The organism is Flagellimonas lutimaris (assembly GCF_051494225.1).
GTDB classification, from domain to species: Bacteria; Bacteroidota; Bacteroidia; order Flavobacteriales; family Flavobacteriaceae; genus Flagellimonas; species Flagellimonas lutimaris_A.
In genome coordinates this window covers 1-57,671 of sequence record NZ_JBNPYE010000010.1, presented here as the reverse complement: position 1 = coordinate 57,671, position 57,671 = coordinate 1, and the positions used below count along the sequence as shown (strand labels likewise).

The following is a 57,671-nucleotide window of genomic DNA, read 5'->3' as shown; positions in this document are numbered from 1 at the left end:
AGGATAAAGAATGCCAAGGCCTTGGACCTTTCACCTTTATCCCTGCTTCGAAGCAATCCATAACCAATTCGGTTGACAAGTTGTTCCGGCGGTCTAAAATCCCACGAAAGGCGGTGTGAAATTGATTGAAAGTGCTGAATTAAATGCTCCCTGCTTTTCACATCGCGATAAGAAATTCCATAACCTTCAAACAGGGTGGAGATACCATTGTAAAAAGCGATTGGGGGCACGGAAGCATGGTTTTCATTTTCGAAATATTCCATTTTTGCCGGAAAAGCACCTTCACATTTGCTGTTCAGCCCTTCAAATAATCTTACATGACGATCACGGTTTCTGATATTTCTCTTTCCCCAATTTGCTGTGGCCAGATAAAAAAATCTTTTAAAGGATCGATCTGTCACGGCTTCCAACTTCTTGTCCATGGTTTCCACATCCCAAGTACCAAAACTGGGGTCTACTGCAATAAAAGCGCTGAAAAGTGATTTTTCCTTCATATAGGCATGGGTGGTTAACAAAGCGCTTAAGGAATGTCCAAAAAGAATTCGGTAAGGATCGGTTCTATAACGGCTTTCCAGTTCGGGAATTAGTTCGTCTTCCAAAAAACTCAGAAATTTTTCACCTCCCCCTGTATTGTTCTCTCTAACAGTAATGACTTTATCAGGTGTATAGTCCCTTCTTCGATCTACATTCTGAACGCCCACCACGATCATTTCCGGAATTTTCCAACTTCGATAAGCATCGGAACTATGATAATTTACCACCCCTGCTATACTTTTAAAATGTATGTTCCCATCGAGAACCATAAGTACTGGATAACGCTTATGGGATGATTGGTCGTCATTGTAAGAATCCGGCAGGCTAATCCAATATCCTCTGTCCTCATTCAAGATATTGGAGTGTAACATATGTTTTGTGCCCAATACAATTGATTCGGTATCTTGGGACTTGACTTGGCCAATGCCCATGCATATAAAAAGTAATACAATGATGTTTTTGTTCATTTTGTCGATTTTTAAAGGCGGTATGTGCGTCTGTTTTGCTCTTTATTTTTTCTAACGGGCTTTATTGCTGCAAACTATACATTAGTTTGACATGCCGTTCAATTTCATTTTCAAAATCTTGATAAAGGGAATTGTATTTTGGCGCAAGATCAGCTTTGACACGTAATAGGGTTTCATTGGGTTTTAGACCATTTTTATGGTCTGTAAGTACCTGCTCCCAAACACCGGATAACAATTCCGCATCCCTTGTTATTGCCTTTGCGGTCGTTGCTTTACCGTGTCCCGTCAAGACAATATCAGGACTTAGCTTTGCAATCTTATGAAGCGTATCGATCAAATTTGGAACATTGCCGTGATCGGTGATCATCGGCATCCAATCCGAACCCAATACATCTCCCCCGAATATAATTTTTTGCTCGGGCAACCACATTAAAATATCCCCAGGTGAATGTGCACCATTGCTGAAAATGAATTCAACATCCACCCCTCCAAAATTCCGTTTTTGCCGTTGATCCAATAAAAAATTGGGATACTTAAGCTGCGTGGTCCCGATTGTGCCATGGGTCACCTTGGCATAAAACTCAACATCGTCTTGACCATATTTTCTCATGGTTGCAATAGCTTGTTCACTTGCAATGATTTCAACTGCGGTATCGGTAAATGCCGCATTGCCCAACCAATGATCTGCATGACTGTGCGAGTTGACCACCCAACGGACAGGAAGGTCCGTAACCGTTTTAATGGCTTTTTTGATATTGTTGCCTATTGTTTCCGATGAACCGGTATCAAAAAGAAGCACGCCTGTTTCGGTGACAACAAAATGAACATTGGAATTCCATCCTTTGTTTTCGGGGGTGGGCAATCCTATGGATGGCGAGATGATGCTATATACGTTTTCTGTGATGGTTGTGACCACAAAATCAAATTTGATATTCTTTGCCATGGAAATTTGGCCGATAAGCAGAAATCCAAAGAGATTAGAAAAGAGTATTCTCATTTACCTTATGATGTTTTCATTTTTTGGTGTTAGCAATAGAGACTGTACAAAGCCAAAAATATTACAATAGAATCAAAAAAAGATTGTTATGGAAGCCATTTCGAACCTATCGGAATCCAAGCAAATATTTGAAAGTCAATAATCACTATATATCTAAAAGACAATACCTCCAATTTATCATCCACTTTTCTTAAGACTTTGAAACTTTAAATAAGGAGGTTCTGTTGAAGTTTTATGGAGATTGGGTCCCCTATAATACATTACCTTGCCGCTAATCGAATCCTTATCCCAATCAATTTCAGAATATAGAATACCATCAGTATGAAGTAAAGCATATTTATTTTTTCTGTTTAAATAAATGAGCTTATATATTTCCTGGCTTCCGGTTCCTGGGTCGATCACCAATCGATCATGCTCTCCATTTAATACGATATATGCATTTCTTCTTAGCCATTCTCCCCGAACATCTTCATCCAGTTCCAGTTCAAAAATGCCTTTTGGCTGTGATTGAGGAGACGGTTTTGTTAAAAAGGGTATGGCCAAGGTATGTACGGTTTCTTCAATAGCCCTGAGCCTAAATGCATTGGCCATTAGTGCAATCGACAACTTTTCATCAGGAAAAACACTTACTATATTCCGGGCACCTTCGGCGGAACCATCTTGTTCAAAAACTTTTCGGTCATCCATGTCCCAATTTTTGTCCCAACCAATATTTTGCCTTATGGTATCTCCAGAATTCAGTTTTTGTATTTCAAAAATTGTATTCAATTCCTTTATTTTAATAAAACCATTGGTATAGGAATTCCCTAATTTCAATAAATCATTAGGAGTGGAGATAATTCCGGCGCCTGCCCAACTATAGCTATAATTTTTTAAAGTGTCCAATTGAGTCATGTAGCCTTCATTGTTTAGTTGGAACAGCTCGGTCATATGATTGGTTCTATTAGCGATATCCTCAATGCGGGTTGAATTCATGGATAAAGGAGAAAGGACTTCTTGTTTCAATACATCCCTGAAGTCTAGGTCCGAAGCTTCTTCGATAACCTTTGAAAGTAATGTGTACCCATGGGTGCTATAATTGTATTTATCCCCAGGCCTGTATGCCAAAGGGACATGGGAAAAAACATCTAAGGCCTCATCGACACTATTGTAACTTGTTTGGACAAATGTATCTTGATCAATGTAATTCTTCATACCAGACAATCCGGATGCCAATTGTTTGATTGTAAAAGAGTACTTTTTTCGAGGGTAGTTTGGCAGTATGTCCTGTAAATTGTCATTAAAGCTTACCTTTTCATTTTCAACAAGTTTTGCCAGTGCAGTAATGGTTACAAGTCTGGATAAACTGCCCGCTCTAAATTGAGTATTGGGAGTAACTTTTGTTTTTGTTCTCAAATTGGTATAGCCGAATCCTTTAGAGTAAATGATTTTGTTGTTGCTACTGATCGCTACCGAAATCCCAGGTGGCATGCTGGGCAACTTCACTAATTCATTAACCATATAATCTATAAGATTCTCAGCTTCGGTGTTTGTGGATTGGGAAAGAAGAATAAACGGGAAAATTAGGGTGAAGAACAAAATCGTTTTTCTCATGATTTAATATCGTTTTTTGTTGGTGTTGTTACTCGACGAGTCAATTTGGTATTTGTTACCTTGAACCATCTTTTATTGTTCATGGACGATTTTTCATTTCATCGATTGATGGTCTCGGTGTGCAAATTTTGGACACTTGGATTCCTAGCAGGTAGGTTTCTAAAGCCTTGTCCTTTTGGTTGGTTTTCTCATATAGTCTTGCCAAATAGGTTAAAAGACCAATGTAAACAAGGCACGATTTTGAGGCACTTTAAAGAACGGTTAAGGTTACAAAAATGCCTGGTTTAAAATAGAAACCCAACCAAAAGCGAGCGCAATGAAGTGGAGTGCTGCAAGTCCCAAGTCTTACCTTTAACTAATACTACTGAGCGAAGCAAATATTTCTCCCAAAAATTCTATCAAAACATTTTTCAATAAAATTTTCTCGATTTTACTGGAATAAAGCCAAAACATAACCGAAACAGTGGAATCTGACTTCATAATTATCTTCTTTTTAGTCAACTGTTGACCAAGACGAAAGTTAAATCAAGTTGAACTAAATGATTTTTTGAATACTTTGGAAGTCAAAAAGTAGCCCCGGCAAGAATCGAACTTGCATCTAAAGTTTAGGAAACTTCTATTCTATCCATTGAACTACGGGGCCATCGATAAAAATGGACTGCAAAAATAGGTTTTTTTAAAAACTTATCGCAACCGAGTCAGTCAAATTAAAGTGTTTTAAGGTGAAGCCCTTTTAGAAAGAACCTCAGAGCTATTAAACAGTTCGTTTTTTTTCTTCTTCTTTCAGGATTTTCTCCAAATATGAACGAGATAATGGCTTGTCCACATAACCGGCAATCAATCCATGCCTCTTGGCAATGGTTCGGTCTGTGGAGTTGGTAAAGGCAGAAAGAACATATACACTTGGAAGTTCATGCTTTCTGAACAAATTCTGAAGATTTTCCAGAAAATCCCATCCATTCATTCCATCCATTACAAGGTCTAAAAAGATAATGTCGGGCAATCTGTCCTGCTCCTCAATCGAATTAAAACAGGCTTGTATTCCTTCTTCACCGCTGGAACAAGTAACGATATCAAAATCACCATGGGATTGTTGTATGCAGTATCGGGTCGCAAACTGCGACACCAGATCATCGTCTATTATAAACGTAGTAAGCTTCATGTAGGGACTATTACGTAAGTTTTGGGACAACCAAAGCTATAAGCTTGTCGGCAACGAACCATTCATTTTCGTTGTTTTACCCAAATATCCCGTTAAGCCACTCTTAATGCGGTAGTTTGCTCCTTAAAACACCATACAGGAATGCTCCTACTGTGGCCCCAAATAGCACAATTAGGATTGGCCAATATCCTGCACCGGTCAATATGTACATGGGTCCAGGACAAGCCCCGGCCAGGGCCCAACCCAATCCAAAAAGAATACCGCCCAATAGATATCGTGTAAACGTTTTTTCCTTGTTCGGAATGTTTATGGCCTCACCAAAAAAAGATTTCGTTTTAGAACGTTTGATCAATTGGACCAATACGACACCAACGGCCAATGCAGAACCGATGATTCCATACATATGAAAAGAGTCGAACTGGAACATTTCATAAATACGGAACCAAGAAGCGGCCTCTGATTTGTACAATACAATACCTAAAAACGTTCCTGTGATGATATATATAATACTTTTCATGATCCAAAAATTAGGGGAAACAATAAGTGGTTCATAATCAAACCACCGATAAAAAATCCAATTACTGCGATAAGTGAAGGTCGTTGAAGATTACTAAGCCCGGAAATGGCATGACCAGAGGTACAACCTCCTGCATAGCGTGTTCCAAAACCGACCAATACACCTGCGACCAATAAAATAACCCAGACCATTGGCTGTGAGAGCGCCTCCAAACTGAAAAGTTCTGTGGGCAAATAGGCTTTTCCTGCACTTTCAAAGCCTAAACCTTGCAGTTTGGCAACGGTCTCGTCCGTTATGTCCACAGCAGGATTGGGCGATAGCACATGTGCACCCAAAAACCCTCCAAATACAGAACCTAATACGACCAAAAGGTTCCATCTTTTGGATTTTACATCGATTTTAAAATAATCAGTGAATTTTCCGGCACCTCCCATAGAGCAAAAAGTCTCTAAATTGGAGGACATGCCGAATTTTTTTCCCAGTAGGATCAAAACTGCCATTATTATGGCAATAAGTGGCCCCGATACATACCAGGGCCAAGGTTGATATAGCATTTTCTATTTATTTTATTCCAAAATAACGAAAATACCTTTATTAAAAGTCGAAATTTTATGTTAACAACAATTCTCTTTGGATTCCTTAACACCAAACTTTTTCAGGATGTCTTCAAGCAAGCACCACTTGGTAATTGATGATTGCAAAAGATTGGCTCCAACAAAGGCAGTAAACCATAGCCAGTTGATGTTTACATAAATGGCCAAGGCCAAGCTTATCAATATAAAGGTTCCTGCTACTCCTCTTACTATTCTATTTTTCATTTTCAATTTTTAAACAATTCTTTCAATGGGTATTTCTATTGCTCTAATAGGGTTGGTAGTCTTACTCTCTTCGTTAAATTCCTTCAAGAGCTTAAACAATTCCGTTACTTTTTCTTCTTCGGTAAAGGAGAAGAACATATTGGATGCGGCCCCTCCCTTTTCACTGGGAAACCAACTACTAGTGTACATTAAGGGCGCAGCACTTTTATACCCATCAATATCAGATTCACTAAAGCTTTCCACGCCGGCCTTTTTAAATAATTTAAAGACCTGGCCTTTGTATTCTTCAACCGTGGTAACAATGATCATTTTCATTTTACTTGTAATTTTTGCGTTCAATCATATAATAAACCAATGGTACCACCAACAGGGTCAAAACGGTAGACACTATGGTTCCTCCCATAAGTGATATCGCCAATCCCTGGAAAATAGGGTCGAACAAGATCACAAAAGCTCCTATAACAACAGTTCCGGCAGTCAGTAAGATAGGCGTGGTACGAACGGCTCCTGCTTCTATTACTGCTTGCTTTAATGGAATGTCGTCTTTTAGCCTCAAATTGACAAAGTCAATCAGCAGCACCGAGTTCCGTACCATAATACCCGCTAAGGCTATCATACCAATAAAGGATGTTGCCGTAAAGAATGCTCCAAGTAACCAGTGACCTAGCACAATACCGATCAATGAAAGCGGTATGGCCACCATCATCACCATAGGTGCCTTAAAGTTTTGGAACCATCCTACGATCAACATATAAATGATTACGATTACACCCATAAAAGCAATCCCTAGATCACGGAATACTTCTAGGGTAATCTGCCATTCCCCATCCCATTTTACGGTGTAGTCATCTTCAAATTGTGGCTGCTCCATATAAAGCTCATTTATGGAATATCCTTGCGGAAGTTCCAACGCGTTCAGCTTATCGGTCATACCCAAAATGGCATAAACAGGACTTTCCAATTCTCCTGCCATATCCGACATTACATAGACCACCCGTTTTTGATTTTTCCTGTAGATGCTTTTGTCCTTGGTTCCCTCTTTTACCGAAACCAAGTCTCCCACAGAAACCATATTGCCTTGCTGCGATGCTATTTTTAATTGTTTGATTTCATCCAAGGATGATTTGTCCTTTTCACTTATGGAAAGTACAATCCCGATTTGATCAAAGGCCTCTTCGCGATAAATGTGAGATACTGGGTTTCCCCTAAAGGCCATTGCCATCACTTGAACAATTTGCTGGGGAGTAACTCCATACAACATTGCTTTTTCCTTATCCACCACAAAATCATACTCCACTTGATCATCTTCGACCATCCAATCCACATCCACAACATCAGTGGTATTGTTCAAAATACCTTTCACTTTATCAGCAAGTTCCATCTGCTTGTCGTAATCGGGACCATACACTTCGGCTACAATGGTCGACAAAACAGGAGGCCCTGGTGGCACCTCAACAATTTTGATGTTGGCATTGTACTTTTTGCCCAATTCTTGAATCTTGGGTCTTAGCAATTTGGCAATATCGTGGCTCTGCTCACTCCTATCGTGTTTATCTACAAGGTTCACCTGAATATCGGCCATATTGCTTCCGCCACGAAGGTCGTAGTGCCTTACCAATCCATTAAATGTAATGGGAGCCGATGTTCCCACGTAGGTTTGATAATTGACCACTTCTGGACGTGTGGACAGATAGGCTCCTATTTCTTTGGTCACGGCCGATGTCCTTTCCAAGGTTGTTCCCTCTGGAAGGTCCAGCACTATTTGGAACTCGTTCTTGTTATCAAAAGGAAGCATTTTTACCGCTACCGATTTCGTAAAGAACATGGCCACGGAAGCAATCAACAAGAAGAAAGTAATCCCCAAGAACATCCATCTTTTTTTCTTACTCTCTATTAAGGGTTTTTCGAATCGCGCATAAGCTTTATAAATAAACGTGTCTTGGATTTCAACCGGCTGTTTTTCTTTTTTATTCTTTTTGTCTTTCTCTCTAAGGAAGATATATCCCAAATAAGGGGTAATGGTCAAAGCCACGAACAAAGACAACAACATCGCAATCGAAGCCCCTATGGGCATTGGCGACATATATGGCCCCATTAAACCAGATACAAATGCCATGGGCAATACGGATGCAATTACCGTAAACGTAGCCAAAATAGTAGGGTTCCCCACCTCGTTGATAGCGTAAATCGCGGCATCCTTGAATGGCAACCGTTTCATTTTAAAATGCCGGTGCATATTCTCCGCAATAATAATGGAGTCATCCACTACAATACCCGTTACAAAAACCAAGGCAAACAAGGTAATTCGGTTCAAGGTGTAATCCAGCATGTAGTAACTCAGCAAAGTCAATGCAAATGTAATTGGCACGGATAGGAACACCACAAGTCCTCCTCGCCATCCCATGGCCAACATTACCACAAAGGTTACCGCAATGATGGCTCCAATCAAGTGCATCAACAATTCAGATACTTTTTGAGATGCGGTCTGTCCATAGTTACGAGTCACCTCAACCTTAACCTCATCAGGAATTAGGGTTGTTTTTAGGTGATCTACCTTTTCCAATACCACATCGGCAATCTTCATGGCATCAGCTCCTTTTCTTTTGGCGATGGAAATGGTAACTGCAGGATATTCTGAATTATAGGTCTCAGCTTTTTCACTTGCCGCTCCAAAACCAAGAGAAACGTAGTTCTTTGGAAGTTCTGGACCATCCAACACGGTCGCCACCTGTTTCAAATAGATAGGTTGACGTTGTTTGGTGCCCACAATGAGGTTTTCAAGATCTTCCTTGGTTTCCAAGAAATTTCCTGTACTGATATGGAACTCGGTATCATTGGATAGAAAGTTACCGGCATCCATCTGTTGGTTGTTGGCCTTGATCATTTGAGCCACGGCCAACATATCAATTCCAGATTCTGCCATTTTATCCTTATCCACCACAATGCGAAGCTGACGGTTGCGTCCTCCTATTTTTTTGGTGATGGAAACCCCGTTCACTTTTTCAATCTCGTTAATGAGTTCGCCAGAAATCTCCCTTAATTGGAAATCATCGTACTCTTCGCTCCAAAGGGTCAGTGCGAGCATAGGTACATCGTCGATGGCGCGAGTTTTTACAAGAGGCATGGTAACCCCTTCGGGCATCTGATCCATGTGCTTGTTTATTTCATCGTACAAGCGCACCAAAGATCTTTCTATGTCCTCACCTACATAAAACTGCACAATGGCCATTCCTTGCTCTTGCATGGAAGTCGTGTATACATATTCTACGCCTTTAATGTTCGATATAATTTTTTCCAGTGGTTTTGTAATCCTGGATTCCACCTCTCTTGGGCTGGCCCCGGGATATCCCACGAAAATATCTGCCATGGGCACATCTATCTGTGGCTCCTCCTCCCTTGGAATAAGGAAAGAACTGTACACCCCAATGACCATAAATACGATCATAAGGAGCACCGTTAGTTTAGAGCTTATAAACCCTTTGGCTATTTTTCCTGCAAGTCCGTCTTTCATTTTTAGCTTTTTTGGGTTATTGAATGCTTACTTTGGCTCCGTTATACAACTTCCCTTCTGCTGAGACAATATATTGGTCTCCTTTGGACAAGCCGGACAATACTTCTACTTCTTCCCCATAGTTTTCGCCCAAACGCAACCAGCGTAAAAGGGCTACGTTGTCCTGCCCTAAAGTGTAAATGCCGGTCAACTGCCCTTTATGAACCAAGGCTTTGGACGGAACGGTCACAACTGTTTTACCATTGTTCTCTTGGTCCGCCTCCAGCCTAACGGTTGCATACATACCTGACAAAATCTTGGCTTCTGTTTTGTCCAATAAAACTTTCATCAAATATTGTCCACCTGTATTTTGTGCCGAGGCACTCAATTCGGATACTTTTCCAGTAATGATGGTATCCAGCGTCTTCACAAGAATTTGTGCCCTTGTTCCCACCTCAATACTAGAAATGTTGTTTTCAGCAACTTTGGCAACCACTTCAAATCCTCCCGGAGATTCCACGGACACCAAAGGAATACCTGGATTGGCCATATCACCTTCATCAATGTAAGTATTGGTTACCACCCCATTGAAAGGTGCCCTTATGTTGGCATAAGCGAACTGGGAGTTTACTTCGTTCTTCATTTGGTTTGCAGCTTCCAATCTGGCCTTGGCCATTTCGTAGCGCGCGGTCATATCATCCAATTCTTTTTGTGAAGCACTGTTTTCACGGAAAAGGTTCTGGAACCTTTCGTAATCTTTCTTGGCATTGTTGAACGCAACCGTTGCTTCTGTAATGGATGCCTCCACTTGTGCTTTTTTAGCTCGTAGGTCCCCATTATTGATGGAAATAAGGAGGTCTCCCTTTCTTACTTTTTGACCAATCTTAACTGGCAAAGTCTCTACATAACCCATCATTCTGGTACTCAAAGTGGCGCTATTTACAGCTTGTATTTGTCCACTACCCGCCAAAATGATGGAACTATCACCAGTATCCACATCAGCAACAGTGACTAATACAGCTTCTGCAGTGTCCACCGCTTGTTTTTTGTCACTTCCACATCCTGTAAGGGTCAATCCCAATGCTAGGATTAAAGTGAAGCTTTTATATATCGTAATGTTTTTCATCTCGCAATTATTCTTTGGTTAAAAATGTTAATAAGGATTGTGCTTGATTGTATTCAAAAATGGTTTGATAATAGGCCAATTGTTTTTCGGCATATGTAGCTTCCGCCCCCAACAAATCTGTTGTTTTTTCCAAACCTTCCTTAAATCGATTGGTGCGGATCCTCAATGATTCTTCGGATTGCTCCATAGCCAATTTTGAGGTCTCGAGCCTGCTTTTCGCATCCTCGACCATCCGTTTGGTGCGTTGTAGCTCCATAGTACTTTTGGCAACGTACTGTTCGTATTCTTGTTTTGCTTTTTCATAACTGGTCTTGCTCTTTCCTGCTTTGGCAAATCGTTGGGACCCTTTAAAAACATCCCAGCTCAAACTTGCCCCGATTATGTATCCCTTGGCATCCGCCTGAAAAATTTGATCATCGTACATTTCGTAGCTGGCAAAGGCATTCAACCTTGGTAAAAAAGTCATATTGTCCGCCCTCATATTTGCCTTGTAGGCTTCGGAAACCAAATCCATGGCCTTTACATCCGCCCTGTTTTCCAATGAACTTTCTACAGCCTCACCTAAATTTTCGGGCACCAAGTCTTTAGATGGTTCATAGACTACGTTTCCTTGTTCATTCATTAAAAATGATAGATAGTCCGATGCGTTTTGCACATTGCTTTTGGCAGTCTTCAGTTGATCGGAAACCTCGGTCACTCGAACTTTTACTTCCAACAAGTCTGCTTTTTGAAGCAATCCTTGATCATAACTGTTCTGTGCCATGTTCAAGTTGGCATTTGCTGCATCGTAAGCCTTTTGCAATACAGCTACCGCCCGGTGGGCCAATTGTAATTGACCATAGGCCTTTTGTGCTTCAAAATCGAGATAATCCCTTGTCCTCATGGCTTGAAGCTCTTTGGCTTCCATAGTGGTTTTCGCAGCTTTACGTTGATAAAACCCATCCAGATTGATCAAGGGTTGTTCTACCGAAACCTTTGTAGCATAGTTTTCAATCTGATCAGGATTATTCAATAAAGCAGGGTTAAAATCCGCTTGGGTCAAGATTTCCTGATTCAGTTTAGAACCAAAAGCCATCAATGGGTTTGTGGTTGCCATCCCTGTATGGGAAACAGCAATCTGTGGCAAGAAAATGGAATTGGAAAACCTATAGTCGTATTTGGCCATCTTCGCTTCCTGCTCGGACACCTTAATACTTGCATTGGACTCTTGTACCCGCATCAAGACATCCTCCAAGGAAATCTTTACATGATCTTGGGCAAACAATTGTCCCTGTGCATAAAAGAATATTATTAAAACAAATAATCGTTTCATATACGTAATTAATTTGTGCCAAAAATAGATTTGTTAAAATACCCGCACAGTAACTTGTGTTACTGAGAAAATTGCATAAAAGAAAACCTCAATACAGAGAAAACTTTACAAAGTAAACCTGTATTTAGGTACTGAACAATGATGAAAATCAGGGTCTACGCTATAATATCGGTCAGTACCAATTCAACAACATAGACTTTGATTATTCCAATATACTTTTTGGCCTAATTGCACTGTTCGTGCGAACCTTCCAAAATGGCATCAAATTCTTCTTGTGTGAGAAATTGTGGAGTGTAGGTATCTCCAAGATTTTCGATACTCTGTACAAAACTTCTTAAATGATTTCGGGAACCACACTGCAAACTTGAAAACACCTCTGCAATATCCGTATTGGAGGTAGCTTCGATTTGCTCTTTCAAATCTACAATATCCAAATCCTCAATGGTTGCACCTACCGTTAGGGCAGCTACTTCATCAACAACCCCATCCTCTACAAATTTGTCATACCATGCCTGAAGGTCTTCATTTTCGAAGACACCTTCTCCCAATATTTCATATTCAATGTCGTAAGCGTTCAACAATGTTTCCACGGCATCCATGTGGGATTGTTCGCTTTGCATAATGTTTTCAAATTGTACCATGCCCCAGTATTCGTTCAAAAACTTGTAGGTATCCCTTGCAAGTTTCTCCTCCTCCAACATAAACAACAATGCTGCTTCATCTTCATCAACTATTGAAGACCCGTCATCTACGTCATCGTCATTAATATTATCATTGATATCATCATCGATACCGTTTTCAATTTGTGGGTCAACTGAATCATCATTGGAGTCCGAACAACCAAAAATCATCGTGGATACAAACAGCATCAACATAAAAACGGAACCAATTCTTTCAATACGTACTTTCATAACTTTTTTTTCTAAAAGTCATTATTACGCCGATGAACATCAGTAACATTAGTTACCGTATCCTTCACTTTAAACAAAACATTAACTAAAAAGACCCTACATATGCAGGGCCTTGATATTGAATTGATTCAATCTTTAATAACTGGTTTCGTCTAATTTCACTTTTCCCCAGAAAGTTTTGTAGACAAAAATGGTATAGAAGAGTACCAAGGGAGTTCCAATGGCTACAATAATCATCATAATCTGCAAGGATTTTGTAGAAGAGGCAGCATTGTAAATATCAATATTATATTGTGGATCTATGCTGGAGCGCAACAAAACGGGATACAGTTCAACAGCCACCAATACCAACAAAAATGCTATGGTCAATGATGAAAACAGAAAGGCCCATTTATATTTTCGCTTTTCGGCCAGTCTGGGCACATTGGCAATACTGAGAAAAGTAAGTAACGGTATTATAAAAAGTGATGGATTGCTCTTAAAATCGTCTGATAAATGAGGTATATAAATTAAAGTGTAAAGTGTGGTCACAGCAAAGCTGACCATAAAAAAGATCATTCCTCTTTTTAAAAGCAGGGTCAACTTGGCAAATAACCTTCCTTCTGTTTTTAACAAAAGAAAAATAGCTCCATGAGCCATAAAAAGTGACAATGTGGTGAGCCCTGTCATCAATGCATATGGATTCAAAAATTCGAAAAGTACGCCTCCTTCGTATTGATAGTTTTCTCCTATGGCTATTCCCTGTAATACATTACCAAGCACAACACCCAGTAAAAAAGCCAACATTATACTGGAAACACTGTAGCAAACATCCCAAAGCCTACGCCACCAGAGCATTGGCTCCTTACCCCTAAACTCAATGGAAATGGCCCTAAAAATGATGAACAACAAAAACAACATAAAAGGAATATACAAGGACGAAAACATAGTGGCGTACATTACAGGGAATCCTGCAAACAATGCGCCCCCTCCGATCACCAACCAAACCTCGTTGCCATCCCAAACCGGGCCAACGGCATTCAATGCGATTCTACGGCTATTCTCCTTCTTTAGAAAGAGATGCCATGCGCCCGCCCCAAAATCAAAACCATCCAAAATGGCATATCCTGAGAAAAGACCTCCTACTACCAAAAACCACCATGTGGGATAATCCAATCCTAAAAACGTTTCCATAATCCTTATTTCATCATATGAGTTAATGTTCCTCCAAAAGGCGTATCGTCAGTTTCTGATTCTTCATACGGTCCATGTTTGATTTTTTTGTGCAATAGATAAATGAACAAAACAAACAACAAGGCATACACCAAAAAGAACAAAATCAAGGAGAACAAAATCTGGTTCTCTGAAACGGCTTGGGAAAATGCCTGATCAGTCCTCAGAAGTCCATAAACTACCCAGGGTTGCCTTCCCATTTCGGCGGCAAACCAACCTACTTGATTGGCTATTTGAGGTAAAAAAACAACGAAAACAAAAATCCAGAGTAACCATTTCTTATTAAAGAACTTACCTCTCCACATCAAAAAACTCGCAAAAAGAGTCAAAAAGATCAAAGTCATTCCTATAGCCACCATAATGTGATAAAATTGAAAAACCGCATTGATTTGGGAAGGGCGCTCATCTTCGGGAAAGGCATTGAGACCAGTTACCGGTGCTTCAAAATCATAATCCAACAAAAACGATAATCCTCCTGGAACCTTAATACCCGTAACCTTTTGTTTTTCTTTATCTACCCAACCCATAATATACATATCGGCAGGTGCTGATGCCTCAAAATGGCCTTCGAGTGCAGCGAGTTTTGCAGGTTGGTTCTCCGCCACCCCATCTGCAGATTGGTGACCTGTGAACAATTGTCCTAACGAAAATATGGTGGCTACGACCAAGGCAATCTTAAACGCTTTTTTGGAAATTTCCACATACTTTCCCTTAATGAGATAATAGGCATGTACACTCAACACCAAAAAGGCTCCCGCTAAAAAAGCTCCAAGCCATACGTGTGTCAGTCTATCTACACTGGATGGGTTGAACACCATCGCCCAAAAATCGGTAATCTCGGCACGGGCGTCCATCCCCTCTCCCACTATGTGAAATCCTGCTGGGGTCTGTTGCCAACTATTGGCAACTACAATCCAAATAGCAGAAAACATGGAACCTAGAAACACTCCAATGGTAGATACCAAATGTACCCAAGGCTTCACCCTGTTCCAGCCAAACAGCAATATTCCCAGGAATCCACTTTCCAAAGCAAAGGCAAAAATACCTTCGGCGGCCAGAGCACTACCAAATACATCACCTACATAACGGGAATATACGGCCCAGTTGGTACCGAATTCAAATTCCATGACAATACCGGTAACAACGCCGATTCCAAAAGTCAGTGCAAAAATTTTGGTCCAGAAACGGGCCAGTATGTGGTAGGTTTCATTTTTGGTTCGAATATAAATACTTTCAAAAATGACCAATAATAATCCAAGACCTATACTAAGTGGGGGATATATGTAATGAAAAGCAACAGTAAAGGCAAATTGGATCCGAGCAAGTATTTCGGTTTCCATAAGTGATATTTTGTGCTTTCAAAAGTAGCTTTAACGCCAACTTTATTAGGTTACTAAAGTTACAAACAAAATGGATTTAACATAAAAAACATTCTTATGTTAAATCCATCTCTTAAATATGTGGTTAGCGTTTACTTTTTACCACTGTTCATCATGGCCAAAACTGCTACTATCAAAATAACGACCACAAGGGCAAACAGACCTATCATCCAGATACCGTTCTCCCACACTACTAAAGGAATATTCAAGGTTTTCAAAATGTATTGGTTTTTATTTGAACCAAATTTAATCGGAAAACCTCCTTTAAAACATGATATTCCTCAGGATTATAATTTTCTGATTATTTGATTTTAAACGTTTTTACCTTTCATCATTTTGTTCCAATACAAATATGGAAGTCCATATTTTTTTAGCATCCAAAGTCTCCAATGTTCTTTGGCACTATTAAAAACCAGCATGCGTTTTAGTTTAGGGTCTGGAATAAAATTATTGTTGTAATCAAACTCCGCTAGGGTCATTTTGCCAAATCCTGTCACTAGCGGACATGATGAGTAACCATTATAGGAATGGTTCTCAGCAGTTTTTCCACCGAGCAAACTCATAATATTGTCGACCACAATTGGAACTTGCTTACGAACTGCAGCTCCAGTTTTGGCCGTTGGCAAGGCTGCTACATCTCCCAGACCGAACACATTCGAATACTTATTGTGCTGCATGGAAAAATGATCTACATCCAACCATCCGGCATCATTTGCCAGCACAGATTCACGGACAAATTTTGGCGCTGCCTGTGGAGGGGCAATATGCAACATATCAAAAGGCACTTGGATATCCACATCCCCAATCATTTTTTCTCCTAACTCATTATCTTCATTGATAACACATCTGTTCTCTTCGGGTGCGGTATGGCTAAAGTGTACGATCCTGTTTTCAATATCAATCTCTTTGGGAGCATAAAACGGTTTAAAATGGATACCATAACGATCTATTACCCTATTCAAGGTTTCCCTAATTTCCTTTACGCCAAATATCACAGAACCTGGTGTGGCAAAAATTACATTGGTACTGTCCTTAAGTCCCTGTTTTCCAAAATAATCGGCAGCCAAATAGGCTATTTTCTGTGGAGCACCACCACATTTAATAGGTGTAGTGGGCTGGGTGAAAAGTGCATTTCCTTTTTTAAAATTTCGAATCGTTTCCCATGTATGTTCAGGGTCGATGTAATTACTACAGGCCACTCCCTTTTCCAATGCTTCGGGCAGTCCTTTGATCATACTAGGCTCCATTACCAATCCTGTAGCTACTACCAAGTAATCGTAGGTAATATCACCACCGCTTTCCATATCGACCGTATTCTTTTCCGGATCAAAACCGACGGCCTTGTCCTTAATCCAATCCACACCATTGGGCATTACATCTGCCATGGGCTTTTTGGTTTTATCAAAATCATAGGTTCCAGCTCCAACAAGGGTCCATGCAGGTTGGTAGTAATGTGTCTCCGAGGGTTCTATTATAGCTATATCCAGCTTTTTATTTTTCCGCAATAACTGGCCAGCTGTCATAATACCAGCCGTTCCTCCACCAATTATTAAAATTTGATAATGTGACTTCATGTTTGTTTAGTTAAATTCAATTCTTGGTAAAATATTGAGGAAAGTCATAATATCTTGTAACAAAAGTTACATAATTGATAAAACACAGGCTTTTTTATATGAATATTATCATTTTATAATAAAAAAAGCCGCTCTTAGTAGAGCGGCTTCCTTTATCAACCAACCAAAAAACCTAATTCTTGACCTTGCCTGTATTGATCCCAAACAGGGTGTACAAAGGACAAAAACTAACAAAGCTTGTTAAGACAAATATTACTGCCAATGCAAGCAGTACATATGCCAATGTTCCAGTAATCACATTAAAATAATACAATGCTCCAACACCAAGTGCCAAGATAATTCGAATTGTACGGTCTGCACCGCCCATGTTTTTTTTCATAATCGTTAGTTTATGATTCTTAACACAAGTTACCAAAAAGAAACTGATCGTCAGCATCTTATCCATTACGGTTTCTTAAAGAGCATACATCAAAAGTAGTTTTTGGAAATAAAACATATGGTAACCTTGGTTACACTGCCCTCTTTATTTTTAAAGTATATTTAATTTTGATGTATTCTTTTACTTTGAAAAGTCTTTTCCTGTTTAGCGGTAAGTTTCAATGTAATGCACGACTTAAGATTTAATGTTTATGACTGAATATTTTGATGCCCTTGCCAATGGTTTTTTAGGAACTGTGCGCTGGACTTGGAAATCGATTTTGTTTGAAGTTCCCTGGTACTCAAATTACTTTTGGGGCCTTATCATTATCTCCCTTATCGTATGGGGGTTGGAAATCCTGTTCCCGTGGCGCAAAGAGCAATCTATTTTTAGAAAGGATTTTTGGTTGGATGCATTTTACATGTTCTTCAACTTTTTCATTTTTGCCATTGTCATTAGCGGTGTGTACAAATTACTCGGAGTCCTTTTTAAGGATTTGGGGATCACCGCAACAACTTTGACCATTATGGATATTGCACATTGGCCGCAATGGGTTCAATTGCTGGTCTTTTTTGTGGTGTTGGATTTTGTTCAGTGGTTTACCCATGTGCTTTTGCACAAGTACCCGGTACTTTGGCAGTTTCATAAAGTGCATCACAGTGTAAAGGAGATGGGATTTGCCGCCCATTTACGGTTCCATTGGATGGAAAACATTCTTTACAAGCCTTTAAAAACCATAGGTGTTATGGTTCTTGGAGGTTTTGAACCAGAGCAAGCCTACATTGTACATTTTGCGGCCATTGCCATCGGACACTTTAATCATTCCAACATTAAATTGACCTATGGACCACTAAAATATATATTGAACAACCCAGTAATGCACTTGTACCATCATGCTTATACCATTCCAGAGGGTTCATACGGGGTGAATTTTGGGATAAGTCTCAGTATTTGGGATTATATTTTTAAGACCAATTACATTCCCGAAAGCAGTGGTAAAATTAAATTGGGATTCCCTGGTGATGAAAAACTACCTAAAGGGTTTTGGGGACAGTTGGTGTATGGATTTAAGAAACCAAAAAAATAAAGAAGTTCTTTAGTTTAATTGTTTGAAGCATCAAAGACAATGCTCCAAATGCCCCTTACCTCATTAGGACCATATCCTGTTGCTTTATCATCCGGATATAGCTGTGATAAATGGGCCAATACTTCTGGTTCGATTTCTTTTTGCGGAGTTCCATGACAGTTTAAACACATTGTATTGGTGACAATGGGATAATAGAAATACACTTTCCCGTTCTCCTCCTTTAAAATGGGCTCAACAGATGCTCCCGCTGCAACTTTGTTTTTAAAGGTTGTAATATGAGCCAATTCTGTAGCATTGGCTTTATTATTTGGATTTCTAGGCTTGTCGGAAACCCTTTTTATTCGAGCATTGAAATTTGTGGACATACTATCCGTAAGCGGATAGGCTTTTTCATTACAAAAAACAACCGCCTCATCAACACCTTTGTTCTGAATGGTTCCCATGAGGTTTTTACCCAACACTTTTTTTGTTTCCAAAGCATATTTCATTCCCAATTCCTTTGGACTCTTTTCTGGGGATATGACCGTTAGCTTTTTTCCTTTATTGTACAATGAATCGCCCCGTCTGTCCATCCAATGTTCTTTGAACCAATCGGGCTCTTCAATTTGATAATCGTAAATGTACTCGGCTATCTTTTGGATTTCTTCTTCTGGGAATTGCTGGGAAGGCATCAATCCAAATCTTCGCACAGCGCCTCGCATCATGGTGTTTTCTTCTGAAGGTGCTTTCACAAACTCCATGATACCCTTCACAAATGCTTCTTTATCCTTGTAAACATCCAGATAATGTGCTTTTACCGCTACCATAGGTGGACCGATGCGTTGCCCGTTCTCTGGAACCGATGGGTTGTGACATAGGTAACATTTGGTTTCCATCAACTTTTTGCCCGCTTCAGGAGAGTAAGCGCTCAATTGTGCCACCTGTTCAGGGTCACCATCAGTTGTTTTGGGTCCCTCTTTGCAGGAAAGCATCAATAATACAAACAATATGAAAAGGGAAAGTTTTTTCATCATTGTGCCATTTTACCACTTGCACAACTGACAAAGGATTTTGCTTTCTCAACAAAACCGTTTTCATCATCGATAGTGGGGTAACCCAGATTCCTAAGGGTTTCTTTAACTAAGGAAGCATCATCGGCGCTTTGATGATCAAAGCTAACCGATGAGCTATCCTTCTCCACAATCACATCTTTAATTTCTTTTATACCCGAAAGCTTATTGAAAATGGTCTTGGCACATCCCCCACATTTTAGGTTTTGCACCTGTAGTGTTGTTTTCATTTGTAGCTTCCTTCAAATTAATAGGTCCATGTTCTATATCCACCACGGAGATCGTAAACTTTGGTAAAGCCCATATTTACGAGCTTTCTAGCTGCCTTTTGACTTCTGTTTCCAGATTGGCAGTATAGGTATATAGGTTTGTCTTTTTTTAATCTTGAAAAAGCAATTTCAAATGCAGATCCTTGAAAAAAATCTATATTCTTTGCGCCTTTAATATGGCCAGACATAAATTCTCCTTTGGTTCTAACATCAACAAGTTGAACCTTGCCTTTGGTAATTGCCTTTTTATAATCTTCTCTATCTAAGATTTCAACTTCATCGGGAAGTGTTTGCCCTTTGAACAAAAAGCTTAATAATGACATATTCTGTTTTAGTATTTATATAGGGCAAAATACCCAGGATAAAAAGTCTGGTCAGTAACGATGGTTACATAAGAAAAAATAATCCGAAAACTTATTGATTCCTTACCCAATCCATGTAGCCGCCCGAATAATCAAAAATTTTGGTGAAGCCTTCGCGTTCAAGAATTTTTGCTGCATAGGCACTACGCGACCCAACAGCACAATAAAGGTAAACAGGTTTATCTTTATCCAGGGTGTTGATCTGTTGTATAAAAGCCTTTTGTCTGCTCAAATCAAAATTAACGGCATTGTCAATGTGACCAGAATTGTATTCATTTGGTGTTCTTACATCCACCAACTGTACATTCTTACCTACTACTTCTTGTTTTATGAAGCTATTATCAACTTTTGTGATGTTGGTGCTTTCTTGTGATTGACAGGAGGAGACTCCCATCAAAAGTACCAAGCTCAAGGTCAACCTGAGTGTATTCTTCATCACCAACCCTATTTTAAGGTACTTGGACACACATAATCGGTTACGGGCGTTCCAACTTTTTTAATGTCTTCAAACCCACCGGAAACATCGACCAAATTATGGATTCCTCTACTTTTAAGAATGGATGCTGCAACCATACTTCTATATCCACTTTTACAATGGATGTAGAATGTTTCCTCTTCTGGAAATTCGGCGATATGATCGTTAAGATAATCCAAGGGGGTCAAATGCGCATCTACAACGTGCTCTGCGTTGAATTCAGATTCTTTTCTTACATCGAATACTGGAACTCCTTCATCGACCTTTTGCTTAAATTGCTCGGCATTTATATTGACAACAGTGTCTATTTCCTTACCCGCTTCTTTCCAGGCATCAACACCACCTTTCAAATATCCCAAAGTTTTGTCAAAACCAACCCTAGAAAGTCGGGTAACGGTTTCTTCTTCTTTTCCTTTGGGAGTAACCAATAAGATAGGTTGTGCCACATCGGCAATAAGTGCTCCCACCCAAGGTGCAAAACTTCCGTCCAATCCTATGAAAATGGATCTTGGAACGTGTCCTTTTGCAAAATCGTCCTGATGACGAACATCCAGGATAATGGCCCCGGTCTCATTGGCTGCAACTTCAAAAGCATCAGGGCTTAAGGCTTGGGTTCCTCTTTCCAAAACGGTATCAATATCCTCGTAGCCTTCCTTGTTCAATTTTACGTTCAACGGAAAATATTGAGGTGGTGGCAATAGACCTTCGGTAACTTCTTCGATAAATTCCTCTCTGGTCATGTCTGCCCTTAAGGCATAGTTCATCTTTTTCTGATTCCCCAGAGTATCCACAGTTTCTTTCATCATGTTTTTTCCACAAGCAGAACCAGCCCCGTGCGCAGGATAAACAATTACATCATCGGCCAAGGGCATAATTTTTTCACGAAGACTGTCAAATAAGGTTCCTGCCAATTCTTCTTGTGTCATATGGGCGGCCTTTTGTGCCAAATCCGGACGGCCAACATCTCCAAGGAACAAAGTGTCCCCACTGAAAATTGCATGGTCTTTCCCATTTTCATCTTTCAACAAAAAGGTTGAACTTTCCATAGTGTGCCCTGGTGTGTGCAACACTTTTATGGTGATTTTTCCCAATTTGAACTCTTGTCCATCTTCTGCAATAATAGCCTCAAAAGAAGGTTTTGCTGTTGGGCCATATACAATAAATGCCCCTGTTTCTTTGGACAAAGTAACATGTCCACTTACAAAATCTGCATGGAAATGTGTCTCAAAAATGTATTTGATCTTGGCTCCATCTTCCTCGGCTTTTTTAATATAGGGCTTTACTTCCCTTAATGGGTCAATAATCGCCGCTTCCCCTTCACTCTCTATATAATAAGCCCCTTGGGCCAAGCATCCTGTATAAATTTGTTCAATTTTCATGTGATATGGTTTTTACCAAATATAATCTTGTGTTTTCTAATGTTCTGTGACTTAAGTTACAAACTCTTTTTCTGTGATTGCAAAGACACCTTTTTTTGAATCGTACTTCGTTCTTGATGATTCGTGCAACATTCAACGGCGTCAATAGTTTGTACAAATAGGTTTTCTTCTCCTAATATTTCGATTATTCCGCTTGAATAAAGGATGTCCCTTGTAGGGCCAATGGCCCCTGCTATCAAAAACTGGATATTCTTTTCCCGGAGCTCCAAAATTATCCGTTCCAACAATACTGTAGCACTACTATCAATATAATTTATGGCTTCGGCATTAAGGATCACAAACTTTAGCTTAGTACCTTTTTTTCCTACTTCTTGATAAAGCTGTTTTTTAAAATAGTCTTTGTTCCCAAAATAAAGCTGTGCATCGAAACGAAGAATCAACATATCGTCGTAAACTTCTACGTCTTCCGAAAAACGGGTGATATTCTTAAAATAATCTGTTCCTTTTATCCTGCCCAAAATGGCAACATGGGGTTTGGAGATACGATAGACCAACAATAACAATGAAATCAATACCCCTAAAATAATACCCTCGATCAAACCAATGGAAAGGGTCATCACAAAGGTTGCTATTAACAACAGGAACTCATCCTTTCTATTTTTCCATAGAAACAATGGGTATTTGATATCGATCAAACCAAAAACGGATACAATGATGATTCCTCCCAATGCCAAGGTAGGAAGGTTATGAAACAAAGGGGTAAGAAACAACAATATAGCTGCAATGACCAACGTGCTAAAAACAAGCGACATGCTAGTTTTTGCGCCGGCCTCATCGTTAACGGCACTCCTTGAAAATCCACCAGAGACCGAGAACGATTGGAAGAATGAACCCAAGATATTGGACAATCCCAAGGCACGTAGCTCCTGATTGGCATCTAGTTCGTATTCCGGATGTTTTTCTTCCAAAGTTTTGGCAATGGAGATGGATTCCATGAACCCGAACAAGGCAACGGTAAGTGCAATGGGAAGAAATTTACCAATTTCATCCCATTGCCCAATGGGCAATTCAAATTTGGGAAGTCCTTGTGGAATTTCACCTACAACATGGATTCCTTTACCTTCAAGGCCGAACAACACTACACCCAATATTCCCAGAACCACGATCAATAGAGGAATGGGCAATTTTTTGCTGATTTTTTTTAAACCGATGATGAGCAGGATTACCAAAACCCCCAGAACAAATGTCAAAAGATGAACATGATTCAAACTTTTAAAAATACTCCCTAGCAGTACGTATATTTTTCCAGATTGTGGCAATTCAATCCCAAGTATATGCTTTAATTGCCCCAGTCCAATCAATATAGCCGCCGCAGAAGTAAAGCCATTAATTACCGGTTTGGACAAAAAGTTTACAAAGGCCCCCATTTTAAGGAACCCGAAAAGCAATTGAACCAATCCTATGAGTAAGGTTAGGAATATAACCGCTGAGATATAGGCTCCCTCTCCCGATAGTTGCATAGCTCCAATTCCTGCTGCTACCAACAAAGAGTCCATGGCAACAGGTCCAACCGCCAATTGCCTTGATGTTCCCGTAATGGCATAAACAAATTGGGGCACCAATGCTGCATACAGCCCATAAATGGGAGGCATACCTGCAATCATGGCGTAGGCCATACCTTGAGGAACCAGCATAATTCCTACAGTAATACCTGCAATTAAATCGCCATAGAGCAATGAGCGATTATAGGTGCTTATCCACGTTAAAAAAGGAAAAATCCTTTTGAGCATGCGATTGGTTTTATGCAAAAATAGGTTGCCTAAAGGCAAACAACAGTAACAAAGGGTACAAACTTAAAGATCTATGACATGAATATAATTTCTATGGAGCACAAGTTTTTTCATTTTTTCCAGTTTTTTGAGTAATCTGGAAACCACCACCCTTGAGGTATGCAAATCATAGGCAATCTCTTGATGTGTGCTTTTTATGCGATTATCCTTGGTTACCTCAACCTTCTTTTTGAGATAATCCATAAGTCGCTGATCTAAATTTTTAAAGGCAATACTATCAACGGTCTGAAGCAGTTCGTTCAAGCGATTTTGATAACTATCAAAAACATAATTACGCCACCCTTTGTACTTGGCCATCCATTCTTCCATTTTCTGAACGGGGACCATAATAAGTTTGGTCTCCGTCTCAGTAATGGCTCTAATTTCACTTTTTGTATGTCCCATACAGCATGCCATGGTTACCGAACAAGTTTCGCCCTGTTCCAAATAGTACAAAAGCAGCTCATCACCCTCTTCATCTTCCCGAAGTACTTTTATGGCCCCGGACAACATCAATGGTATGCTTCTGATATACTGTCCAATGTCCATTATGGTTTCGCCCGCAGGGACTTCCATTAATTTACCCTCTGCAAGTATCTCATCGATAAGGGGTTGTTCAAAATAGTTGCTGAATGTTCCTAAAAGCTCTTCTTCCATATAGTTAAAAATACACTGCCCTAAGGTAACTATTTTGGCAAAAACAGCGGCTATTAATCAATTGCCTTAAAAGAAAGACCCGTACACTTGGTACGGGTCTCTTGCGGATTAACGCAAACTAATAAACTGAATCAAACCTACTTAAACTTATAATTTTATGGGTTCCCCCTTTATTTCTTTCAAAATAGGCATTCCCAACAATTTTAAAATTGTGGGTGCAAATTGGTTGGAATACAATTGTTCCTGTTGACGAACCTCGCCCAAAGCCTTTACATTTTTTCCAAAAGCTACCATCCAAACCTGACCTGCGCCTTTTATGTTACTTCCATGACTTCTCCAAGTATCTAAAGGTTGTGTCCCCCTACCATGATCGGTGGTGATTATGAAAACGGTTTGACCCTTATAAAAATCATCCTGTTGGGTAAATTCCCAAATCTCTTTGATAAGAGAATCCGTGTTATGGGCCGATTTTAAATACGCCTGATAATCCCCATCGTGGGCAAAATCATCGGTTTCTCCGTAAGAAATATAAACAAGCTTCGGATGTTCTTTTTTCATATGCTCCAAAGCATAATGATGGGTAAAGGCATCCAACCGAACCGAACCCCATGGACTTGGTATCTGTTCCTGAAGCTGGTTCAAGAATTTTTCCCTTTCGTTCAAATTTCCTGTAGCGGCTTCAAAACCCGCATTTACCGGAACGCCAGAACGCTCTTCGTTGATGATGTATGGAAACACATCCCAACTGCCAAAGGCACCTACTTTTCCTTTGCCTTGGGGGGTATTGTTGTATCGTTCCAGAATCGTAGTATTGGGGTTTGGTATTTTATCATTGCTAGTGATACGTTCGTCATCCGAGGCTCCTGTCAAAATTTCGTTGTAGCCTGGGTAGGAAAACCACATGGAGTTGGTCAAGTTTACCTTACTGCCCGACTTTCGATTTCCATGAATCTGACCCATCTTTTCCACTTGATTCCATATAAATGGCAATAGTGTTTCTCTTCTTGCTGCTGGTGTTTCCCTCCAAAAAGCCTTTTTCAACATATTGACATTGTGGACATAATCCTTGTTGCCAATTAAAAGGGAGTCCGCTCCCGTGAACAGTTCCTGCCAGCGAAAACCATCCAAAGTGATCAATATCACCTTGGTGTCTTCTTCGTTTTGCGCATTGATATTAAACATTGCTGCAAGGGCAGCCATCAAAAGAATAATTTTATTTTTCATTTTCCTGTGGTGTTTTAAATGATGCTATTTCGGACCAATCGCTCCAATTGAGGTTTTGGTCACGGTATCGAACCTTCCAATAATAGGTAGTGTTGGGTTTTAATCGTTTGGTCTTTTCATCGGTCAAATCGTCTTCTTTTTGACGGTTTTCCTTGTAATACCAGTTTTCAAACTGTTTCCAACTGTCCAAGGCCAAATTGTCAAAATCGGGCGACTCGGAAACTTGCCAATGTGCTGCGGCATGGAAAGCACCGCTCAGCGGACTTGAAAATTCTCCAGCTTTCAGCATTGCGAATTCTTCATTCACCATCTCATTATTTATTGGAGAAACCACTTTGGGGGCATTAGGCTTTTTATCCAATCGCCAAATGGTAATACTATCTCGAAGTTCGTTGTTTCTCTCCTTAATGTTGTTTCCTTGACTTATTCTTTTGATGGTGAATTTGGGATCATCTCGGTTTCCATCAACTTCCACCATTACAAAACCATATTCGTCCTGGGTAACGGTGAACTCATCGTAATCACGTCCTTCGAACTCACCCCAATTGTCTATGGCACCACCTGCGGAGGCCACATTGATCCATAAATGTTTGTGATCTCTGGACTGTCCTCGGGAATAACCGTGTGTATGTCCAAAAAAATGAATGCTCGGCTTTCCTGTTTTGGTGGAGAACGCTTCGAGCATTTTCACCACTTTTCCTGTTGATTCTTCTTCACCGGGTATCCAAAGTTCGGATTTGTGTGGGTGATGCAATTGCGCAAAAACAAAATCAATATCATCGTTCCTTTCTGTATCGGCCAATACTTTTTCCAGCCATTCATATTGTTCCCGAAGATCACGGTAGCCTTCGTTGGAATTCAACCCAATAATTCGCGTATTGCCATAGTCCTTGTACCACCAATGTTCGGCGTAAGCAGGGGTTCCATTTTCGGGAAGGCTGAAATATTTAAAATAGAAAACGGAATTCCGTTCATGGTTCCCCAAAACGGGATATACAGGTACCTCAGCAAATAATTTTTGGGCTGGATCAAAGAAATGTTCCTTCCATTGGTAATATTTACTTCCACTCTGAACCAAATCCCCAGGTATCATGACCATAGCTAAATTATCGGGCAGTTTACCTCCGTGTTCTTTTTCGAGATATTGAAGCACTCCCTGATTCACGATTTCCGAAAACTTGTTCGGATGCTGGCTATCGTATTGCATATCGCTCATGGCAACAATATTGAACGATTCCTGATCACTGGAAAAGGGAGGGGTCTTGAACTGATAGATATCGGATTTGGCCTTGCCCGTTTTTACCCGATAATAGTATTCCGTAAAACGTTTTAGGCCTTCCAATTTTACGGTATGCACCCTGGAATCCGAGAAATTGATGTCGCAGGCCTTTCCAGATGTTTTTTTGCCCAATTTCTCGGTAGTTCCCCATTCTACAATACTTTTTTCGCCGCTAGTGGTTTCCCACATAATCACAATGGAATTGGGTTCGGCATCCTGAAGATAAGGCTGTACCAAAATTTGGGGTTCGGTTTGTGCAGTTACTTGCATCAAACCCATACAAAACACAATAAGGAGTTGCGTGATTTTTTTCATTAGGCTATGGCATTGGTTTTTAGAAAAGCCTCATTTAAAATTTCCACGGCTTTTTCAAGTTCTTCTCTGGTTATGGTCAATGGGGGTGATAGTTGGAGTACATTTCCTTTGGAAACTTTAAAACTCAACCCCTGTTTTAAGCATTCGTACATGATTTCCTCGGCCTCGGCTGTAGCTTTTTCTTTGGTGGTTCTATCGGTTACCAATTCGATTCCCCATAAAAGCCCAACTCCGCGCACATCTCCGATCAAAGAATATTTTCGGTGCATTTTGTAAAGGGCTTTCTTCATGAATTTTTGATCTTCCTTTACTTTCTGCAAGAGGTTTTCTTCTTCCAAAACTTCCAAAAGGGTCAATCCCGCCATAGACCCCAACGGACTTTTCTCGTGGGTGTAATGCCCAAGGGAAATATGCCCAAATTTGTTGTACTCTTCTCGGGTAACAATGGCGGCTTGCGGAATTATTCCTCCTCCGAGGCCTTTTCCCAAACAAAGAATGTCCGGTTCAATGCCAAACAGTTCGTAAGCGAACATAGTGCCCGTTCTTCCGAAAGCGATTGGGATTTCATCTAAAATAAGTAAAACACCATGTTTGTTACAGAGTCCCCGTGCTCCTTTCCAGAACTTTTCCGAGGGAATCTGCACATCGGTATTGCGGATAGTCTCTGCCAAAAAAGCTCCAATTTGTTGGTCTTTTTCCAAAACATACTCTAAATATTCCAGGGCTTTGTCCTCATTCCCTTCAAAAATACCACGATAGGTAATTGGAGGTGGAATTCGTTCCACACCAGGCATCAAAGGTCCCATATGTTCTTGAAAAGCCGATTCTCCGCCTACACTAATAGCATCCAAAGAGGCTCCATGAAACGAATCCCAAAAGGAGACTACCTTGTGCTTACCTGTTACGGCCCTGGCCAATTTTAAGGCAATGCCGATTGCTGAGCTTCCATTTGGTGTTAATAGAATTCTATTGAGCCCTTCGGGAGTATAGGAAGTTAATTTCTCCGCAAATTGAACCGCCGTTTCATTGGCATATCTTCTGGTGGAAAAAGTTAAGTTTTGAAGTTGCTCCGTTAATCTTGAAATCAATTTTGGATGGGAAAACCCGATTTGATGCACATTGTTTCCATGAAAATCCAGATACTTTTTTCCAGAGACACTTTCAATGTGCGATCCTTCACAATTTTGAAGTACGTCCAAACAAGGGGTGGACATGGATTGATGCATAAAATACTTGGCATCCTTTTCCAGTAGCTCCCTGGTCTCTTCGCTCACTTCGTCCTGCAACCATTCCCCCCGAGCAGGAGTTAGATTGATATCGCCTTCCACAACAGACCCTGAGTTGTGCTTATCGCGTTTTGTATGGTCCATGCTTACTTATTATTTCTCGCTCTTCGGATGTATCGTCCAACACATAAACATCATATGTGTCGCCGTTATCATAAACCCGAACAACAATATGTCCGTTTTGACTTTTATATTGATTCAACCTACCACCAATCACATCTTTGGTGCCTTGCAGCATAATGGTCGAAAAAATATCCCGGTCGCCGGGGTAAAGCTTTTTTGATGTTATTCTTCTCAGCACCTCTTCCCCTGGATGGTCGGCCGTCCAGTTTTGCTGAATCCATACTTTAGGACGAATTGTCCGCACATAAAATGGATTCTGTGAATCCCGATTGCCATGATGATTCAAAGTTGCTACATCCACCGGACCAACAACTGGGGCTACGTGGGATTCCAAGGCATCAATATCGGTCTGTCCAAACCCATTAATGCCTGCAATATCTCCTCCCGTGTAATAGTTGAACTTTCCAAAATCAATTCGGATAGCATTGCTCAGAGGGTTTTCTCCCGGATACTCCCCTTCTTTAAAAAGTGGGTAAAACGAATTGTCGTAACCTGTCCAAATATTCCCATTGGAGGCTATATTTTGAACAGAAAACTTGGGATAATCCTTTGGGTGATGTTTTAATTCAATTTGATTGTTACTTCCCACCTGTAAGGCTTCATTTTCCAAACCCACTTTTTCCGATTGATATGCAATGAAATTCCAATACTCCTTCAAGGTAGGAATCATTCCGTAGGCATCCCTAGAAAATCGTTCTTGGGACTGCACTTCTTTATCTTTCAAATTGATTGGATAATTAAATCCACGATCAATCAATTTTTTAATGGGAATCAAGGTTCCGACTTCCATAATCCCCGTTAGCTTATACCCTCCGGGAGCAATCTTGCGCAAGGAATCCAGCTCTCCAAAGTGATCATCGTGGTAATGGGTGATCAGGGCATAATCCAATCGACGCTCCTGCTTTTCGGGCAAGAATTGATGTATATAATCTACAATCCATTGGGGAGCGGTTTTGGACCTGTTGGGAACCAACTTTGCGTTTCTTCTCGATGTTGTCCTCGGATGGGTTTCTGACATATCACCTGCATCCACCAACATGGTTGTTCCATCGGGGAATACCATAAAAGCCGCATCGCCCCTACCCGTGTTAATGTGGTGTATATCCAAAAATCCGGGTTGCCATTTGGGTAGTTTCCGGTCTTGCCCATTAACGATTTGCATCATCAAAAAGATGAGGAAGAAAAGACCAAGTTTTTTGAGGTTGAAATACATACTTATTTTTCTCTATATAAATGGTTTGCCGGAATGATTTGCTTTGGGATATTCGGACCTTTATACTTTGCATCTAAATGGTAGCCTCCGCCACCATTAAAAAACTCCACTCGTACTAAATGTCTCCCTTTGGCAAGTTCCAAAGAACCGCTGCGTTCCATTACACCGTGGTCGCCGTCATTGTCTACAATTTGAGTGCCGTTCACATATAGTTTGCTGCCATCATCACTATTGGTGAAAAAAGTATATTTCCCTGCTTCCTGCACTTCCAAATAACTTTCAAAAGTAACAGCAACTTGCTCTTGTGGTATCTCTTCTGATAATGCCTGCTTATGTGAAAATTCAGTTACAAAACCTTCAAGAATGGGATTGAAATCAGCGAAATCGGGTAACTTTTCTATCCCGTTCACCTGATATACTTGAAACGTAACTGGATCTTGTTTTCCTTTTGATACAATTCTGAAGCTTCCTTCGGCAATGGTGCTTACCAATTGATCATTCTGAAAGACCCCTGCCTTAATAATGTCCGTCTGCTTTAAGTAAAACATATCTTGATACACTTGGCTGTTTTCCAATGTGGGCACTTTGTTTCCAATGGCATATCAAATTTCACCGACATTATTTGCGTTTTGCATTACCACAGCAACCGAATCTGCTTTAAAAACTCCCCCGGCCGGCTCAAAATAGCCAGCATCCGGAAGAATTTTTGGTTGGGTTATTTGCTCTTTTCGCTTGTAGATAAGTTTTGGGGCTTCATTTCCTATGAAAGCGCCTTTTACAGGTCTGCCTATCCAAGCTTGAGGTATTTGCAAGTCCATGGCGTAGGCTATAGTAGGTGCATTGTCGTACTGATAAACGGTTTCTTCTATTTTGTAGCCCTTTTTGATACCTGCACCGTACATAATGAAGGGTATTTCCATTTCGGCCAAGCTTTCCCCTCCGTGTCCAAAGCCCAATCCTCCATGATCTGCAGAAACGATGAACATGGTTTTTTCGAAGATGCCCGCGTCTTTTGTTGCATTCACGATTTCTACAATCAAGGAATCTGCTTTTTCCACCGCTAGGTAATAATCTGGAGTCCCGTGACCTTGGGCATGACCTGCATGATCCACGTGGTCCAAGTGCATAAAAGTGAATTTTGGCTTGTGTTCTTTAATATAGTTTACCGCTTCCTCGGTGGTTTTGTCCTCGTGGTCCCCATCAATATCAAAATCCACATCTGACTTTTCGAATAAGCGCCCAAATCCATCCCAATCGTAAATGGCTCCGACATGGGCTTCGGGTTGTTGGTCTTTAAAAAGTGTAAAAATGGTTGGAAAGGTTCCATTTTCGGTAACCACAACGGGAGGTAGTTGGTGGTCGAACTTTTCCCATCCATTGGAGGTTACACCGTGTTGTTCCGTATCGGCACCCATGATCATACTGGCCCAGTTGGGACTGGAACTTGATGGAAGAACCGACCTCGCGTGTAGGGTTGCAGCTCCATTTTGAATCATGGAATCCAACGTTGGCGTATTGGCATTTTGAATACCGTTGGGACTCATCCCGTCAATCCCGATGACAACAATATGCTCGATTCCTTTTGGGACTTTTTCCTTTTTGGAAGAACAAGACCACAGGAGCAAAATTCCCGTGGTCATGATCATTACTTTATGAAGTTTCTTTTTAAACATTGGCAAACCTTAGTTTTCCCACCAAACCTTGGTAGTTATTTGGTCACCACCAATTCTGTTGGCAGCTTCGGTATAGTTCGCATTGTTCAAAGATTCCTCGTTACTTGGATACTCGAACCTACTTGGGTACACATCGTAGAAAGCATCGGGTCCTGGCTCAATTGTGGCAGGGAAACCGGTTCTTTTGTATTCGATGAATCCTTGGTAATCGGTATAGAACAGGTTAATGTACTTTTGGGTCATGATAGTCTCTAAACTATTATCAAAAGCAACGCCAGTCCTTGTGAGGTAATCAACTGGCAGATCCACCCCCCAATATTCAAAATTGGAAGTAACACCTTCTTCGTAAAACGTTTGGGCATTGCCGGTTATCCAACCTCTTTGTGCTGCTTCTGCCAAAATAAACTGTACCTCGGAGTAAAGCATTAATCTTGCTTGGTTGGCATTTGACTGAAAATAGAAGTAATCAATATTGAATTTTGAAAGGAATGCATCCCCTCCTTGGTAGGTATAAGCAGGTCCATCTACCACTCCATTCAACATACCAACAATTTCAGGCGTTCCCGCTTCCACAGAGTTAGCTGTTGGGTCGGCAAAAAATTCCAATCTAGGGTCATTAAATCCTTCCAACATAGTCACAAAGTGTTCCGAAATTCTGTATTCGTTGTAAGAACCTACACGATATACAGATTCTTCAGTTACAGGGTGAGCATCTGGATTTGCCGACAAGAATGTAAGAGCGGCGTTGTCATCATTTGATTCCATTACAGGATTTTGCCCTGGATTCCCATAAATTTCAGCTATAACGCTAGAGGCAGTTGAAGGAGATACTTCGCTTAACCTAAGCGCCAAACGCAGTCTAAGTGAGTTGGCAAACTTTCTCCACATATCCAAATCACCATCAAACAAAAGATCTCCCTTAATTTGGGTAAGGTCCGCCCCAGCTAAGATGGAATTGGCAGCCTCTAGTTCTGCAAGCATTGAAGTATAAATCGCTTCTTGCTCATCGTACATAGGTGTATAGTTTTCCTCACTGGCCTGGTTTACCTCAGAATAAGGAATGTCTCCCCACATATCGGTCAATATACTGTAAGCCCAAGTCTGCATAATTTTGGAAACAGCCACATAACTTTTCAGTTCGTTTTCGTTGGCCAAAGTTTCCAATTCCTTTGCATCCCTAATGGCGTAGTAATAATTGTTCCATGCTCCACCTTGGTCTCCCCAGTCGAACAAATCGAAAGAGGTAAATACAATTCGGGCACCATATTGTCCCATTAGGTTTCCTTCACTCCAAGAACCACCTACGGCCTCCCTGATAGATCTTCTTTGAAGGTTGGTCAGGAGAAGTTCCGGATTTTGGTTGATGCTCAAGGCAACATCCGGATTATCGTTGCTCACGTCAAACTTGTCACAAGACCAAAGGGCCGTTGCAAGTACTGTCGCTATAAAAAATATCTTTTTCATGTTGTTGTTATTAACCTGATTAAAATTCTACGTTGATTGCAAATCCTAAGCTACGAGTAGTAGGTACTGTGGCATTTTCCACCCCTGGCACATAACTTCCACCTCCGAAAGACAATAGCTCTGGATCTCCGTGGTTGAAATCCTTGGCCCACAACCAAAGGTTGGTCCCAATTACTGAGAAGCTCAATTTTTTAATATCATCTCCCTTGAACAATTTGGTTGGGAAATCGTAGGTCAATCTCGCTTCTCTTAGTTTTATAAAGGTGGCATCGTAAATACCTTCTGTTTCGTTATTTCTTCTATATCTGTTGTTATGGTATGCATTGGCAGGTACAATAACATCATTGGGTACATATTCTCCATCTTGCAATTTCACACCATCACCAATTATCCCATCTGTTTGGGTCACACCATCACCATTTACATAGGAAAGCCCTGAATCCGCAATACCTGGATGAGGACCTCCGTATTCTGGCGAACGTCCCCAAAGCGTTTCCACAACGTTACCAGAAGTTGCAGCAATCAAACGTGTCCTGGACAAGAGTTCCCCACCTTGTCTCCAATCGAGCAAAAAGTTGAGTGAAAGATTTTTATAGGTAATTGTATTGTTCCAGCCCAATGTAAAATCTGGATTAAAGTTTCCGAGTTTTCTCAAAGTATTGTCCTGTTGAACAAGGCCTTCATTAAAGATTACGTCACCATAATATGGGCTATTTTCATCTTCCACTTTTACCAATCCTGTTCCCCACATATCACCAAGGGAGCCTCCTTCTTCAGCGACAAGGGAAATACCATTTCCTCCATATTGGTATCTTTCAACACCATCGGCCAATTCCAAGACTTTGTTTCGGTTCAATCCAAAGTTGAAAGAGGTATTCCAGTTAAAACTCTGATTGGAAACTGGATTGGCGCTTAACATAATCTCCAAACCTTGGTTACGAATTTTACCTGCGTTGATGGTCCTTGCCGTTTTACCGGAGGTAATGGGCAAATCGATGTCCAAAATCTGGTTTCTGGATACCGAGTTATAATAAGTGGCATCCAAGGATAGTTTATTATTGAAGAATCTCAAATCGGTCCCAAACTCATACGATGTCTGAATCTCAGGTTTTAAATCAAAGTTGGGCAATGTATTGGAAGGGCTCGCCGTAGGGTTATCACCAACGGGGGTTCCTAAAGCATAATAATCCGAAAGTCTATAGGCATCGGTATCACTACCAACTTGTGCCCAACCCCCTCGAAGTTTCGCAAAGCTTAGCACATCCTGACCACTAAAATCAAATAGATCGGATAACACCACACTTAATGAAGCGGATGGATAGAAATAAGAGTTGTTTTGCTCTGGCAATGTAGAAGACCAGTCGTTACGGGCAGTTAGGTCCAAGTAAATACTGCTGTTCCATCCCAATTGAGCAAATGCATACAAGGAGTTTATTTGCTTTTCAGGTCGGCTTGTACGCTGCACCAAGGCTCCATCCACGTTGGAGAAAGAATAGATTCCTGGAATTAAAAGCTTGTTGGCCATCAAGGAATTGAAATGGTTTTTCTGTACCATTCTGTTTCCACCGACATTGGCATTGACCTTGAATTTATCGGTAATATCCTTGTCATAGGTCAACAAGAAATCCAAATTGGTTTCCTGAAAATTGATTTTATCCTCCCTGAACTGTCCGTTAGGGAAACGCTGGGTAGAATAAGCTCTTTTTATGGTTCTATATTCGGAGAAGAAATCACGACCCCCCCTTACCATAAATTTGAAATCATCACTGATATCATAGGTTGCAGAAAGGTTCCCTATGATTCTGTCCTTAGCCAAACCATTGGTATTCTCATACATGGTAAAGTAAGGGTTATCGTGATAGTTATAATTGTAGTTGTACTGTTGGAATCCTTCTAGACCATCTTGCCAGTAGTTTCTTAAACTATTGACATTGACTTGTTGACCCCACCAAATGAACAGATACATTACAGATTCAGTACCATATCCATTTACATGACGGTTATCGGAATCTGACCGGATATAATTGATTTTTGAAGACACCTTTAATCTATCTGTAATCTGATAGTCTCCAGAAGCAGAAATGGTGTTTCTTTTTATGTCGGTATTGGGAACAATACCCTTGTTGTCCAAGTTGGTATAGCTCACCCTGTAGTTTCCATTATCGTTGGAACCAAAAAATGAAACCGTGTTGATCAAAGTCCTACCGGTTTCCATGAATTCTTCAGCAGGATTTCCACCATATACAAATGGTGTAGGTGTAATGGTTCCCCTTCGGTCCAAATCAACACCCGAAGACCCCAATATATAATCCAATCCGTGAACATCACCGCCACGAAGTCCGTTTGATGTTGGGGAATCGTGCTGTGCACGCAAAGTTCCATCCAACAATGGACCCCAAGATTCATCTACACCATCATAGGTTCCGCTTCCGTAACCATCCACAAATTGAAAATCAAAGTTTTTACCTTGACCATATACTCCTTGATATTCTGGAGCTTTTAGAACGTTTTCAAAAGTAGTTTTGGAGCTAAAGCTAATTCCTCCTTTACGCCCTTTACCTGACTTCGTTGTAATAATGACCGCTCCGTTGGCAGCTCTGGAACCATAAAGTGCTGTTGCGTTTGCACCTTTTAATACAGAGATGGATTCCACATCATCCGGATTGATTTCGGCAGCACCGTTACCGTAGTCCAGATTCATATTAGAAGCACCACCCAACGTATTGGTTCGGGTATCGGTATTGTTATTAATTGGAATACCATCCACTATAAATAATGGTTGGTTGTCTCCCTGCATAGAGGAATACCCCCTGATTACTACAGATGATGATTGCCCAGGACCTGTACCATTGGTAACCACCTGAACACCAGCTGTTCTACCTGATAAAGTACTTACCGTATTGGTACTGGTTGATTGTGAAATTTCATCACCTCCCACTTTTTGGACAGAATAACCCAAGGATTCCTCATCCCTAGTAATGTTCAAGGCGGTTACCACAACCTCTTCCAATTGTTGTGAATCCGGTTGCAACATGATTGTTGCGGTACTTTTTCCAGATGTATCCAAATCTTGTGGTAAGTACCCTATATAGGAAATCACCAACATCTCCCCGCCTTGTGGAAGTTCAATTTCGAAATTTCCATCAAAGTCTGTGGCCACTCCAGTGGATCCTCCTTTAACAACTACCGATGCACCAGGCAACGGCACGCTGTTTTCGTCTACTACCTTTCCTGAAAAGGTGACTTGCGAATAGCTAATTATACTTACGGTAAAAGCAAGTAAAAATGCTACAATCGATTTTTTCATTTGTTGAGTATTTGTAAAATTCGGTTAATTATTTATCAACAAATATCCAACACATGAGTTAAGACAGGCCTTCAAATAGATTAAAAAAACGATACGGAAAGGTTAAATGAAATATCCTAATGTTATGTTAACATTATTTACAAATATTCAATTTTTAGTAATTGCCGCCAACACTGATTTTTAGAACATATCCCAGTACAGCAATAGATTAACAGATTTTTTTTCTTATCTATGACCAATCAAAGAATATTATAAATACTAAACTTTTAGAGTCTATATAAAAATGGAAGATTACCTCATCGGTATTGGAAAAAGAATTAAGCAAATTCGTAAAAACAATAAAAAGACCATAAATGATGTTGCCATCAGTGCCGGAGTAACTGCAGGACTTATTTCCCGTATTGAAAATGGCCGAACCATTCCTTCATTGCCAGTTTTTTTGAAAATAGTTGGGGCCTTGGAAACAGAAATGACAGATTTCTTTGATGGTATTCCAAAGGCCAATGGCCATAATTTTTTGGTCACTCGTAAAGATGAGCAATCCATCATAGAAAAAGAAGATGAAGCTGTTGGGTTCTCATACAACTACATTTTTGGAAAACAATTGAACTCCGTAGGTTTTGAAAGTGTGCTTTTGGAAGTACAGCCCAACTCGGAACGCGATAAGGTAGTAACCGATGCTTTCGAGTTCAAATATATTTTAACCGGAGAATGCTATTATGAGATAGGAGATCAAGAAGTGCTGCTAAAAGAAGGGGATTCCATTTTTTTTGATGGTAGAATCCCCCATGTACCTATCAACAGAGGAAAAGTTCCCTCTAAAATGTTGGTGGTCTATTTCTTTATATAATCAAGGAAACAATACTTTGGCCAAATCAGCCAACGAATCCAATATTAAGGTAGGGTCGGCAGTTGCCAATTGTTCACGGGTCTGAGCTCCTGTTAATACCCCGACGGTCCATCCGCAGTTGGCATTTTTACCCTCTTCAATATCAATAACCGAGTCACCGGCCTTCAAAACATTTTCTGATTCTGATATTTTGAACATCGCCATGGCCTTATCAATCATTTCCGAAGATGGTCTTCCTTTTACCACATCGTCGGCTGTAATCAATGCATCAATTTGTTCGCCTGGAACCCAACCCAATTTATTTAATAGGGATTGTGCTGTTTTATGGTCGTAGCCCGTGTTCAGGACCACCTTCACATTTTTGGATTTCAATACTTGAAAGAGTTCTTCCACACCATCATAGGTGGTTACATTCAAATTGGCATAAGCCTCTTCCAACATTTCTTTAAACTCTTGAAAAACAGCATTGGGATCCACATTCTCGTTTTTAGTCTCTTTCAAAATATCGGCAATGGCCTTGAACTTTTCCTTACCGGCACCAAACTCCAGTACCGTATCCAAAGAAACCTCAACATTGTGTTTGCCCAAAGCTGCCTTAACCGTTTTGTACACTACATTGTCTTCGTTCACCGTAGTGCCCGCCATATCAAAAACGGCCAACTCTATTTTTTTCATAAATTGATTTTCTGTGTATTAAAAATTGTAGCAATATTTTTTTTGGAGAATCCGGCACTGCCCGTCATCCCTTTTCCGCCAATCCCTGTTACTATATGAATGTTATCGTCAATAGTTTTTTGGAATATATCGCTGTTCTTGCATTGTGAGTACATCCCGTACCACCTTTTCTGGATTTGATAGGTGGGCAGGTCTATTATTTTCTTGGCCTCCTCGATCATAAAATTATCGATATCCATATCCAGGTCATAACCAAGATCTTCAATTTTATCGGCATTGGCATATTGATGGGAATCTCCCAATATAATAGAACCATCCATAGCCTGTTTAAATAGGATGTGTACTCCCCATTTTTTTTGAAAGCTTTCCTTTGGCTCATTTTCCTTGACTTTCTTAAAAGACGGGCATTCATGAAACGCTTCGTATCTGCGAATGGACCATCCTGTTAAGATAGACCCCTTTAAATTGTAGTTCCCTTGGGGTTTGGTCTGCATCATCTGCAATTTGGAAACCTCAAGGTCACTCGACAAAAAAGTCTCTGGATATAAATTTTTAAAATCGCTTCCATTGCATATAATTACCTTTTTCCCGAAAATGGTTTCGTTTTTGGTATTCTGAACCGATACCCATTCCCCATCGGATTCACAGGAAATAACAGGAAAATCGAACTTGATCTCCAAACCTTTATGGGCAACCAAATATTCCTGAAGCTTATGGATCATGGTTCTAGGTTCCACGGTAACTTCCTCGGGAAAAAAGAGCCCCGCCACCACATAATCTTTTCGTAGCCCAGGATATTTTTCCAAACACTCTTGCTTAGTTAGCATTTTGGATGCATAGTCGTTTCCACTATTTATAGCCCTAAGTTCTACCAATAGTTGTTCCTCTTCCTCGTTGGAGGCCAAGTACACCGTTCCATTCTGACGGATGCTGATATCAAACTTGGACTGGATCTCTTTATAAATTCTAAGACTCTCACGACCATATTTTTGCCATTTGGTATTCATGCCCGAAGGCACTACCTGTCCAAAATTTTGGGTGGTCGCCCCTTTGGGATAGGCATCTTTTTCCACCAAACATACTTTCAAGCCCAATTCCAATGCGTGGTAGGCATGAAAAGTCCCCAAAATGCCACCACCAATTATGACGGCATCATATTTTTTGTCCATATTCCAATTGGTTGTTTAGTTGTTCCGCTTTGCGACGTGCCGCAAAGTGTAGAAATAAAATTACCGTGCTACAGATTCCGATAAAGGCAACAGCATAGGTTCCATATACAAAGAAGTTGAGCCAAGATAAGTTGGCCTGTCCAAAGTTTTTATACAACAAGACCAAAACACTGCCCACATACCCGAAGGCATCGGCGATATAAATAAGAAAACCCGAATTTCCTTTCACCTTAAAAGTGGCAATAAAACGATCAAAAAAAAGGCAATTGAATGGTACATAACATATGTAAAGTCCAAAACCTGTGGATACCATCCATATGAATGGATCTAAAATTCCCAATTGAAACATGGCTGTACTTGCGGCCAAAACCAGTGTCCCCAATAAAAGCAGCGCATGATATGTCAAAAGAGCTTTAAAGTTGTCCTTAATATAGAAAATGGCACCAATAATCAATAGTACCACCATAGCGATAATTATTTCAGAAGTTGAAAAAACAGAAGCATCACCTTGGTAACCTATACTGTCCCAAAGTTCACGTGCAAAATTGTCCCTGAAATCCCTAAAAGCAGTCAAAAAAGTATAGAACAATACAATTAAGAGCAATGGAAAAAAGAACTTTTTTATCAAGCTTTTTCTATCCATGGCAGTCATGGGGATTCGTTCTGTTCTATTGGCAATATCTTCAGGTGTTGGCGGAGGTACTTTTTGCAAAAGGTAAGAGCAAATCAAAAGTGGTATAAAAAATAGAGCCCCGGTTACGGAGGGCATCCAAAATTCACTCACCCCCCAGGAATTCATCACAAAAAGCCCTACTGATTTTACCACCCCACTAGAAACAATAAAACTAGCGGAAAGCACTACCCCTAATATATCGGTAAACCGTCTTCCCTCGATATAAGAAAACACGATTCCCCAAATCATCCCTAATGGAAAACCGTTGAGGAACATAAACGGAATATTGTACGGTGCCGGTACCCAAGCAAAGAGCAACAGGGACATTTCGGCCAGTACGATCAACGAAATTAAATAGAGTAACCTGCGGTTTGGTTTTAATTCTGATATAACTTTTATCCCGACAAATTTGGAAAGCGCATAGCCCAAAACCTGGGCAATAACAAGTAGTATTTTGTAATCCATTCCCATAAAAGCCAAGCCCTCAAAAGTAGCTACAGAGAAAGGCTTTCTAAAAGCGTACATACAAAAGTAAGTGCCAAAAGCAGCAAGAGAAGCATGCAGAACAAATAGTAGACCCGGTCGCTTTTGGACCACACTTTTATCAATCAATGTTTACAAATAATAAAATTATGTTTCAAATTACTCAAATTTATAAGAAAGTAGCCGCACCTTTTAGTTTAAATTATTGTTAGCAAACGATTATTGATTTTTCTGTTGAATATTTAAAACAATAAGATGAACTTCATAATAATTAGCTATTTTCATTGCGCTTTTAACCTTTATATATGTATTGGATTGGTTTTGATATTGGAAGTTCCTCCATAAAAGCGGCTTTGATACGCGCCGATGACGGGAGTTTTGTTGGCATGGCCCAATATCCCGAGAAGGAAATGGACATTACCTCCACTAAACCAGGCTGGGCCGAACAGGATCCAGAGGTTTGGTGGCAAAATCTTTGTATTGCATCCAAAAAATTAATTTCAGAAAACAGCATTGATGAAAAAGACATTAAAGGAATTGGTATTTCCTACCAAATGCATGGTTTGGTCGTTGTGGGCAAAGACCTAAAACCGCTCAGACCTTCCATTATTTGGTGCGATAGTAGAGCAGTGGATATTGGCGAGCGACTTTTTCAAAGTGCTGGCACTGAAAAATGTGTAGAACATTTATTGAATTCTCCTGGAAATTTCACCCTTTCCAAATTGAAATGGGTCAAAGACAACGAGCCTGATCTGTACAAGAAAATCCATAAATTCATGCTTCCTGGCGATTATATCGCCTTACGGTTATCCGGACAATGTATCGCCACCCCTTCCGGGCTTTCTGAAGGAATTATGTGGGACTTTAAAAAAAATGATTTGGCCGATTGGCTTTTGGAAGACGCGGGAATAGATTCATCCTTGGTTCCAGAGATTCGTCCCTCTTTTTCGGAACAGGGTATTGTAAACAAACAAGGTGCTGTGGAAAGTGGATTGCCAGAAGGCATTCCCATCATGTATCGGGCAGGTGATCAACCCAACAATGCATTATCGCTCAATGTAATGGAACCTGGACAAATTGCTGCCACGGGTGGAACATCGGGGGTAGTCTATGCCATTTCGGGTCAAAAAAATACCAACGAACATACAAGGATCAACAGTTTTGCACACACCAATCATAGTTCGGAACATCCGCGAATAGGGAAATTGTTATGTATCAATGGTACCGGAATCCAGTATAGCTGGATAAAAAACGAACTTAGCAACGGAATTTCCTATAATCAAATGAACCAAGAAGCTGGAACCGTTCCCATTGGGTCCAATGGACTCCAGATTCTCCCTTTTGGAAATGGCGCAGAACGAATGTTGAAGAATTACAACAAAGGATCTCGGATACTAAACCTTAACTTTAATGTGCACAAGGCTGCCCATATATACAGGGCCGCTTTGGAGGGTATTGCTTTCTCTTTTGTATATGGTATGGAAATCTTAAAAAACGACGGGGTCAATATTTCCTCAATAAAGGCTGGAAATGACAACCTTTTTAGGGCCGAAATTTTTTCCAAGACCATAGCCACACTCACCAATAGTCAAATCAACATTGTTGAAACCACAGGTGCCGTTGGTGCAGCAAGAGCCGCGGCATATGCCTTCGGGGTTTTTAAGAATATAGGGGAAGCTACTGCTACGGACAAGGTAGAATTGACCCACGAACCTGAAATTTCGGCTCAAGTATATCAAGAAGCCTATTTGAAATGGAAAAAATCCTTAAATGAGTATTTAAACAACTGAACAAACCAATAAATAAATTATGATTACAACAGGAGATAAGGAATTTTTTAAAGGAATTGATAAGATTCAATTTGAAGGAAAGGAATCGGACAATCCTTTCGCCTTCAAGTATTATGATGAAACAAAAATGGTAGGTGGCAAGACCATGAAAGAACATTTTAGGTTTGCCATTGCCTATTGGCACACCTTTACAGGAATTGGTGGAGACCCCTTTGGTGCCCCTACAATGGAATTTCCCTGGTTGACAAGTGCTGACCCTGTGCAACAAGCCAAGGATAAAATGGATGCTGCCTTTGAGTTTATTACAAAAATTGGTGCTCCATATTTTTGCTTCCATGATTTTGATTTGATCAGTGAAGGAAACACTTTGGCCGAATCCGAAAAAAGATTGGAAATCATCACCGATTATGCCAAAGAGAAAATGGCCGCATCAGGAGTGAAACTTTTGTGGGGAACCGCAAACTGTTTCAGTAATCCAAGATACATGAACGGGGCTGCAACCAACCCTGATTTTGATGTAGTTGCCTTTGCTGGTGCCCAGGTAAAAAATGCACTTGATGCGACCATTAAACTTGGAGGTGAAAACTATGTTTTTTGGGGAGGTAGAGAAGGATATATGTCGCTATTGAACACCGATATGGGACGGGAATTGGACCATATGGCCCGTTTTCTGCACATGGCAAAAGATTATGCCAGAAAACAAGGTTTTAAAGGAAACTTCTTTATAGAACCAAAACCCATGGAACCCACAAAACATCAATACGATTTTGATTCAGCTACGGTTTTGGGCTTCCTGAGCAAGTACGATTTATTGGACGATTTCAAACTCAATATTGAAGTGAACCACGCTACTTTGGCACAGCATACTTTTGAGCATGAACTTCAAGTAGCAGCAGATAATAATTTATTGGGAAGTATTGATGCGAACAGAGGTGATTATCAAAATGGTTGGGATACCGACCAATTTCCCGTTAACGTCTATGAGCTCGCCAAAGCCATGTTGGTGATTCTTGAAGCTGGTGGATTCCAGGGAGGAGGAATCAATTTTGATGCTAAAATAAGAAGGAACTCTACAGATTTGGAGGATATCTTCCATGCTCATATTGGTGGAATGGATACTTTTGCCAGAGCATTGTTAGCGGCTAATGCCATTTTAGAAAATTCCAATTATATTAGCATGCGCAGTGATCGCTACGCATCTTTTGATACTGGTTCTGGAAAAGCATTCGAAACAGGCAAACTTTCTTTGGAAGACCTTTATGCACATGCCACTACAAATCAAGATATTAAAAAGAGGAGTGGTCAGCAAGAGCTGTTCGAAAATATCATTAATCAATATATTTGATCCACAACTAAACAAACTGTTTTGGTATTGAGCCAAAACATCAAACTTTAATTTATGGCACTTATTTCCTTTTTGGGATTCACACTTTTAGTAGGAATAATATCCTGGTGGTCCGTTAGAAAAACTGATGAGACATCATCCGATGGTTATTTTTTGGGTGGCAGAAGCCTTACCGCCGGAGTCATTGCGGGCTCATTGCTATTAACAAACCTTTCTACCGAACAAATAGTTGGGCTAAATGGAAGTGCCTACAAAGATGGGCTTTCTGTAATGGCATGGGAAACCTTGGCTGCACTGGCCATTGTGGTTACGGCCCTATTTTTACTCCCACGTTACTTAAAGGGTGGGTTGACCACTGTGCCACAGTTTTTGGCCAAGCGTTTCGATGTCACCACTAAGACGATAACCTCTGGATTGTTTCTTACAGGTTATGTGGTGGTGCTTCTTCCTGTAATTTTATATTCCGGTTCTGTTGCCATTAGCGGCATGTTCAATGTACCGGAACTACTTGGAGTTTCAGATTCCACTGCTTTGGTTATCTGTATCTGGGGAATTGGTATTATAGGCTCTATATACGCCGTTTTTGGGGGGTTGAAGGCAGTTGCGGTTTCGGATAGTATAAACGCCGTAGGACTTATTATTGGAGGTGTCCTGATTCCAGTTTTTGGTTTGATGGCTATTGGTGACGGAAGTGTTTTTGGAGGACTGGAGACCTTAATGACCGCTAATCCGGAACGTTTTGATTCTACGGGAAACCCTGGACAAGAAGTGCCATTTTCAACCATTTTTACCGGAATGATGTTGGTTCAGCTTTTCTATTGGGGAACCAACCAACAAATTATTCAACGGGGACTGGGAGCCAAAAACCTTGCCGAAGGTCAAAAAGGATTACTTCTAGCGGCATTTTTAAAGATTTTGGGGCCTATTATTTTAGTATTGCCCGGGATGATTGCCTACTACTATTTTGAGGGAGGATTAGCAAGCAGTGACCTTGCTTATCCAGAACTGGTAAGGGCCGTACTACCCAAACCTTTGATGGGCTTCTTTGCCGCAGTATTGTTCGGTGCTATTTTGAGTTCCTTTAATAGTGTACTCAATAGTTCTGTAACCTTATTTGGAATAGATATCTACAAACAGCATATCAATAAAAATGCCCCGGAAATGACCATAGTAAAATACGGTAAGGTCTTTGGTGTATGTTTGGCGCTTGCAGCAATGTTTATTGCTCCTCTAATTGCCAATGCAGGAAGTTTGTTCAACTATCTGCAAGAAATCAATGGAATCTACAGTATTCCTATTTTCACCATTATTGTAGTTGGATATCTCACCAAAAGAGTTCCGGCCATTGCAGCCAAAGTCGGTATCCTTTCTGGGTCTATTCTATACATCATCAGTCAGTTTATTATTGGCCCTAAAATGGTCGCCAATGCACTGGCTGAAGCTAAGGCAAATGGAATTACCGACCCTGCTGAACTAAATCTGGTCGAAGCTGGTGCTTATCCCCACTACCTTCACGTAATGGCCATATTGTTCATTTCCAACATTATCATCATGCTTATTATTGGAAAGTTCTATCCTAGAAAAGAGCCCTTCCAATTGGAATACACCAAACAGGTTTCCATAGAGCCTTGGAAACATGTAAAAATTGCAAGTGGATTTATCGCTTTTATTGTAATCGCCATCTATATTTACTTCGCGAAGTAAGCCAATAGACAAGATATTTAAAAAGCCCGGAAACTTTTCCGGGCTTTTTTATTGTAATATACCTTTTAGAAAATTATCCTTGTATGCCCTGCCCATGGGTATTTTGGCTCCGTTGGTCAAGAGTACCAAGTTGCCGGAAATCCTATCAATCTTCTTGGTGTTAATAATGTGGGATTTATGTATCTGATAAAATTGATTGCCCCCTAAAACCTCAACCCAATGGCGAAGAGGCTCATTGGACAATATTTTCTTATCCTTTAGGTGAATTTCCGTGTAATCCGAGTCCGAGGTAATGGTATAAATATCTTTTACCAGCACCTTGATGTGTTCGTGGCTGGATTTTACGTAGATTTCGGTAAGGGGAGCACTTTCATTCTTGGATATCATGTGCTCGTGCTTGACTTTCACCTTGTTCACGGCTTGCAAAAAACGTTGGAACGAGAAAGGCTTCAACAAGTAGTCCATAACATTTAAATCATAGCCTTCCAAAGCATATTCAGAAAAGGCTGTGGTTAAAATTACATGAGGTGGGTCTGGAATACTCTTCAAAAAATCCAATCCATTGACTTTTGGTAGATGGATGTCCAAAAACATCAAATCTACCGATTCTTTATTCAGAAAATCCATGGCCTTTAACCCATCGGAGAACACATCTACCAGCTCCAAGGAAGGCACATCCTGAATGAATTTTTTCAATATCCGCTGAGCTGGCGGTTGATCTTCAACAATAATACACCTCATAACCTATACATTTTCCAGTTCCAGTCTCAAGTATACTTTGTAGCAATTATCTGCTTCTTCGATTTCCAAACAATGCTTTTTGGGGTATAGCAACTTTAGTCGTTTTTGTACATTCTGCAACCCTATCCCCTTGGCTACACTATCCAAACTAAAGCCTGGTTCATAATTGTTCTTGCAACGAAATTCCAGAGTAGAATTGTTCAATTTTACGGATATGTCGATTTCAATATCGGAAGACTGCCCTGATTGGCTATGTTTAAATGCATTTTCGATAAATACTATCAAAATTAAGGGTGCGATCTTGTATTCCCCTTCAATCTTCTCTACATCAAAATGAACCTCTCCCCTATCTTCTATCTGTAATTTGTACAACCGAATAAAATTGCCCAATTGCTCCAGTTCCTTTTTTAAAGGTACGAACTGTTCTTTGGACTCGTACAGCATATATCTAAGAACACCGCTCATTTCCAGAATAATCTCTGGGGTTTTTGGCGATTCCTGCAAAGCATATGAATAGAGATTATTCAAGTTATTGAACAAAAAATGTGGATTGATCTGGCTTCGCAAAAACTGTAGTTCACTTTCTTGAATGGTGGTCTCCAGTTCATCTATTTGAGTCTGTTTTTTTAAGGCATCCCAACCAAATTTACAGCCTGAAAGAATAAACATTACCGGTAAAGTTCCCAATAGTGACACATAAACACCTGGAAAAGTATCTCCTCTCTTTGTTCCCGGGAATATAATGGGTTCCAAAATAACTTCTTCTATAGTTATAACCATGGCTACCACAAATGCCGAACCCAAGAAAAATTGCCAATACTTTTTCTTGTACAAAAACTTTGGCATCAGGTAATATGTAATTGCAATCGTAGCCACACTATAAAATAACAGAAATATAACCCTATGCACCACAATGCTTCCCGTGTTTCTATCAAAAGAGAAAAACAGGAGCACTAAAATGTGCAGTACGATTTGAAAAAGAAGTTCTTTTTTAGAAATCAATGGACCAAGGTTAAATGAGTTCAAAACTATATATAATGCTTCTCTAAATGAAAAGCAGTTTTATCAACAACCAAATTTACCCTGTCAACGACATTAAACTCCGTTAATCCACATAATAGATTGGTTGATTGGAGGTTAACACATGTCGTTTGCGGAAAAAATTTATTATTTAAACCCTAATCTATCATATTTAGGCTTTATAACCTGAAGAAAAGGTTATTGATATACCATTCAGCAAACACTTAAAATTACACAATCATGAAAAAAACATTTTTAGCATTGGCATTTTTGACCAGTCTAATGATGGTCGCCCAATCCACATGGAAATCGGATGGAGCACATTCTAAGGTCGGCTTTGCCATTACACACTTGATGATTTCCGAAGTTGAAGGACATTTTAGTGAATTTGATATTACGGCCACGGCTACCGATACTTTTGACGAGGCTGAATTTTCCGTTGACATTAAAACAGCCAGCATCGACACCGACAATGACAGACGTAACAATCATTTGAGGAGCGCGGATTTTTTTGACGTGGAGAAATTTCCTTCCATCACTTTTAAGAGCAGCAGTTTTGAAAAAACAGGAGAGAAAACCTTTGAACTTACTGGCGACCTAACTATGCACGGAGTTACAAAAACAGTTTCCTTGGAAGGAAAAGTAAACGGAATCATCACCGATCAGCGAAGTCAAAAATTAAAAGCAGGATTAAAGCTTACAGGAACTATAAACCGATTAGAATTTGGAGTTGGAGGAGACATGGCATCATTAGGAGATGATGTGGAAATGACCATTCACCTCGAGATGGCACAGCAATAAAAATAGATTAATATCTTTACCTCGAAGAAAGGCCCCTAGGCCTTTCTTCCTTATTTTATACAATCTTAACCATGGGAAGAAAATCAGAAAATACCTTTAGGGAATTCCACCGTTACCTTGGATTCTTTTTGGCCGGAATTATGGCCGTTTACGCCATTAGCGGTATTGTACTTACGTTTAGAACAACGGATTTTTTGAAAAGTGAATACCAAACGAATACCACACTGGAACCTAACTTAAATGAAAAAGCCCTGGGCTCTGCTTTAAGAAAGCGTGGATTTAAGGTGGACAAAACAGAAGGTGACCTACTATATTTTACAGGGGGAACCTATAATGTAAAGACTGGTGAAGCTTCTTATACAGAAAAACGTTTACCCGCAGTTTTGGAAAGTATGAACAAACTGCATAAGATGCATACCGGCAACCCGCTGTTCTGGCTGGGTATTTTCTTTGGAATTGCTTTGTTATTCTTTGCGGTTTCGGCCTTTTTTATGTTTCGCCCCAAGGCTCCTATCTATAAAAAGGGGTTGTATTTTGCTGCCGCCGGTTTTATGTTGACGATAGTACTTTTACTGGTCTAAAAACATATCATAGAAACATGTGAACAAACTCTTTTAGGGCGTGATTAGAGCTAAAACAAAGTAGTTTTAATCATCTTTTAGTTTTTCAGCTACATTATCGTAAGTTTCTTGGGAAAGTACTTCGGTCCAAATAGTTTCTCCACTATAAATTGCCAAATAAGTAACGTCATTTTCTTTGGTAGATGAATGCCAATGTTCAATATCTTGATTACACTTGATTACATCTCCAACCTTGAGAATTAAAGGCTTTTTTCCTCTTTCTTGATAATAACCTTCACCTTTAACAATGATGATGACCTGAGGTGAGGTGTGTTTATGCCAATCCAAAGTTGAGTTTGCTCTAAAAGTTGCTTTAGTTATGTTGTAACCAAGATTTTCATCGGCGTGCAACAATCCATTTAACCATGCTTCGCCTATGTAATGAGTGTTTGGCGCCCTGACTCCTTCATCCAAATAAGAATTTAGGTTGTACCCAGAATTTTGAGCATAAATGAATAGCGGTAATAATACGAGTAATACGCTTATGGATTTTTTCATTTGCAATTTACTTTATGTTTAGTGTTAACTATCCGTTTGGACAAATAGCAATTCCAAATAGTTTTTTAAATGTTGTAATTGCTTGGCCGTTATATCGGAATCGTTGAGAGCTTTGGAAACCACAAAAGCCCCTTCAAAAATTACAACAAACTGGTCGGACAACGATTGCACATCGACATCCTTTTTTGGTGTATTCTCAGCCAGTACATTATTTAGAAGTTCTGTAAAGGTATTCCGCCATTCCAGAATGGAATCCGAAACAATATCCAAGGTTTCTTGGTCAAATTGATTTGACTCATACGAATAGGAAGCATATAAACAACTGGGCGGTTCTTCTAGGCTTCTCATCATATCTATAAACATCTGAACAAACTGCAAAAGCCTTTTTAAAGGGGTCTCTTTTAACGATTCGGTTTCCTGCAAAGCCGACTCCAAATGCGACATATCTTCCTTAGCATATGTCTCTATCAAAGCTTTTGCCAATGCATTTTTGGTCTTAAAATGATAGAAGAATGCACCTTTGGTTATCCCAGTTTTATCAAGTATTTGATCAATACTAGTACCAGAAAATCCATTACAAAACACCAAATTCTTCGTTTCGGTCAGGATTTTGTCCCGAGTCGGTTTTCCATCTCTTGCCATAAAAACAAATATATTAAATATTCACAAATTATAACAGACTAGTTGGTATAATTAAAATAAATTTTATATTTGTACCGTCTAGTCTGTTTAGCAACTAAAAAATATAAAAGAACATGCAAAATTTATTTTCACAATTGCCATCACCATTAGAGGTGTTACTTGATCCACTATCAATAACCGTACTTGGATTTTATGTGTTCTTGATGGCATGGGAATCGTTATTTCCCGCTAGAGAGCTGCCCAAGATCAAATACTGGAAATTAAGGGGGCTAACCTTTTTTATGATCTTCTTTTTCGTGGCCACCTATCTTCCCCTATTGACCGACCCGTACTTGATTGAATACCAACTATTGGATTTAACCCAATTGGGGGTAGTTCCAGGTGCAATCATCGGGTTATTGGTTTACGAATTGGGACTTTATGTGTATCATCGAGCGATGCACAAGTTTGATTTTCTTTGGCGGATATTTCATCAAATGCATCACAGTGCCGAGCGTCTGGACACCTATGGCGCCCTATTTCATAGCCCATTGGATGCGATTGGGTTTACCTTGATGGGGAGCTTATGTTTGGCTTTATTCGTTGGAATATCTCCACCATCCATTACGATTGTTTTACTGGCAGTGAACTTTTTGGCCTTTTTTCAACATGCCAATATAAAAACCCCTCATTGGCTGGGATATATTGTCCAACGACCAGAAAGCCACTCCATTCACCATGGAAAGAACATACACAGAAACAATTATGCGGATATCCCATTAATAGATATACTATTTGGAACCTTTGAAAACCCGAAAGACTATCAAAAAGAAACAGGCTTTTACGAGGGCGCTTCAAGTAGGGTAAAAGAAATGCTTTTGTTCAAGGATGTTTCAAGTCCCAAAAGGAGTGATTTAAACCCTTGAACAAGGACCATCAATCATTTTACATCATGAAAAAAACGTATTTACTTTTCATCTCATTATTCATTTTCTACAGCATTGTCAAAGCCCAATCAGGTATTGACCAATCACAGAGCAAACCAACCATTGCGCTGTTGGGAACATTTCATTTCGCAGGTTCAACGGACGCCATGTCTTTGAAAACAGATGACCTTGACTCTCCAAAACGGCAAAAAGAAATTGTAGCATTGGTACAGGCACTATCAAATTACAAGCCCACTAAAGTTATTCTGGAATACCCCTACGGTGCAACAGGTATTGATTCGACCTACCAACTTTATTTGAATGGTTCCCATACACTGACCATAAATGAAAGACAGCAAATTGGTTTTCGATTGGCCGCTAAAATGGGACATACAAATGTGTATCCTGCAGATTATCGATTAGATCTCCCATTTGATAGTCTGATGACCTTTCTTAACAAGACCAATCAAACTAAACTGTTTGAAAATCTAATGTCCGACATTAAAGTTCAAGTGATGGATGTTTGGCAAAATGCCTATAACAAATTGACTCTTAAAGAATTTTTCGTGTTTCTAAATAGTAATAAATACGATGTCCTGAATAAAAATATTTATTTGGAGTACATCAACAAAATGGGAACAAAAAACAACTATGTGGGTTCTAAGGTGGTGGCTAAATGGTGGGAACGAAACTTTAAAATAATGTACCATATCGATTCCATGATGGAACCTGGAGACCGGATCTTGGTACTGTTCGGGCAAGGTCATACTGCCGTTTTGAAAGATTTTTACAAAAACCGAAGTGATATAATCTATACCGATATTCTTCAATACCTAAAAAAATAAAAACATATGAACGCAATAGGAAACACCCCACTCATTAAACTGAACAAGCTAGCCGATGAGAACAGTGCAGATATATATGTAAAGTTTGAGGGAGCAAACCCTACGGGCAGTATGAAAGATCGGATGGCCCTTGCCATGATCGAGGGTGCCGAAAAAAGAGGGGAATTAAAAAAAGGATACAAAGTGGTCGAATATACCGGTGGAAGCACTGGTAGTTCTTTGGCCATGATCTGTGCCAATAAAGGATATAAAGCCCATTTTGTTTCTTCCGATGGTTTTGCTGAAGAAAAAATCCAAACCATGAGAGCTTTTGGTGCCACCGTGGAAATTATTCCGGCCAAAAATGGAAAATTGACCGGTGAAATCATCAATAAAATGATAAGCAGGGCCAAAGAGTTGATCGATGAACCAAATACATTTTGGACGGACCAAATCAACAACCCGGATAACAAAAAAGGTTATTACGGAATGGCCAAAGAGATTATCTCGGCATTGGGAACCCACATCGACGAGTTTGTAATGGCCGTTGGAGGTGGAGGTTGCATTTCGGGCAACTCGGAAATATTAAAAGAAAAGATACCCAATCTAAAAACTATTGCTGTGGAACCCTTGCATGTTAGAAACATATCGGGCGGGGACACAAGTGGCACACATAAGTTGGAAGGTATTGGGCTTTCCTTTATCCCATCAATTTTAAGAAAAGATCTAATAGACAACATTATTGCCGTATCGGACGAAGACGCCTATAGAACAGCCAGAGAACTTGCCCAAAAAGAAGGCATTTTTGGAGGAGCTACTTCCGGGGCAAATGTATGGGCCGCAATGCAACGGGCAAAAATTCTTGGACCAGGAAAAAAAGTTGTGACCGTTATATGCGACTCCGGACTCAAATACCTAAAAGGCGACCTTTATAACAGCAACAATCTTTAAAATGAGTACAGTATTTAAAAACAACATTATTCTTGGCCCCATCAATTCCTGGATGTTCAAGATGCTCTCGGGCTATATGGATTATTTGTTTGGAAATTCAAAAAGGGAACTTTTCAAAAACCACCCTCAAACGGTCGTTGAAATAGGCCCCGGGGCAGGTGCCAACATGCGCTATTTAAAAAAAGGAACACGTTTAATAGCGATAGAACCCAATGTGCACATGCACAAGAACCTAAAAAAAAGTGCTGATAAATATGGTATCGAATTGGAGATTAAAACCTTGGTAGGGGAATCCATAGACCTCCCATCGAACTCTTATGATTTTGTGATATGTACCTTGGTGCTTTGCTCCGTTGCAGATCCCAGTCAATGTATCGACCAAATTAAACGCATACTAAAACCATCAGGCAAATTTGTTTTTATAGAACATGTAAAAGCTAATGAAAACACCATGTTGGCATATATCCAAAACCTGATCCATAAACCTTGGCACTGGTTTTTTGAGGGTTGCAATACAAATCGAGATACTAAGGTCTTGTTGGAACGTGCAGGATTCAATTCCCTGCATATAGAATCGTACCATCTTTATTCGCCATTTATACCGATCACTCCCCAAATTAAAGGGAAAGCAATCAAGTAAACATAGGCGGCTTTTACTTGAGAATCCACCAAGCATCAATAAAAATGAACAAGGGAACAATTACGATTTTAGAAAAATTCTTCAAAAAGAGCACTATTTTCAAGTATGCTTTCAGGTTGGATCCTGCCTATAAAAGAAGTACGGGGAAAGTATATTTTGTTTCGGACAACATTCAAAGGGTTAAGGTAAAGATTCCTCTATCCTTCAGAAACAGAAACTATAAGGGCACCTTATTTGGAGGAGCCATGTCCTCGGCAACAGACCCCATTTACATGATTCAATTAATCACAATTTTAGGAGATGACTTTGTGGTTTGGGACAAATCCGCTTCCATTAAATTTAAACGCCCTGGAAGTCAAACACTGTATGCGGATTTCATTTTATCCGATGAATTTATAGAAGGTATAAAAAGCGACATAGCAAATCACAACGAAAAGACCTATAAACTAAGCGTCAACCTTACAGATAAAAAAGAAACGGTTTATGCCGAAATTGAAAGAGAGATCTATATAGCATCCAAGGATCATTATAGAAAGAAAAAAAGTAAAAAGGAAACGGCATAGTGTACATGTAAAGTCCCTATACCCGATTTTCAAAAAATATTTTAATCATGAAAAGTATCCTCCTTATTCTAATATCCACCGTTATTGCCCTTTCTTCCTTTCCAAAGAAAAAATCGACGCCCATATCTGCTATTGAAAAAGATATGGTTTACTATAACCTTAAAATCGTTACCGTTGATGATGGATTGGAATTTCATGTTGATTTAAAATACAGGTCCGATTCCATTCATAAGGTACTATTACCCTTTGATTATTATGGAACCCCAGACCTGCACCAATGGGTAAAATCTTTTCAAGTTGAAAATGGGACAACCATTACCGAAGTGGGTTCCAACTTTCGCAAAGTAGCCCCAAACCTAAATGGCGAAGTTCACATTAACTATAAAATCAGATATAACCCCGAAGAACTGGATAAATATTCCTATGCTCCGAACGTATCAAACTCCTTTTTTTATATAGCTGGTTGTCAATGGTTGTTGCCGATTTATCCCTTAGAGAAGAAATTGACCTACAAAATCTCCATGAAAAGCGACAATCCGCAATGGATACTATATTCATCGTTATCACGGCAGGTGGATACCATAACAGTGGAATCCAGTTACGAAAATCTGATTTCCACTGGATTTGGAGGTAACATGGATGCCAGTTCCCAAGAAACCTTTGATCTTGACGGGGTAAATTATTCCGTATTCGTTAATGGGAATTTCAATTTTGACAAAGCCGATTTTTTTGAGCAGCTCAAAGAAACAATTAAAGCGGAAAAAGATTTTTTTAGTGATAAGGACCAATCATTTTACCATATCACCATTCTGCCAAGAACCGGATTGTTGGCCGGGGCCTCGATCCCGCATCTTTTTTATTGTTTTGTGGATAAAAAAGAAAGTGCAGGACATATTCAAGACCTCATTTCGCATGAATATTTTCATAACTGGTTGCCCAATAAAATGTATTTGCCCACATTAAGAGGCGAGTACGATTTTAAACATGAGTGGTTGCACGAAGGATTCACAGAGTATTTTTCAAGAAAAATACTTTTCGAAAAACGAATCATTTCCAAAAAACAGTTGGTGGAACTATTCAATAAGGACATCATAAGCATTCGTAACAATCCAAGTGCCAATGAATCCTACCTTACAATAGCTTCCAGGGATAATTTTGGAGCTGCCCAAAAGAAACTAAGCTATTATCGAGGCCCGCTTCTTGCTCTTCGCTGGGACCATCAACTTTCCAAAAAAAGATCTAGTCTAAAAAAGATGATGCAATACCTATATAAGAACTCCAGAAACAGTAACGGAGCAATTTCCTATGAAAACATATTCGACTACGGAAAAAGGTTTTCACTTGACTTTGAACAGGATATTAAAGACTTCATCATAAACGGGAAAAATATACCGTTGGAACCCAATGCGTTTGAAGGGTATCGACTAACCCATAGGACAATACAGTTATTCTACCCCGGGTTTGATGTATCAAAATCTTCCAAAGAAAAAATTATTCGCGGCGTGGATCCCAATGGACCAGCTCATAAAGCCGGGTTAAGAAATGGAATGAAGTATTTGAAACGGGAAAATTCCAATCGTTGGAGCAATAGTTGGTCCGGGGATAAACCGTATATTGTATCGGTCATTAATAATGACCATGAAAAGCATATTCGGTTCTTCCCTCATGGCAACAAAGTTGATGTACGTTTATATGAAAAGCTATAAGTAACTTCAGAAATGAATTTCGATAATTATTCTTTAAGGCTCCTTAAAGCATCAGATCTTGATGCTTTTTTTCATTTAATGAAAAACAACCAAAATAGGCTAGAGAATTTTTTTGCCGGTATCGTAGCCAAAACCCAAACCATTGATACCACCAAAAGATTTCTTGACGATGTGGAACAAAAAATCAAGAACAAAGCGTATTTCCCCTATATAATTATTGATGTAGATTCCGGTACCATTGCAGGATTCATTGATCTAAAAAATATCGATTGGAACATCCCAAAAACAGAAATGGGACTTTTTATAGATGTGCAATATGAGGGCAAAGGGATAGCCGCCAAAGCCTTTTATCTTGTTTGTCAACACTGTTTTGAACAGCATGGTTTCCATAAGCTTTTTTTAAGGACGCATCCAACAAATACTTCGGCAATCGCCATTGCCGAAAAAATTGGTTTTAAAAAAGAAGGGTTGTTAAGAGATGATTACAGGACAACCTCAGGGAATTTGGTCGATTTGCTCTATTACGGACTATTGCATACAGATTTTATATAACGTACAACGGGTTGGTCCTATATTGTTCGGTAAACTAGCTATAGCGTGAATCTAAAACTTTGTTCCATCATTAAGAATACCCTATAAATTAAAGTGTTCAGTTTTTCACTTTTGAAAATGTGGCTTGTGAACAAAGTTTGCCATAACAAAAAAATCCAACACTATTTCTAGTATTGGATTTCTATCTCTGCTCCCCCTCTTGGGCTCGAACCAAGGACCCTCTGATTAACAGCGTCGCCGAATGGGGTACAAGTAAAATTAAATTTACTGTTATTTAATTGATTATCAATGTTTTAATAAATTTTGATTTCAAACAGAATCAATTGAAACCAAGCTTTTGCGTGCAAATTGCGTGCAAATTTTTTTATAACTTATGTTCATGAACACGAGTATAAAGCTAAGTTTGGACACCCGCAGAATGACCCAAAATGGATGTTTTCCCATCATTTTGAGGCTGACCCATTTTAGAAAAACCACTTCAATCAAAACAGGTCATTATGTCCCAGAGGAATACTGGGATCATCACAGGTGCAAAGTAAAGAGAAATTTTCCAGATGTTGATTCGGTTCACTTGATGAATACCCTTTTATTAAAAAAACAACTTAAGGCACAAGAAGTAATCAATAGACTGGCCGATAATGACCAATTGGACCGACTTACCGCAAAAGACATTGCCGATAAAATCGTCAATAGAAAACGGTTAAACTCGTTCTATGAGTTCGGTCTTCAAAAAGCAGAAGAGCTTATTAGGGAAAAACGGATAGGCACGGCAAGAAATTATTCCGGAATCATAGGAAGACTAAAAGTATTTACAAACAATAGGGATTTAAAATTCAATGAACTCAATCTTGAATTCTTAAAACGGTTTGAAAGGCACCATTTATCAAAACCAGGCAATACCATCAATGGAATTGCATCTTATATGAGAACGATAAAGGCCATCTACAATAAAGGAATCAAGGAGGGCATGGTGGATGAAGCACTATACCCTTTTAAATACTACACCATAAAAACAAAGCCCACTGAAAAAAGAGCCATTAAGATTGAAAGCATCAAGAAAATACTGGAAATGAAAACCAAGATTGGTTCCAATCATTTTCACTATCGCAATTATTTTATTCTTTCTTATCTGATGTTGGGCATGTCCTTTATTGATATGGCATTTCTGAAAAGAGATAATATCATCGATGGTCGTGTTAAATTCCAAAGACGTAAAACAGGAAAACGCTACGATATAATTATAACCGATCAGATTAAACCCATTATTCAATACTATCTGGACCATCCCAACCCTTCTGGTTTTTTATTGCCCATAATTTATCGAGACACTTTAGAATTGCAGTACAAAGATGCCCAATGGGAGCTTAGACGTTACAATATTGGTTTGAAAGAAATCGCAATAGAATGTAAGATTGAAGAGCGTTTGACTTCCTATGTTTCAAGGCATAGTTTTGCAACCCATGCAATGTTCAAAAAAGTTCCTTTGGAAGCCATTTCCGCAATGATGGGCCATAACAAACTCAGTACTACCCAAATTTATCTAAAGTCCTTGCCTAGCAATGTACTTGACACCTATCAATTAGAACTTAATTCTATTTAGGGTATGACTTTTATCCCCTTTGGAATAAACCTTTCAATACTATGAAATCCCAACACTTGGGGTTGAATTCAAGATGTGTCATTGTCATGACAAATCTTGCTTTTGCTCCCGAAGGTCGCAAAAGGAAGCTGAAATAAAAGCGAACGGAACGAAGTGAAGTGCTGCAAGCCCCAAATCTTGCCAAACTAATACTGCTGAGCGAGGCAAAATCAATTAATCTTTGAAGAGTTTCTATAGAACCTTTTTGAGAAGGATACAACAGTTGGTCTTTTGGAAGATAAGACTGTTATAAGGACTATCTCATAAAGTGTGTAAATAGAAAATTAGCGGGGGCATGCCCCCGCTAATTTTTTGTCTAATTTTAAATATTTGCACATTATGAAGAAAGAAGAATTGTTCAATGACGATTTCCTGAAGC

54 protein-coding genes and 1 tRNA gene (1 of these 55 running past the window's edge) are annotated in these 57,671 nt (G+C 39.8%); 15 read left to right on the top strand and 40 right to left on the bottom strand.

Going from position 1 to position 57,671, the window contains the following annotated elements:
• The 18 genes from ACQQ5U_RS16375 to ACQQ5U_RS16290 form a co-directional block, all read right to left on the bottom strand.
• On the bottom strand, nucleotides 1-1,001 hold the 5' portion of the coding sequence (locus ACQQ5U_RS16375) for an alpha/beta hydrolase-fold protein (RefSeq protein WP_437399177.1). The gene continues 172 nt to the left of window position 1, outside the view; the window shows 1,001 of its 1,173 coding nt (coding positions 1-1,001); the start codon lies at nucleotides 999-1,001; the stop codon falls past the left edge of the window.
• Nucleotides 1,002-1,062: 61 nt separating this feature from the next.
• The gene (locus ACQQ5U_RS16370) at nucleotides 1,063-1,944 is read right to left on the bottom strand and encodes an MBL fold metallo-hydrolase (RefSeq protein ID WP_437399175.1); all 882 of its coding nucleotides are present in this window, start codon (nucleotides 1,942-1,944) and stop codon (nucleotides 1,063-1,065) included.
• A 231-nt stretch (nucleotides 1,945-2,175) separates the two neighbouring features.
• Nucleotides 2,176-3,591, bottom strand: coding sequence for a serine hydrolase domain-containing protein (locus ACQQ5U_RS16365; protein ID WP_437399173.1), 1,416 nt, complete (start codon nucleotides 3,589-3,591; stop codon nucleotides 2,176-2,178).
• A gap of 571 nt (nucleotides 3,592-4,162) precedes the next feature.
• Nucleotides 4,163-4,234: transfer RNA gene (locus ACQQ5U_RS16360), tRNA-Arg, on the bottom strand.
• 111 nt (nucleotides 4,235-4,345) lie between these two features.
• Entirely contained in the window at nucleotides 4,346-4,753 is a 408-nt protein-coding gene (locus ACQQ5U_RS16355; protein WP_437399172.1) for a response regulator, read from the bottom strand.
• Nucleotides 4,754-4,856: 103 nt separating this feature from the next.
• Entirely contained in the window at nucleotides 4,857-5,270 is a 414-nt protein-coding gene (locus ACQQ5U_RS16350) for a DUF6691 family protein (protein ID WP_437399171.1), read from the bottom strand.
• A complete protein-coding gene (locus ACQQ5U_RS16345) occupies nucleotides 5,267-5,824 on the bottom strand; it encodes a YeeE/YedE family protein (protein ID WP_437399169.1) in 558 nt (185 codons plus the stop codon). The genes ACQQ5U_RS16350 and ACQQ5U_RS16345 overlap by 4 nt, the downstream gene beginning before the upstream one ends.
• A 60-nt stretch (nucleotides 5,825-5,884) precedes the next feature.
• Nucleotides 5,885-6,088: a YgaP family membrane protein gene (locus tag ACQQ5U_RS16340; RefSeq protein WP_437399167.1), complete on the bottom strand. Its 204-nt coding sequence runs from the start codon at nucleotides 6,086-6,088 to the stop codon at nucleotides 5,885-5,887.
• Between the two features lie 9 nt (nucleotides 6,089-6,097).
• The gene (locus ACQQ5U_RS16335) at nucleotides 6,098-6,403 is read right to left on the bottom strand and encodes a hypothetical protein (protein WP_437399165.1); all 306 of its coding nucleotides are present in this window, start codon (nucleotides 6,401-6,403) and stop codon (nucleotides 6,098-6,100) included.
• Between the two features lies 1 nt (nucleotide 6,404).
• Nucleotides 6,405-9,599, bottom strand: a complete 3,195-nt coding sequence (locus ACQQ5U_RS16330; RefSeq protein WP_437399163.1) for an efflux RND transporter permease subunit — start codon at nucleotides 9,597-9,599, stop codon at nucleotides 6,405-6,407.
• Nucleotides 9,600-9,615: 16 nt separating this feature from the next.
• Entirely contained in the window at nucleotides 9,616-10,704 is a 1,089-nt protein-coding gene (locus tag ACQQ5U_RS16325) for an efflux RND transporter periplasmic adaptor subunit (RefSeq protein WP_437399161.1), read from the bottom strand.
• A gap of 7 nt (nucleotides 10,705-10,711) precedes the next feature.
• Nucleotides 10,712-12,016 (bottom strand): TolC family protein, encoded by a 1,305-nt coding sequence (locus ACQQ5U_RS16320; RefSeq protein ID WP_437399159.1) that lies wholly within the window; start codon nucleotides 12,014-12,016, stop codon nucleotides 10,712-10,714.
• Between the two features lie 224 nt (nucleotides 12,017-12,240).
• Nucleotides 12,241-12,927, bottom strand: coding sequence for a DUF2202 domain-containing protein (locus ACQQ5U_RS16315; RefSeq protein WP_437399157.1), 687 nt, complete (start codon nucleotides 12,925-12,927; stop codon nucleotides 12,241-12,243).
• A gap of 135 nt (nucleotides 12,928-13,062) precedes the next feature.
• Nucleotides 13,063-14,100 carry a cytochrome d ubiquinol oxidase subunit II gene (gene cydB, locus ACQQ5U_RS16310; RefSeq protein ID WP_437399156.1) on the bottom strand — a complete coding sequence of 346 codons (1,038 nt, stop codon included), beginning with the start codon at nucleotides 14,098-14,100 and terminating at the stop codon, nucleotides 13,063-13,065.
• A gap of 5 nt (nucleotides 14,101-14,105) precedes the next feature.
• The gene (locus ACQQ5U_RS16305; RefSeq protein ID WP_437399155.1) at nucleotides 14,106-15,479 is read right to left on the bottom strand and encodes a cytochrome ubiquinol oxidase subunit I; all 1,374 of its coding nucleotides are present in this window, start codon (nucleotides 15,477-15,479) and stop codon (nucleotides 14,106-14,108) included.
• A gap of 131 nt (nucleotides 15,480-15,610) precedes the next feature.
• A complete protein-coding gene (locus ACQQ5U_RS16300; RefSeq protein WP_262696701.1) occupies nucleotides 15,611-15,736 on the bottom strand; it encodes a hypothetical protein in 126 nt (41 codons plus the stop codon).
• A gap of 93 nt (nucleotides 15,737-15,829) precedes the next feature.
• Nucleotides 15,830-17,092, bottom strand: a complete 1,263-nt coding sequence (locus ACQQ5U_RS16295) for an FAD-dependent oxidoreductase (protein WP_437399153.1) — start codon at nucleotides 17,090-17,092, stop codon at nucleotides 15,830-15,832.
• Nucleotides 17,093-17,264: 172 nt separating this feature from the next.
• Nucleotides 17,265-17,471 carry a YgaP family membrane protein gene (locus tag ACQQ5U_RS16290; protein ID WP_437399151.1) on the bottom strand — a complete coding sequence of 69 codons (207 nt, stop codon included), beginning with the start codon at nucleotides 17,469-17,471 and terminating at the stop codon, nucleotides 17,265-17,267.
• Between the two features lie 250 nt (nucleotides 17,472-17,721).
• Between ACQQ5U_RS16290 and ACQQ5U_RS16285 the strand changes: the two genes are divergently transcribed.
• Nucleotides 17,722-18,597, top strand: a complete 876-nt coding sequence (locus ACQQ5U_RS16285; protein WP_437399149.1) for a sterol desaturase family protein — start codon at nucleotides 17,722-17,724, stop codon at nucleotides 18,595-18,597.
• Nucleotides 18,598-18,611: 14 nt separating this feature from the next.
• Here the strand turns inward: ACQQ5U_RS16285 and ACQQ5U_RS16280 are convergent, their stop codons facing one another.
• The 15 genes from ACQQ5U_RS16280 to ACQQ5U_RS16210 form a co-directional block, all read right to left on the bottom strand.
• The gene (locus ACQQ5U_RS16280; RefSeq protein WP_437399148.1) at nucleotides 18,612-19,610 is read right to left on the bottom strand and encodes a c-type heme family protein; all 999 of its coding nucleotides are present in this window, start codon (nucleotides 19,608-19,610) and stop codon (nucleotides 18,612-18,614) included.
• On the bottom strand, nucleotides 19,607-19,876 hold the full coding sequence (locus ACQQ5U_RS16275) for a heavy-metal-associated domain-containing protein (protein WP_437399146.1): 270 nt from the start codon (nucleotides 19,874-19,876) through the stop codon (nucleotides 19,607-19,609). The genes ACQQ5U_RS16280 and ACQQ5U_RS16275 overlap by 4 nt, the downstream gene beginning before the upstream one ends.
• A 17-nt stretch (nucleotides 19,877-19,893) precedes the next feature.
• Entirely contained in the window at nucleotides 19,894-20,238 is a 345-nt protein-coding gene (locus ACQQ5U_RS16270; protein WP_437399145.1) for a rhodanese-like domain-containing protein, read from the bottom strand.
• 91 nt (nucleotides 20,239-20,329) lie between these two features.
• Nucleotides 20,330-20,713 carry a rhodanese-like domain-containing protein gene (locus ACQQ5U_RS16265; protein ID WP_437399143.1) on the bottom strand — a complete coding sequence of 128 codons (384 nt, stop codon included), beginning with the start codon at nucleotides 20,711-20,713 and terminating at the stop codon, nucleotides 20,330-20,332.
• 8 nt (nucleotides 20,714-20,721) lie between these two features.
• A complete protein-coding gene (locus tag ACQQ5U_RS16260) occupies nucleotides 20,722-22,131 on the bottom strand; it encodes an MBL fold metallo-hydrolase (protein ID WP_437399141.1) in 1,410 nt (469 codons plus the stop codon).
• Nucleotides 22,132-22,187: 56 nt separating this feature from the next.
• Complete coding sequence (locus tag ACQQ5U_RS16255; RefSeq protein ID WP_437399140.1) at nucleotides 22,188-23,921, bottom strand: SulP family inorganic anion transporter; 1,734 nt, start codon at nucleotides 23,919-23,921, stop codon at nucleotides 22,188-22,190.
• A 63-nt stretch (nucleotides 23,922-23,984) separates the two neighbouring features.
• Nucleotides 23,985-24,617, bottom strand: coding sequence for a Crp/Fnr family transcriptional regulator (locus ACQQ5U_RS16250; protein ID WP_437399139.1), 633 nt, complete (start codon nucleotides 24,615-24,617; stop codon nucleotides 23,985-23,987).
• 147 nt (nucleotides 24,618-24,764) lie between these two features.
• Nucleotides 24,765-25,841, bottom strand: coding sequence for a phosphoglyceromutase (locus ACQQ5U_RS16245; RefSeq protein ID WP_437399138.1), 1,077 nt, complete (start codon nucleotides 25,839-25,841; stop codon nucleotides 24,765-24,767).
• Nucleotides 25,831-27,435, bottom strand: a complete 1,605-nt coding sequence (locus tag ACQQ5U_RS16240; protein ID WP_437399136.1) for a fibronectin type III domain-containing protein — start codon at nucleotides 27,433-27,435, stop codon at nucleotides 25,831-25,833. Before ACQQ5U_RS16240 ends, ACQQ5U_RS16245 begins: the two co-directional genes overlap by 11 nt.
• On the bottom strand, nucleotides 27,435-28,805 hold the full coding sequence (gene pbfA / locus ACQQ5U_RS16235; RefSeq protein ID WP_437399134.1) for a (R)-1-hydroxy-2-aminoethylphosphonate ammonia-lyase: 1,371 nt from the start codon (nucleotides 28,803-28,805) through the stop codon (nucleotides 27,435-27,437). Before pbfA ends, ACQQ5U_RS16240 begins: the two co-directional genes overlap by 1 nt.
• Nucleotides 28,783-30,057: a ComEC/Rec2 family competence protein gene (locus ACQQ5U_RS16230; protein WP_437399132.1), complete on the bottom strand. Its 1,275-nt coding sequence runs from the start codon at nucleotides 30,055-30,057 to the stop codon at nucleotides 28,783-28,785. The genes pbfA and ACQQ5U_RS16230 overlap by 23 nt, the downstream gene beginning before the upstream one ends.
• A gap of 2 nt (nucleotides 30,058-30,059) precedes the next feature.
• Nucleotides 30,060-30,632, bottom strand: a complete 573-nt coding sequence (locus tag ACQQ5U_RS16225) for a PA14 domain-containing protein (RefSeq protein ID WP_437399130.1) — start codon at nucleotides 30,630-30,632, stop codon at nucleotides 30,060-30,062.
• A gap of 27 nt (nucleotides 30,633-30,659) precedes the next feature.
• A complete protein-coding gene (locus ACQQ5U_RS16220; RefSeq protein WP_437399128.1) occupies nucleotides 30,660-31,730 on the bottom strand; it encodes an alkaline phosphatase in 1,071 nt (356 codons plus the stop codon).
• A 9-nt stretch (nucleotides 31,731-31,739) separates the two neighbouring features.
• Nucleotides 31,740-33,194, bottom strand: a complete 1,455-nt coding sequence (locus tag ACQQ5U_RS16215; RefSeq protein WP_437399127.1) for a SusD/RagB family nutrient-binding outer membrane lipoprotein — start codon at nucleotides 33,192-33,194, stop codon at nucleotides 31,740-31,742.
• Between the two features lie 19 nt (nucleotides 33,195-33,213).
• Nucleotides 33,214-36,501 (bottom strand): SusC/RagA family TonB-linked outer membrane protein, encoded by a 3,288-nt coding sequence (locus ACQQ5U_RS16210; protein ID WP_437399125.1) that lies wholly within the window; start codon nucleotides 36,499-36,501, stop codon nucleotides 33,214-33,216.
• 283 nt (nucleotides 36,502-36,784) lie between these two features.
• Between ACQQ5U_RS16210 and ACQQ5U_RS16205 the strand changes: the two genes are divergently transcribed.
• Entirely contained in the window at nucleotides 36,785-37,351 is a 567-nt protein-coding gene (locus ACQQ5U_RS16205) for a helix-turn-helix domain-containing protein (protein ID WP_437399124.1), read from the top strand.
• Here ACQQ5U_RS16205 and ACQQ5U_RS16200 read toward each other — a convergent pair whose 3' ends face one another.
• From ACQQ5U_RS16200 to ACQQ5U_RS16190, 3 genes are read right to left on the bottom strand one after another with little or no spacing between them, the layout of a single operon-like run.
• Nucleotides 37,352-38,026, bottom strand: a complete 675-nt coding sequence (locus tag ACQQ5U_RS16200) for a phosphonatase-like hydrolase (protein ID WP_437399122.1) — start codon at nucleotides 38,024-38,026, stop codon at nucleotides 37,352-37,354. It abuts the gene before it with no gap.
• Nucleotides 38,023-39,195: a TIGR03364 family FAD-dependent oxidoreductase gene (locus ACQQ5U_RS16195; RefSeq protein ID WP_437399120.1), complete on the bottom strand. Its 1,173-nt coding sequence runs from the start codon at nucleotides 39,193-39,195 to the stop codon at nucleotides 38,023-38,025. Before ACQQ5U_RS16195 ends, ACQQ5U_RS16200 begins: the two co-directional genes overlap by 4 nt.
• Entirely contained in the window at nucleotides 39,179-40,393 is a 1,215-nt protein-coding gene (locus tag ACQQ5U_RS16190) for a DUF5690 family protein (RefSeq protein WP_437399317.1), read from the bottom strand. The genes ACQQ5U_RS16195 and ACQQ5U_RS16190 overlap by 17 nt, the downstream gene beginning before the upstream one ends.
• Nucleotides 40,394-40,656: 263 nt before the next feature.
• Here ACQQ5U_RS16190 and ACQQ5U_RS16185 point away from each other — a divergent pair, with 263 nt between their 5' ends.
• From ACQQ5U_RS16185 to ACQQ5U_RS16175, 3 genes are read left to right on the top strand one after another with little or no spacing between them, the layout of a single operon-like run.
• Entirely contained in the window at nucleotides 40,657-42,141 is a 1,485-nt protein-coding gene (locus ACQQ5U_RS16185; protein WP_437399119.1) for a xylulokinase, read from the top strand.
• 19 nt (nucleotides 42,142-42,160) lie between these two features.
• Complete coding sequence (gene xylA / locus ACQQ5U_RS16180) at nucleotides 42,161-43,486, top strand: xylose isomerase (protein WP_437399117.1); 1,326 nt, start codon at nucleotides 42,161-42,163, stop codon at nucleotides 43,484-43,486.
• Between the two features lie 54 nt (nucleotides 43,487-43,540).
• Complete coding sequence (locus ACQQ5U_RS16175; RefSeq protein WP_437399115.1) at nucleotides 43,541-45,190, top strand: solute:sodium symporter family transporter; 1,650 nt, start codon at nucleotides 43,541-43,543, stop codon at nucleotides 45,188-45,190.
• A gap of 48 nt (nucleotides 45,191-45,238) precedes the next feature.
• Here ACQQ5U_RS16175 and ACQQ5U_RS16170 read toward each other — a convergent pair whose 3' ends face one another.
• Entirely contained in the window at nucleotides 45,239-45,931 is a 693-nt protein-coding gene (locus ACQQ5U_RS16170; RefSeq protein ID WP_437399113.1) for a LytR/AlgR family response regulator transcription factor, read from the bottom strand.
• Nucleotides 45,932-45,934: 3 nt separating this feature from the next.
• Nucleotides 45,935-46,933, bottom strand: a complete 999-nt coding sequence (locus ACQQ5U_RS16165; protein ID WP_437399111.1) for a sensor histidine kinase — start codon at nucleotides 46,931-46,933, stop codon at nucleotides 45,935-45,937.
• 258 nt (nucleotides 46,934-47,191) lie between these two features.
• On the opposite strand from ACQQ5U_RS16165, the gene ACQQ5U_RS16160 reads away from it, so the two are divergent.
• Both ACQQ5U_RS16160 and ACQQ5U_RS16155 read left to right on the top strand, forming a co-directional pair.
• Entirely contained in the window at nucleotides 47,192-47,752 is a 561-nt protein-coding gene (locus ACQQ5U_RS16160) for a YceI family protein (protein ID WP_437399110.1), read from the top strand.
• A 71-nt stretch (nucleotides 47,753-47,823) separates the two neighbouring features.
• A complete protein-coding gene (locus tag ACQQ5U_RS16155) occupies nucleotides 47,824-48,333 on the top strand; it encodes a PepSY-associated TM helix domain-containing protein (protein ID WP_437399108.1) in 510 nt (169 codons plus the stop codon).
• 66 nt (nucleotides 48,334-48,399) lie between these two features.
• Here ACQQ5U_RS16155 and ACQQ5U_RS16150 read toward each other — a convergent pair whose 3' ends face one another.
• Both ACQQ5U_RS16150 and ACQQ5U_RS16145 read right to left on the bottom strand, forming a co-directional pair.
• The gene (locus tag ACQQ5U_RS16150; protein WP_437399106.1) at nucleotides 48,400-48,870 is read right to left on the bottom strand and encodes a cupin domain-containing protein; all 471 of its coding nucleotides are present in this window, start codon (nucleotides 48,868-48,870) and stop codon (nucleotides 48,400-48,402) included.
• A gap of 24 nt (nucleotides 48,871-48,894) precedes the next feature.
• Nucleotides 48,895-49,512 (bottom strand): TetR/AcrR family transcriptional regulator, encoded by a 618-nt coding sequence (locus ACQQ5U_RS16145; protein ID WP_437399104.1) that lies wholly within the window; start codon nucleotides 49,510-49,512, stop codon nucleotides 48,895-48,897.
• 113 nt (nucleotides 49,513-49,625) lie between these two features.
• Between ACQQ5U_RS16145 and ACQQ5U_RS16140 the strand changes: the two genes are divergently transcribed.
• From ACQQ5U_RS16140 to ACQQ5U_RS16105, 8 genes are all read left to right on the top strand, one after another.
• Nucleotides 49,626-50,417, top strand: a complete 792-nt coding sequence (locus ACQQ5U_RS16140) for a sterol desaturase family protein (protein ID WP_437399102.1) — start codon at nucleotides 49,626-49,628, stop codon at nucleotides 50,415-50,417.
• Between the two features lie 26 nt (nucleotides 50,418-50,443).
• Nucleotides 50,444-51,262, top strand: coding sequence for a DUF5694 domain-containing protein (locus ACQQ5U_RS16135; protein WP_437399101.1), 819 nt, complete (start codon nucleotides 50,444-50,446; stop codon nucleotides 51,260-51,262).
• A 6-nt stretch (nucleotides 51,263-51,268) separates the two neighbouring features.
• Entirely contained in the window at nucleotides 51,269-52,192 is a 924-nt protein-coding gene (locus ACQQ5U_RS16130; RefSeq protein ID WP_437399100.1) for a PLP-dependent cysteine synthase family protein, read from the top strand.
• A 1-nt stretch (nucleotide 52,193) separates the two neighbouring features.
• A complete protein-coding gene (locus tag ACQQ5U_RS16125) occupies nucleotides 52,194-52,832 on the top strand; it encodes a class I SAM-dependent methyltransferase (RefSeq protein ID WP_437399099.1) in 639 nt (212 codons plus the stop codon).
• A gap of 44 nt (nucleotides 52,833-52,876) precedes the next feature.
• On the top strand, nucleotides 52,877-53,395 hold the full coding sequence (locus ACQQ5U_RS16120; protein ID WP_437399098.1) for a DUF4442 domain-containing protein: 519 nt from the start codon (nucleotides 52,877-52,879) through the stop codon (nucleotides 53,393-53,395).
• Between the two features lie 47 nt (nucleotides 53,396-53,442).
• Nucleotides 53,443-55,101 (top strand): hypothetical protein, encoded by a 1,659-nt coding sequence (locus tag ACQQ5U_RS16115; RefSeq protein WP_437399096.1) that lies wholly within the window; start codon nucleotides 53,443-53,445, stop codon nucleotides 55,099-55,101.
• A 12-nt stretch (nucleotides 55,102-55,113) separates the two neighbouring features.
• Nucleotides 55,114-55,653 (top strand): GNAT family N-acetyltransferase, encoded by a 540-nt coding sequence (locus ACQQ5U_RS16110; protein WP_437399094.1) that lies wholly within the window; start codon nucleotides 55,114-55,116, stop codon nucleotides 55,651-55,653.
• Nucleotides 55,654-56,032: 379 nt separating this feature from the next.
• Complete coding sequence (locus tag ACQQ5U_RS16105) at nucleotides 56,033-57,253, top strand: site-specific integrase (protein WP_437399092.1); 1,221 nt, start codon at nucleotides 56,033-56,035, stop codon at nucleotides 57,251-57,253.
• Nucleotides 57,254-57,671 lie beyond the last annotated feature (418 nt).

Bases quoted from the DNA above. Each gene is read 5' to 3' on its own strand.
- ACQQ5U_RS16370 (WP_437399175.1), bottom strand. From the start codon at position 1,944: ATGGCAAAGAATATCAAATTTGATTTTGTGGTCACAACCATCACAGAA.
- ACQQ5U_RS16365 (WP_437399173.1), bottom strand. From the start codon at position 3,591: ATGAGAAAAACGATTTTGTTCTTCACCCTAATTTTCCCGTTTATTCTT.
- ACQQ5U_RS16355 (WP_437399172.1), bottom strand. From the start codon at position 4,753: ATGAAGCTTACTACGTTTATAATAGACGATGATCTGGTGTCGCAGTTT.
- ACQQ5U_RS16350 (WP_437399171.1), bottom strand. From the start codon at position 5,270: ATGAAAAGTATTATATATATCATCACAGGAACGTTTTTAGGTATTGTA.
- ACQQ5U_RS16345 (WP_437399169.1), bottom strand. From the start codon at position 5,824: ATGCTATATCAACCTTGGCCCTGGTATGTATCGGGGCCACTTATTGCC.
- ACQQ5U_RS16340 (WP_437399167.1), bottom strand. From the start codon at position 6,088: ATGAAAAATAGAATAGTAAGAGGAGTAGCAGGAACCTTTATATTGATA.
- ACQQ5U_RS16335 (WP_437399165.1), bottom strand. From the start codon at position 6,403: ATGAAAATGATCATTGTTACCACGGTTGAAGAATACAAAGGCCAGGTC.
- ACQQ5U_RS16330 (WP_437399163.1), bottom strand. From the start codon at position 9,599: ATGAAAGACGGACTTGCAGGAAAAATAGCCAAAGGGTTTATAAGCTCT.
- ACQQ5U_RS16325 (WP_437399161.1), bottom strand. From the start codon at position 10,704: ATGAAAAACATTACGATATATAAAAGCTTCACTTTAATCCTAGCATTG.
- ACQQ5U_RS16320 (WP_437399159.1), bottom strand. From the start codon at position 12,016: ATGAAACGATTATTTGTTTTAATAATATTCTTTTATGCACAGGGACAA.
- ACQQ5U_RS16315 (WP_437399157.1), bottom strand. From the start codon at position 12,927: ATGAAAGTACGTATTGAAAGAATTGGTTCCGTTTTTATGTTGATGCTG.
- cydB (WP_437399156.1), bottom strand. From the start codon at position 14,100: ATGGAAACGTTTTTAGGATTGGATTATCCCACATGGTGGTTTTTGGTA.
- ACQQ5U_RS16305 (WP_437399155.1), bottom strand. From the start codon at position 15,479: ATGGAAACCGAAATACTTGCTCGGATCCAATTTGCCTTTACTGTTGCT.
- ACQQ5U_RS16295 (WP_437399153.1), bottom strand. From the start codon at position 17,092: ATGAAGTCACATTATCAAATTTTAATAATTGGTGGAGGAACGGCTGGT.
- ACQQ5U_RS16290 (WP_437399151.1), bottom strand. From the start codon at position 17,471: ATGAAAAAAAACATGGGCGGTGCAGACCGTACAATTCGAATTATCTTG.
- ACQQ5U_RS16285 (WP_437399149.1), top strand. From the start codon at position 17,722: ATGACTGAATATTTTGATGCCCTTGCCAATGGTTTTTTAGGAACTGTG.
- ACQQ5U_RS16280 (WP_437399148.1), bottom strand. From the start codon at position 19,610: ATGATGAAAAAACTTTCCCTTTTCATATTGTTTGTATTATTGATGCTT.
- ACQQ5U_RS16275 (WP_437399146.1), bottom strand. From the start codon at position 19,876: ATGAAAACAACACTACAGGTGCAAAACCTAAAATGTGGGGGATGTGCC.
- ACQQ5U_RS16270 (WP_437399145.1), bottom strand. From the start codon at position 20,238: ATGTCATTATTAAGCTTTTTGTTCAAAGGGCAAACACTTCCCGATGAA.
- ACQQ5U_RS16265 (WP_437399143.1), bottom strand. From the start codon at position 20,713: ATGAAGAATACACTCAGGTTGACCTTGAGCTTGGTACTTTTGATGGGA.
- ACQQ5U_RS16260 (WP_437399141.1), bottom strand. From the start codon at position 22,131: ATGAAAATTGAACAAATTTATACAGGATGCTTGGCCCAAGGGGCTTAT.
- ACQQ5U_RS16255 (WP_437399140.1), bottom strand. From the start codon at position 23,921: ATGCTCAAAAGGATTTTTCCTTTTTTAACGTGGATAAGCACCTATAAT.
- ACQQ5U_RS16250 (WP_437399139.1), bottom strand. From the start codon at position 24,617: ATGGAAGAAGAGCTTTTAGGAACATTCAGCAACTATTTTGAACAACCC.
- ACQQ5U_RS16245 (WP_437399138.1), bottom strand. From the start codon at position 25,841: ATGAAAAATAAAATTATTCTTTTGATGGCTGCCCTTGCAGCAATGTTT.
- ACQQ5U_RS16240 (WP_437399136.1), bottom strand. From the start codon at position 27,435: ATGAAAAAAATCACGCAACTCCTTATTGTGTTTTGTATGGGTTTGATG.
- pbfA (WP_437399134.1), bottom strand. From the start codon at position 28,805: ATGGACCATACAAAACGCGATAAGCACAACTCAGGGTCTGTTGTGGAA.
- ACQQ5U_RS16230 (WP_437399132.1), bottom strand. From the start codon at position 30,057: ATGTATTTCAACCTCAAAAAACTTGGTCTTTTCTTCCTCATCTTTTTG.
- ACQQ5U_RS16220 (WP_437399128.1), bottom strand. From the start codon at position 31,730: ATGTTTAAAAAGAAACTTCATAAAGTAATGATCATGACCACGGGAATT.
- ACQQ5U_RS16215 (WP_437399127.1), bottom strand. From the start codon at position 33,194: ATGAAAAAGATATTTTTTATAGCGACAGTACTTGCAACGGCCCTTTGG.
- ACQQ5U_RS16210 (WP_437399125.1), bottom strand. From the start codon at position 36,501: ATGAAAAAATCGATTGTAGCATTTTTACTTGCTTTTACCGTAAGTATA.
- ACQQ5U_RS16205 (WP_437399124.1), top strand. From the start codon at position 36,785: ATGGAAGATTACCTCATCGGTATTGGAAAAAGAATTAAGCAAATTCGT.
- ACQQ5U_RS16200 (WP_437399122.1), bottom strand. From the start codon at position 38,026: ATGAAAAAAATAGAGTTGGCCGTTTTTGATATGGCGGGCACTACGGTG.
- ACQQ5U_RS16195 (WP_437399120.1), bottom strand. From the start codon at position 39,195: ATGGACAAAAAATATGATGCCGTCATAATTGGTGGTGGCATTTTGGGG.
- ACQQ5U_RS16190 (WP_437399317.1), bottom strand. From the start codon at position 40,393: ATGTACGCTTTTAGAAAGCCTTTCTCTGTAGCTACTTTTGAGGGCTTG.
- ACQQ5U_RS16185 (WP_437399119.1), top strand. From the start codon at position 40,657: ATGTATTGGATTGGTTTTGATATTGGAAGTTCCTCCATAAAAGCGGCT.
- xylA (WP_437399117.1), top strand. From the start codon at position 42,161: ATGATTACAACAGGAGATAAGGAATTTTTTAAAGGAATTGATAAGATT.
- ACQQ5U_RS16175 (WP_437399115.1), top strand. From the start codon at position 43,541: ATGGCACTTATTTCCTTTTTGGGATTCACACTTTTAGTAGGAATAATA.
- ACQQ5U_RS16170 (WP_437399113.1), bottom strand. From the start codon at position 45,931: ATGAGGTGTATTATTGTTGAAGATCAACCGCCAGCTCAGCGGATATTG.
- ACQQ5U_RS16160 (WP_437399110.1), top strand. From the start codon at position 47,192: ATGAAAAAAACATTTTTAGCATTGGCATTTTTGACCAGTCTAATGATG.
- ACQQ5U_RS16155 (WP_437399108.1), top strand. From the start codon at position 47,824: ATGGGAAGAAAATCAGAAAATACCTTTAGGGAATTCCACCGTTACCTT.
- ACQQ5U_RS16150 (WP_437399106.1), bottom strand. From the start codon at position 48,870: ATGAAAAAATCCATAAGCGTATTACTCGTATTATTACCGCTATTCATT.
- ACQQ5U_RS16145 (WP_437399104.1), bottom strand. From the start codon at position 49,512: ATGGCAAGAGATGGAAAACCGACTCGGGACAAAATCCTGACCGAAACG.
- ACQQ5U_RS16140 (WP_437399102.1), top strand. From the start codon at position 49,626: ATGCAAAATTTATTTTCACAATTGCCATCACCATTAGAGGTGTTACTT.
- ACQQ5U_RS16135 (WP_437399101.1), top strand. From the start codon at position 50,444: ATGAAAAAAACGTATTTACTTTTCATCTCATTATTCATTTTCTACAGC.
- ACQQ5U_RS16130 (WP_437399100.1), top strand. From the start codon at position 51,269: ATGAACGCAATAGGAAACACCCCACTCATTAAACTGAACAAGCTAGCC.
- ACQQ5U_RS16125 (WP_437399099.1), top strand. From the start codon at position 52,194: ATGAGTACAGTATTTAAAAACAACATTATTCTTGGCCCCATCAATTCC.
- ACQQ5U_RS16120 (WP_437399098.1), top strand. From the start codon at position 52,877: ATGAACAAGGGAACAATTACGATTTTAGAAAAATTCTTCAAAAAGAGC.
- ACQQ5U_RS16115 (WP_437399096.1), top strand. From the start codon at position 53,443: ATGAAAAGTATCCTCCTTATTCTAATATCCACCGTTATTGCCCTTTCT.
- ACQQ5U_RS16110 (WP_437399094.1), top strand. From the start codon at position 55,114: ATGAATTTCGATAATTATTCTTTAAGGCTCCTTAAAGCATCAGATCTT.
- ACQQ5U_RS16105 (WP_437399092.1), top strand. From the start codon at position 56,033: ATGAACACGAGTATAAAGCTAAGTTTGGACACCCGCAGAATGACCCAA.